The sequence below is a fragment of the Verticiella sediminum genome, assembly GCF_007558815.1.
Lineage (GTDB): Bacteria > Pseudomonadota > Gammaproteobacteria > Burkholderiales > Burkholderiaceae_B > Verticiella > Verticiella sediminum.
On the sequence record NZ_VLTJ01000011.1, the window covers coordinates 1 to 56,490 of the forward strand.

Sequence of the window (56,490 nt, forward strand, 5' to 3'; positions counted from 1 at the left end):
CCGCGAACGCCATGCCGGCGCTGCCGGCCACCGCCTGCAGCGGCGCGTCGCGAAACGCCAGCGGGTGGGTTCACCTTTCACCGGTCGTGCGGCGCACGGCCTCTTCCCATTCGGCCATGCGCGCGTCGGCCTGGGCGCGGCTCAGGCGCGGCGTGAACACGCGTTCGGCGCGCCACAGGGCTTCGAGTTCCTGGCGGCTGCGATACACCCCGCTCGCCAGGCCGGCAAGGTACACGGCACCCAGGGCCGTGGTCTCGACCACGGCCGGGCGCACGACCTCCACGCCGAGCAGGTCGGCCTGGGTCTGCATGAGCAGGTCGTTGACGGCCGCGCCGCCGTCGACTTTCAGTTGACGTACGCCATGGTCCTGGCCGTCCACGCCCATAGCGCGCAGCAGGGCCGCGCTCTGGAACGCGATCGAGTCCAGCGCCGCGCGTGCGATGTGGCCCAGCGTCGTGCCGCGGGTGAGGCCGACCAGGGCGCCCGTGGCCTTCGGCTTCCAGTACGGCGCGCCCAGGCCGGTGAAGGCCGGCACGAACATCACGCCGCCCGCGTCGGGGACGGACTCGGCGAGTTGCTGTACGTCGGCCGAGGTTTCGATGGCTTGCAGGTTGTCGCGCAGCCACTGCACCACGGCGCCGCCGATGAAGACGCTGCCTTCGATGGCGTATTCGGCCTGCTCGCCGTGCTGCGCGGTGGTCGTGGTGATCAGCCCTTGATCGGACAGCGAGAACGCCGTGCCCAAGTGCTTGAGCATGAAGCAGCCCGTGCCGTAGGTGTTCTTGGCCGAGCCCGCGGTGAAGCAGACCTGGCCGAACAGCGCCGCCTGCTGGTCGCCGGCGACGCCGCCCAGCATCAGCGGCTCGCCGAACCAGTCGGCGCCCATGGCGCCGTAGTCGTGGCTGGAGGGGTGGACCTCGGGCAGCAGGCTGGGCGGGATGTCCAGGGCGCGCAGCAGGGTGTCGTCCCACTGGCGGGTGCGCACGTTCCAGAGCAGGGTGCGCGAGGCGTTGCTCACGTCGGTGGCGTGTACGCGGCCCCGCGTGAGATGCCAGATCAACCAGGTGTCCACGGTGCCGAAGGCGAGCTCGCCGCGCTCGGCGGCGGCGCGCGCACCATCGACGTTCTCCAGTATCCAGGCGAGCTTGGTGCCCGCGAAGTAGGGGTCGATGATGAGGCCGGTGCGCTCGCGCACTTCGCCGAGCAGCCCGTCGGCCAGCAGGCGGTCGCAGATGGGCTGCGTGCGGCGATCCTGCCAGACGATGGCGTTGTACACCGGTTCGCCCGTGCGGCGGTTCCATACCAGCGTGGTCTCGCGCTGGTTGCTCATGCCCACGCTGGCGATCTCGCCGGCACGGATGCCCGCCTGCTGCAGCGCCTGCTGCGCGGTCTCGCGCTGGGTGCGCACGAGCGTGCGCGGATCGTGCTCGACCCAGCCGGGGTGCGGATAGAGCTGTTCGAACTCGCGCTGCGCGCTGGCCCTGGGCGTGCCGGTGGCGGCGTCGAACACGATGGCGCGGGAACTCGAGGTGCCCTGGTCCAGGGCCAGCAGATAGGTCATGCGGATGTCTCCTTGCGTTCCGACAGCCAGCGGTCCAGACGGCCCTCGGCATCCATCGGCAGGTGCAGCCCCAGCTTGGTGCGGCGCCACAGAATGTCGGCGGCCGTGCGCGCCCACTCCTGCTCGACGAGGTAGTTGATTTCGGCGGCGTAGAGCCCGGGCAGCACTTCGTCGCCCAGGTCAGCGAGCGAGGCGCACCCGCCGAGCAGGCGCTCCATGCGGGTGCCATAGGCGCGCGCGTAGCGGGCCACCAAGCGTGCCGGCAGCCAGGGCAGCGCCCCCTGGCGCTCGCGCACATAGGCGTCGAAGCCGTCCGGCGCCCGGCTGCCGGGAAAGCGTGCGGCGATGTCGCCGCCAGGCAGGGGGGCGGTTTCGGTCCAGGCCGGCGCGCGGCAGCCCAGGCGCGGCGCAAGCTGGTCCATGGCGTCCTCGGCGAGCTTGCGGAAGGTGGTGATCTTGCCGCCGAATACCGAGAGCAGCGGGGCGGCGCCTTGCTCGCCGTGCAGGAGCAGTTGGTAGTCGCGCGTCACCGCCGAGGCCGAGGCGTGTTCGTCCTCGAGCAGCGGGCGCACGCCGGAATAGCTCCAGACCACGTCCGCCGGCGCGACGCTCTGCGCGAAGTAGTGGCTTGCCACGGCGCAAAGGTAGGCGGTCTCATCGGCGTCGATGGCGACGCGGTCGGGGTCGCCGGGAAAGTCCACGTCGGTCGTACCGATCAGGGTGAAGTCGCGCTCGTAGGGGATCGCGAACACGATGCGCTGGTCGCTGTGCTGGAAGATGTAGGCGTACTCGTGCGTGAAGCGCCTGGGCACCACGATATGGCTGCCCTTGACCAGCCGCAGCCCGCGCGCCCGGCGTTCAGGTTCGGCCTGGGCGGCGACGCTGGCGGCCCATGGGCCGGCTGCGTTGACCAGTGCGCGCGCCTGCACCATCCGGATCCCGCCGTCCTGTCCGCGCAGTTCGGCGTGCCAGGCGCTCCCTGCGCGTTCGGTGCGCAGCACTCGGCAGCGCGTGCGTATGTGGGCGCCGCGCTCGGCCGCATCGCGCGCGCACAGTACGACCAGGCGCGCATCGTCGACCCAGCCGTCCGAGTATTCGAAGCCCACGCGGTAGCCGGGGCGCAGGGCGGCGCCGGCCGGATGGCGCTGCAGCGCGATGCGCGTCGAGCCCGGCAGCATGCGCCGGTGCGCCAGATGGTCGTACAGGAAGAGGCCGGTGCGGATCAGCCAGGCTGGCCGCTGCGTGGCGTCGTGCGGCATGACGAAACGCAGCGGCCGGATGATGTGCGGGGCTACGCGCATCAGGCGTTCGCGCTCGATGAGGGCCTTGCGCACCAGCGAGAACTCGTAGTGTTCCAGGTAGCGCAGGCCGCCATGGATGAGTTTGGTCGACGCCGAGGAAGTGTGCGCGGCCAGGTCGTCCTTCTCGCAGAGCAGTACCGAGAGCCCGCGGCCGGCGGCGTCGCGGGCGATGCCCGCGCCGTTGACGCCCCCGCCGATCACGAGCAGGTCGTACGCGGGCGAGCTGGGGGTAGAGGGCATGGCGGTTCGAGGCGGCGGCGGACACCTGCGAGTGTCGGCCATCCCAGCCCCGCCGCGCAAGCCGCCCCGGGGCCCGCCGTCGTGGGCGTTGCCCGGTCGCGACGGCGCACGGCCGTCATTGCCGCGTCGTGAAGAAACGCTCGAGACGGCGCGGCAGCCAGTTCAGGTGCGGCCGCAGCCGGCCGGCCGGAAAGACGGCGTGCCCGCCGCGCGCCGGCTGGTGCAGCAGCACCTGGTCGGAGGCCTGGTGCACGCCGGGCAGGACCGCCCCGGGCAGGAAGGGGTCGTTGCGCGCGTTCAGCAGCAGCGTGGGCACGGCGATGCCGGGCAGCCAGGGCAGGGCCGAGGCGCGCGTCCAGTAGTCCGCCACGCCGGCAAAGCCGTGGACCGGCGCGGTATAGGCATCGTCGAACTCGTACAGGTCGCGCGACTCGGCCACGCGCATCACGTCGATGATGGCCGGAAAGCGGCGCGCCTTGTCGAGCACCTTGTTGCGCAGGGTGCGCATGAACATGCGCGTGTAGATCTCGCGATTGACGAGGCCGCGGCCCAGGTTGTGCCCGCCGGCGGTCAGATCGAGCGGTGCGGACACGGCAGCGCACGCCGCCAGCCAGCCGGCCTGCGCGCCGCTCTCGCCCAGGTACTTGGCGAGCGCGTTGCCGCCCAGCGACACGCCGGCGGCATACCATGCCGCCCGCGGCAGGCGCGCGCGCGCGGTGCTCAGCATGAACTCCACGTCGCCGCTGTCGCCGGAATGGTAGGCGCGCGGCAGGCGGTTGGGCGTACCGGAGCAGCCGCGAAAATGCGGTACCACGACGACCCAGCCGCGCGCCCGAAAGTGATGTGCGATCGATTGCGCATAGGGACTGGCGCTGCTGCCTTCCAGGCCATGAAACAGCACCAGCGCCTTGCGCGCCTCGGCGTCTTGCGCGGCCAGGGCGGCCACAGGCTGGTTGCCGGGCGTGGCCCAGTCGAAGTCGAGGAAATCGCCGTCCGGCGTGTCGACGCGTTCGCGCTGGAAGCTCACGCGCAGATGCGAGCCCCAACGCGCACCGACGATCGTCTGGCTATGGCCCTCGGGCAGCCAGGCGGGAACAGGGCAATCGGAAGCGTCGAAACGTGCGGGCATGCGGGCAAGGAGAACGGTCTCAGGCTGGGCCTGGCGTTCCTGGGGCGTCACAGTGATGACCCGGCCTCGCGGCGCAGGGGTCGGTGAGACGGGCCGGTGCAGGGCCGGGCGTGGCCAGGCAGGCGACAGGCACGCCATGCCGGGCCGCGCAGCCGGTTCAGTGTGCGCCGACGTGCTCGCCGGGCCGCAGGCGATATTCGGCGCCGCAATACGGGCAGCGCGCGAAGCCGGTGGTGGCGACGTCCAGATACACCTTGGGATGCAGGTTCCACAGCGGGGTGTGCGGCCCCGGGCAGGAAACCGGAAGGTCGGCGGCGCCGACCTCGTGGACCTCGTGCGTCTGGCCCGGCTGGGCTGTCGTGCTGGCAGAGGATGCAGTGGACATGGATACCGTCAAACCTTGGTGAGCCAGTGGTGATACTTCGCGTCGCGGCCGTTCACGATGTCGAAGAACGCCTTTTGCAGCTTCTCGGTGACCGGGCCGCGGCTGCCGGAACCGATGCGGCGGTTGTCCAGCTCGCGGATGGGCGTGACTTCGGCGGCCGTGCCGGTGAAGAAGGCTTCGTCGGCGATGTAGATGTCGTCGCGGGTGAGGCGGCGGCTGCGCACTTCCAGGCCCAGGTCGGCGGCGACGGTCTGCACCGTGGCGCGCGTGATGCCGGTCAGGGCCGAGGCGATCTCGGGTTCGTACAGGATGCCGTCCTGGACGATGAAGAGGTTCTCGCCCGAGCCTTCGGCCACGAAGCCCTGCGTGTCGAGCAGCAGCGCTTCGTCGTAGCCGTCCTGCGTGGCCTCGGTGTTGGCCAGGATGGAGTTGGCGTAGGTGCTGGCGAGCTTGGCGCGCGGCATCGTCGAATTGACGTGGGCGCGCTGGAACGACGAGGTCTTCACGCGGATGCCGCGCTCCATGCCGTCCTCGCCCAGGTAGGCGCCCCAGGGCCAGGCGGCGATCGCGACGTGCACCCTGGCGCCGCGCGGCGAGACGCCCATCTTCTCCGAGCCGTAGAAGGCGATCGGACGGATGTAGCAGGAATCGAGCTTGTTCTCGCGGACCACTTCGCGGTGCGCTTCGTTGATCTGCTCCTGCGTGTAGGGCATCTCCATCATGTAGATGCGGCCGGAGTTGAAGAAGCGGCGGGTGTGGTCCTGCAGACGGAAGATCGCGGTGCCGATGTCGGTGTTGTAGGCGCGTACCCCTTCGAATACCGCCAAACCGTAGTGCAGCGAGTGCGTGAGCACGTGCACGTTCGCTTCGCGCCAGGGAACGAGCTTGCCATCGAACCAGATGAGCCCGTCGCGATCTGCCATCGACATGATGAATCCTTTAGGTGTGCGGGTACCGCGTCAAGAAGTGTAAAAGCGGGATAGCCTGGCATTATACGACTGCCCAGCGTGGCGCCGGACAGCCACGTAGAATGCGGGTTTTCCCGACGCGCGCCCGCGCGGGTTCCGCTCTGCATCGCCGCATGCCCGTGCCTGTCCCAGTCTCATTGCGTTCGTTTTCATGCCCAGGTGATGCCGCGCTCGCCGCAGGCCGGCCAGGGTCGGACCCTCGATGCGGGACGACGCCATGAGCGCGCCGGCCGCTTCCGACGACTGGCGCGACGGCGCCCGGGCAGGGGTGCGCGCTGTGTCGGGCGCGCTGCTCGCCACGGCGATCTGGGGCATGGTCACGGGTATCGCGATGGTCAAGTCCGGCCTGACGGAGTCGCTGGCGCTGACCATGACGCTCGTGGTCTATGCCGGTTCGGCCCAGCTCACCTCGCTGCCCCTGATCGCCGCGGGCGCGCCGCTCTGGCTGATCTTCGCCGCGGGCCTGGTCGTCAATCTGCGCTTCGTGATCTTCGCCGCGGCCCTGCAGCCGTATTTCCGGCATCTCTCATGGCCGCGCCGTCTGGGCCTGGGCTTCATCACGACCGACATTTCGTTCGTGCTGTTCGTGCCGCGCTACGCCCATGCCGAGCGCCGGGGCACGAACGAACAGATCGGCTTCTTCCTGGGCTGCGTGGTGCCGGGCTGGTTCGCCTGGCAGGGCGGCTCGATCCTCGGCATCTATGTCGGCGCCCTCGTGCCGCCCGCGTGGTCGCTCGAGTTCGCCGCCATCCTGGCCCTGCTCGCGATCACCGTGCCCCTCGTCAATGCGCGGCCCGTGGTACTGGCGGCGCTCGCCGCCGGCATCGTCGCCTGGTTCGGTCAGCCCCTGCCGTTGCGGCTGGGCCTTGCGGCCGCGGTGATCACCGGGATCGCGGTCGGCATGCTGGCCGAACGGCGGCTCGGCGTGCGTCGCCCCGCGCCGCCGGTGGCGCCCGGCGGGCAGGAGGGCGGCGATGAGCGCTGACGTGGGCTACGTCCTGCTGGCGATTCTGATGCTGTTGCTGTGCAGCGCGCTGGCGCGCTGCGGCTATCTGCTGCTGGGCGACTTCTTCCCGCTGCCGGAAAGCGTGCGCCGCGCGTTCCGCTACGCTCCCGTGGCAGCGCTGGTGGGCATCATCGTGCCCGACGTGCTGTCCTGGCATCCCGGCAGCCTGCCCGAGGTGGACGCGCGCCTGCCCGCGGTCATCATCGCCGCCTGGATCATGTGGCGTACACGCAGCGCGCTGGCCACCATCGGCACGGGCATGCTGGTGCTGCTGGCCCTGCGCTGGCTGGCCGGCTAGCGGCGAGGCGGGGCCGCGGTTTCACGATCGCTGCGCGGCCGGGGCTTGCCACCCGGCCGTGGGCTCCGACAAACTGGCACGAGACCATGACGCCGAGATACCCGTGACCCCAGTCCTGCCCCCGCGTGCCCGCGCCCTCATCGACACCCTCGGCCTGCAGCCGCATCCCGAGGGCGGCTACTTCCGTGAAGTGCATCGCGCCGATGCGCAGGTGCAATGCGCCGACGGACAGGCGCGCGCGGCGATGACCACCATCTTCTTCCTGCTGCCCGCCGGGGCGGTGAGCCGCTGGCATCGCGTGAGCAGCGACGAGGTCTGGCATTACTACGAAGGCGCGCCGCTGGAGCTGGCGGTGCTGCCCGCGCACGCGTCCGCGGTGGCGCGCATGACGCTGGGCCTGGTGGCCACCGGCACTTTGCCGCTGCGCGTGGTGCCGGCGCAGGCCTGGCAGGCCGCGCGCTCGCTCGGCGAGTACACGCTGGTCGGCTGCAGCGTCGGGCCAGGCTTCACCTTCGCCGATTTCGTCCTGCTCGACGCGCTGCCGGGCGCGCAGTGGCCAGCCGCCCTGGCGGCCGATCGCGCGGGTTTCTGATGCCCTAGCCGCGCTCGCCCAGCACCGTGCGCCACAGTTCGATCACCGCCGCGCGCTCCTCGGGCAGCGCATCGGCGGCGATGCGCGCTTTTTCCATGCCGCGCAGGCGCAGCGCGTGCTGCTCGGCGCGCAGCCGGCGATAGGCGTCGCCTGCGCGCCTGCCCAGGTCGGGCGAGATCAGTCCGGCTTCGCCGGCAATGCGCAGCAGCGCGATGTTGCCGAGGTTCTCGAGCAGCGGCGGGTGCTCGCGCGCGTGCAGGAGGACCAGGTACTGAGTGACGAATTCGATGTCGACCATGCCGCCCGGGTCGTGCTTGACGTCGAACAGGCCCGACTTGTTGGGATGGCCGGCCGCGATGCGCGCGCGCATTGAGCGAACCTCCTCGGCGAGGACGCCGGCGTCGCGCGGCAGCAGCAGCACGTCGCGGCGGATGGCCTCGAAGCGCGCGCCCACGCCCGCGTCGCCCACGGCGTAGCGCGCGCGCGTGATGGCCTGGTGTTCCCAGGCCCAGGCGCTCTCGCGCTGGTAGCGCGCGAACGCGCTCACCGTGGCGGCGACCAGGCCGGCGTCGCCGTCCGGCCGCAGGCGCAGGTCGACCTCGTAGAGCCGGCCTGACGAGGTCATCGAGTTCAGCCACGAGACGATGCGCCGGCCCAGGCGCACATAGCGTTCGCCATGCGCCTCGTCCGAATCGTCGAAAAGGAACACCAGGTCCAGGTCGGACTCGTAGCCGAGTTCCTTGCCGCCGAGCTTGCCGTAGGCAATGACGGCGAATCGCGGCGGTTCGGTGGCGTCGGGCGCGGCCTGGCACCACACGCGCGCGATCGTCTGCTCCAGCATGAGGTCGGCCAGCAGCGAGAGGTAGTCGCCGACCTTCTCGACGCTGATCTGGCCTTCCAGGTCCTGCGCGAGGACATGGAAGCTCACCTGGCGCTGCGTGTCGCGCATCAGGTTCATCTGGCGCTCGATGTCGGGCGTGCCGTCGGGCAGCACGCAGGCGTCGAGCGCTTCGACGAGCTGGCGCCGGATCTGGCCGAAATCCGGCGGCGCCATCAGCGCCCGCCAGTCGATCAGGCTGTCGAGCAGCAAGGGATGGCGCGTGAGGTACTGGGCGACCCATTCGCTGGCCCCGATCATGCGGGCCACCCGCGCGAGCGCCTGCGGATACTCGGCAAGCAGGGTGAGGTACACCCGGCGCTGCGCGATCTGCTCGAAGAGATCGCACAGGCGGCCGAGCGTGACCGACGGGTTCACGGTGCCGGCCGCGGCTTGCAGCGCCGCGGGCAGCAGGTCTTCCAGGCGGGCGCGGCTGCTGTCGGGCAGGCTGCGCACGCGCGGCGTCTCGAGCAGGCGCTGCACGCGGTCCAGCGCCGCCGGCGCGGTGTCGCCGAAGCCCTGGCGCGCCAGTTCGCTCAGGCGCTCGTCGCTCGGCGCGCTATCCGGTTCGGCGGTGCCGCCAGGACGCGCGTCCGCGCCTTGCAGCCCGGTGATGCAAAAGACGTCGCGAAACGTGGCCTCGACGAAATCGCGGTGCCCGGCAAGCTGGCGCTCGAACTCGGCCGCGTCCGCCAGGCCCAGCGCGCGGGCAAGGGCGGCGCGCTGTTCGGGAGCGCGCGGCAGGATGTGGGTCTGCTGGTCGTCCTGGTATTGCAGTGCGTGTTCGAGCCGGCGCAGGAAGCGGTAGGCGTCCTCCAGGCGGCGCGCACTCTCGGCGTCGACCAGGCCGGCCGCCCGCTGCGCATGCAGCGACTCGATCAGGCCGCGCGTCTGCAGGGCCGGCAGGCGGCCGCCGCGGATGAGCTGGCTGAGCTGGACGACGAACTCGATCTCGCGGATGCCGCCTTCGCCGAGCTTGACGTTGTCGGCCTGGGGCAGTTGCTGGCCGGTGCGGCTGAGCGTGCGGCGGTTCCAGTCATCGCGGATGCGCTCGCGCAGGCCGCGCAAGGCGCGCATGGCGTCGAAATCGAAGTATTTGCGGAACACGAAAGGCCGGCGCAGGGCTTCCAGTTGCTCGGCCTGGGCCTGCGGCCGGCTGTCGGCGAAGGCCTGGACGCGGATGCGGCGTGCCTTGAGCCAGGCGTAGCGCTCCCATTCGCGCCCCTGGGTGATGAGGTAGTTCTCGAACGCGTCCAGGCTCCAGGCGAGCGGCCCGGCGTCGCCGTCGGGCCGCAGCCGCAGGTCGGTGCGGAACACGTAGCCGTTGGCGTCGATGTCGGCGAGCACCGGCATCATGCGGCGCGTGAGGCGGCCGTAGAACTCATGGTGCGACAGCGGCCGCCGCCCGTCCGTCTCACCTTCGTCGCCATACAGCATGACCAGGTCGATGTCGGAGGACACGTTGAGCTCGCAGCCGCCGAGCTTGCCCATGCCCATGATGAGCATTTCCTGGGGTTGGTCCGAGCCGGCCTCGCGCGGCACCCCGTGCGTCTCGGCCAGTTCGGCGGCGATGCTGCGATAGGCCGCAGCCACGGCCAGGTCGGCGAGGTCGGTCATCGCGCCGGTGACTTCCTCCAGCGGTGCGAGGCCGGCCAGATCGCGCACCATGGCGGTCAGGAACACCCGCTGGCGCAGCTTGCGCAGGGCGGCACGGCAGATGTCCTGGGCCAGCGGCTGGCGGTGCAGCGCGGCGGCCTCGACCCCGGCCAGTTCGGCCAGCCAGGCCTCGATGCGGACGCGCTCGAGCGGCTGGGCGGCCGCCGTGGCGAGCCAGTCCGCCAGCCCGGGGTGCGCCTCGGTCTGGACGCGCAGATAGGCCGACCAGGCCAGGGCGGGAGCGAGCAGGGAGCAGTCCGGGGTGTTCATGACGGTGGCACAAGGGCAGTACGGGCAAGCAGCGAGAATACTGCAAGGCCCAGGCTGTATCGACCTTCATCCCTCAACGCGCGTTTGCTGCGCCCCAGGTCCGCAGGCGGCACGCCGCATGCTGTAGACGGCCTGCCGCCGGTGCGCTGCCGGCGCAGTGCGCCATGAGTCACTCCCGCCTGAAGAATGAGCCCATACGTAGAAAGCGAGGCGCCTTCGGCGCCCGGATGGGTTTGCGCTTTGGCCCGTGGTCACGTCGTGTGACAGTGCATCGGTGCAGTCACCGGCATGGTCGAGCTACCATTGCAGCGTTGTTGCCGGCGGCACGCCGCCGGGCGGCCTTGCGTGGCCGTGTCGCGTTCCTGGAATCCCACGTGTTCTTGTCTTTGAATCGTCGCCGTGCCGATGCCGTTTCCGTCGCGCCCGGGCGGCGTGCGCGCTCGCCCGGGGCCGGGGGCGCTCGCTGATGGCCTCGCGTCCCGGTCGCTGGCTGCGCGCGCTCGCCGTCGCCGCGCTCGCGGCCGTCCTCGCCCTGGCCTTGTTCGCGCTGGGCGTGCGCTTCTATCTGCTGCCGCATGTCGACGATTACCGTCCCGCGCTGGAACGCTATGCGACGCGGGTCATGCGCACGCCGGTGCACATCGACCACATCGAAGGGCGTTGGGGCGGCCTGCGTCCCCATCTTGAAGTGACCGGCCTGCGCATCTCGGATGCGCAGGGCGTGCCCTCGCTGTCGGTGCCGCACGCCGTGCTGTCGCTGTCGTGGCGCAGCCTGGTCAGTTGGCGCGCCGACCTGTCCGATCTGCAGGTGATCGGCGCCACGGTGCGCGCGCATCGCGGTGAGGACGGCATCTGGACGGTGGCCGGGCGCAGGGTCGAGCGCAGCGCCGACGGCGGCCGGCTGCTCGACAACCCCGCTTGGCAATGGGTGCTGGAGCAGCCGCGCATGAGTGCGCGCGACGTCACGCTGGTGCTCGAAGACGAGCGCATCGCGCCGCATCGGTGGGTCTTCTCCGACCTGCAGGCGCGCACGCGTCATCGCGGCCTGGCCGACGTGCATTTCGAGGCCGAAGCCAATCCCCCCGCGAGCTACGGCGGCACGCTCAAGGCGCAAGGCCGGCTGTCGCCCGCGCTGGGCCGGCTGCTGGACCGCAGCGCGCCCGGCTGGACGGGACAGGCCGCGGTGGCCGTCGATCGTCTGGAACTCGCCCGCATCGCCGAGCTGTTTCCGGGCACCGTCGACGCCGACGGCATCGTCGATGCCCAGGGTCAGATCGCCTTCACCGACGTCGAACTGGGCGCCTGGTCGGCGGACCTTTCCTGGGCCGACGTGGCCCTGGCCGTGCCGCGCGGTACGGCGGTGCTCGGACGCGGCTCGGCGCAGTTGCGCGGCACGGTCAGCGAGCGCGCGCTGGCCGGTGCGCTCAGCCTGCGCGACGCCGCGCTCGACCTGCCGGGTGTGTTCGAGGCCGCCCGCGTTCCTGTGCACGCCCTGGACGGCCAGCTCGACCTGCGCTTCGGCGCGGGCGAACCGCTGCGTCTGGGCTTCGAGGACGTACGCATTGATGCGGGCGAAACGGCGTTGCGCGCGCAGTTCAGTGCGCGCGGCCGTTGGCAACCCGGCGGCCGGACCCGGGCGGGCACGCTCGAACTCGAAGCCGGCACCGAACGCATACCGGCGGCCGCCATCGCGCGCTACATGCCCAAGGTGGTCGGGCCCGGCGTGCGGCGCTGGCTGCGCCAGGGGGTGACTGCCGGTACCTTGCACGACGTTCGCGCCACCGTCTCGGGCGACCTTGCCGATTTTCCGTTCGACCGGCATCCCGACGCCGGCACCTTCCGCATCGCGGGCCGGGTGAGCGACGCGGTCATCGATGCCGCGCCCGGCGCGGCGCGGCCCTGGCCGCCGTTCGAGGCGGTCAACGGGGAAGTCGTGGTCGAGCGCGCCACCTTGCAGGCGGATGTCGAATCGGCGCGCGTGGTCCAGGGCCTGCCGCAGCCGGTGCCGGTCGAGCAGGCGCAGGTCCGGATTCCCGATCTGCATGCGGGCGCGGTCATGACGGTGCAGGCCGAGGCGCACGGGCCGGCCCAGTCTTTCCTCGCCTATGTCGGCAACACCCGGCTCGCCGACTTCACCGGGCATTTCCTTTCGCAGACGCAGGCCACGGGCGAGCTGCGCGTACCGGCGACCGTGGTCATGCCTTTCGGACATCCGGAGCGCACCGAGGTCGCGGGCGAAGTCGAGCTGGCCGGCAACACCGTGCGGCTGCATCCGGCCGCTCCGCCCTTGGCGGACAGCCGCGGCACGGTGCTCTTCACGCACAACAGCGTGGGCGTGCGTGCGCTGCAGGCGCGCTTTCTCGGCCGCCCGCTGCGCGCCGAGGGCGTGATGCCGCTGGCAGGCGGGCAGGGCATCGTCGTGCGCGGCGGCGTTCAAGCCGACGCGATGCGCCGACTATGGGGCTATGCCTGGCTCGACCGCCTGCAGGGTGCCACCGCTTTCACCGCGCGCATCGCCTCGGGCCCGAGCGGCCCGGGGCTGGTGCTCGACTCCGATCTCTCGGGCCTGGGGCTGGCGCTGCCCGCGCCGCTGGGCAAGCCGGCGTCCGCCGCCTGGCCGACACGCATCGAGCTGGTCCGCGGCGCCGTGCCGGGTGTCAGGCGCCTGAACGTGGACCTGCGCGAGCGCGCAAGCCTGGCGGCGGAATTCGGCGCGGACACCGGCATGCGGCCGTTGCGTGCGGGCCTGGGCGTGGGCACCGGCGCAACGCTGCCCGACACCGGCCTGCGCATCGATGCCGCCGCGAAGGTGGTCGACCTCGGCGCGTGGGGCGGGGCGATCGCGAGCCTCATGGCCGAGGAAACGGCACAGGGCGGCGCGCAGGCCGGAGGGGAGGGCACGGGGAATGATCTGGGCGCCTGGCTCGCAAGTGCGCCCCTGCAGGCACACCTGCGCGCGCAGCGGGCCGAAGCCCTGGGCCTGGGCTTCGACGAGATGGACGTGAACGCCCAGCGCCTGAGCGGCGAGCGTTGGCGCGCGCGCATACGCGCCCGCCAGGCCGACGGCACGCTCGACGCGCTCGGGCCGACCGACGCCCTGCAGGGACGCTTCAGCCGCCTCGCGCTGCAGCCGCTGGCTTCCGCCGCGCAGGACGAGCAAGCGCCCGTGCCCGAGACGCTGGCCCGACTGCCCGACATCGCTCTGGACGTCGAGGATTTCTCCTTCGATCGCTGGGCGCTCGGCAAGCTGCATTTGCGCGCGACCAACCGGCCCGGCAACACACCGGTCTGGCAGGTGCAGACGCTGCGCATCGAGAATCCCGCCGCCTCGCTCGATGCCACCGGCGAATGGCGCGCGTCCACGGGCGGCCTGCAGCGGCGGCGCACCACCCTGGACGTGTCGCTCGCGGTGCGCGATGCCGGCGCGCTGGCCGATCGCCTCGGCCTGCCCGGCGTGCTGGCGGGCGGCGCCGGCTACGCGAAGGGCTCCGTGGGCTGGGAGGGCCATCCGTTCTCCTACGACCTGCAGGGCACCGACCTGCACCTGGGCATTGCGCTGGACCATGGCCGCTTTCTCGAAGCGCCCGACAGCCGCCTGCTCGGCATCCTCTCGCTGCAGACGCTGGCGCGCACGGCGACCTTCCAGCAGGGCGGCCTGTTCCAGTCGGGTTTCGCCTGGGACACCCTGCGGGCCGAGGTGAGCGCGGCGCGCGGCAGCGCCACGCTCGACAGCTTCGCCCTGCGCGGGCCGACCGCCAGCGTGGTGATGTCCGGCGGGCTGGACCTCATGCAGCGCACGCAGGATCTGCGCGCGGTGATCGTCCCGCACGTGGACGCCAGCGCGGCGGCGCTGCTGGCGGGCGTGGCGATCAACCCGTTGGTGGGGGCGGGCGCCTTCCTCGCCCAACTGCTGCTGCGCGAGCCGCTGGCCGCGGCGCTGACCTTTCAGTACGACATTCGCGGACGCTGGGACGAGCCGCGGGTCGAGCGCGTCTCGTCGCGCTGACCGGACGCGTGCCGCGCGGGGTATACACTGTCCGGACCCTGGCCCCGCAAGCGAGCAACGCCACCATGAAACCCTCCTCCGATCGAGCGGCCATGCCGGTCGCCGCTGTGCAGATGGTGTCCACGCCCAGTGTGGACGAGAACATCGCGGCCGCGCGCGCGGGCATCGCCGAAGCCGCCGCCCAGGGCGCGCGGCTGGTCCTGCTGCCCGAGTACTTCTGTCTCATGGGGCGGGCCGATACCGACAAGGTCGCGGTGCGCGAAGCCGAGGGCGACGGGCCGATCCAGTCCTTTCTCGCCGAGGCCGCGCAGGCGCACGGCGTGTGGCTGGTGGGCGGCACCTTGCCGCTCGCCTGTCCCGATCCCGGCCGCGTCTACAACACCAGCCTGGTCTTCGCGCCCGACGGCCGGCAGGTCGCACGCTATGACAAGATCCATCTCTTCAGCTTTCACCAGGGCGAGAACGCATTCGACGAGGCACGCACGATCCAGGCCGGCGGCGCGCCGGCGGTCTTCGACGCGCCAGTGGGCCGCGTCGGCCTGTCGGTGTGCTACGACCTGCGCTTTCCCGAACTCTATCGGGCCATGGGCGAGCTGGCCTTGATTCTGATGCCCGCCGCCTTCACCTATACGACAGGCAAGGCGCATTGGGAACTGCTGCTGCGTGCGCGTGCCGTGGAGAACCAGTGCTACGTGCTGGCCGCCGCCCAGGGCGGCGTGCATCCCACCGGCCGTCGTACCTGGGGCCATTCCATGCTGGTCGATCCCTGGGGAGAGATCGTGGCGTGCCGCGAGCAAGGCCCGGGCGTGGTCGCCGGCGTCGTCGATCCGGCCCGCATCGCCGAGGTGCGCGCAGCGCTGCCCGCGCTGCGCCATCGCGTCTTATGATGCTGCCTGCCGATCCGCCAGTTGCTTCTTTCAGGACATACATGAAACTCGTCGAACCGAACATTCAGGCATTGGCCACTGCGCAGTCGCTGCTGCTCGAGCCCTGGGGGCTGACCCAGGCCGACCTGTCGCGCGCGCTGGCCGAGATCTTTGCGCACCGCGTCGATTACGCGGACCTGTACTTCCAGTACACGCGCAGCGAAGGCTGGAGCCTGGAGGAAGGGATCGTCAAGACCGGCACCTTTTCCATCGAGCAGGGTGTGGGCGTGCGCGCGCTCTCGGGCGAGAAGACCGCCTTCGCCTATTCCGACACGCTCTCGCGCGACGCGCTGATGTCCTCGGCCCGGGCGGTGCGCAGCATCGCGCGCCAGGGCGGCGGCAAGATCAAGGTCGCCGATGCCTTCGCGCAGCGCGGTGCGCGCACCCTGTATCGCGGCATCGACCCGGCGGCCAGCATGGAGGCCGCCGAGAAGGTGGCCCTGCTCGAGCGGGTCGAGCGCAAGGCGCGCGCTGCGGACCCGCGCATCATCCAGGTCATGGCCGGCCTGGGCGCCGAATACGACGTGATCATGGTCGCGGGCAGCGACGGGCGCCTGGCGGCCGACGTGCGGCCGCTGGTGCGCCTGTCGGTTACGCTCATCGTCGAGCAGGACGGCCGCCGCGAGGCGGGTCACGGCGGCGGGGGCGGGCGCACCGGGCTGTCCTACTTCACCGACGAGGTGCTCGACGGCTACGTCGAGCGTGCCGTTCACGAAGCCCTCGTGGCCCTGGAAGCGCGGCCCGCGCCCGCGGGCGAGATGCCGGTGGTGCTGGGCTCCGGCTGGCCCGGCATCCTGCTGCACGAAGCGGTCGGCCACGGCCTGGAAGGCGACTTCAACCGCAAGGGCTCGAGCGTGTTCTCCGGGCGCATCGGCGAGCGCGTCGCGGCCAAGGGCGTGACCGTCATCGACGACGGCACCCTGGAGGGCCGACGCGGCTCGCTGAACGTCGACGACGAAGGCAACCCCACGCAGTGCAACGTGCTGATCGAGGACGGCATCCTGCGCGGCTACATGCAGGACAGTCTGAACGCGCGCCTCATGAAGACCGCGGTGACCGGCAACGGACGGCGCGAATCCTTCGCCCACCTGCCCATGCCGCGCATGACCAACACCTACATGCCGAGCGGCGACAAGGACCCGCAGGAGATCATCGCCTCGGTCAAGCGCGGCCTCTACGCCGTGAACTTCGGCGGCGGCCAGGTCGACATCACCAACGGCAAGTTCGTGTTCTCGGCGTCCGAAGCCTACATGATCGAAAACGGCAAGATCACCTATCCGGTCAAGGGCGCCACCCTGATCGGCAACGGCCCGGACGCGATGACGCGGGTCAGGATGGTCGGCAACGACATGCGCCTGGATTCCGGCGTGGGCACCTGCGGCAAGGACGGCCAGAGCGTGCCCGTCGGCGTGGGTCAGCCCACCTTGCGCATCGACGGCCTGACGGTGGGCGGCACGGCCTGAGTCCCCGGCCGCCGCGCCGACGCGCAGTGCCCGAACGGGCGCAGCCTTTCAGGGGGTTGCGCCCGTTTGCCGTTGCAGACCGGTCTGGCGGCGATGCTGCCGCAGGCGGCCGCGTCCCGACAGCCGCATCAGGGTGCGCAGGGCAACGATGCCCCCGACGGTCTCGATGATGCCGGCCGGTATCCAGAGGATGAGCCCGCCCAGGTTCTGGTCGAACTGCGCGCTCATGGCCAGCGCCCGGCCACAGACGTCATAGACCGGATAGAAGTCGCGCTCGCTGAAGGTGAGCACCGCCCCCGCGATGATCTGCGGCGTCATGGTGAGCACGGGCGAGAGCACCCGCAGGCCGGGCGACAGCGCCGCCGGCGGGCTCGGCCGCCGGTCGAGCAGCAGGTTCCAGTAGAGGATGCCGCTCAGCACCACCGACCAGTTCATCAGCCGGTAGAGCTTCCAGTCGAGCATGGCGTAGAACTGGATCGAAGGCACCAGCCAGATCAGCACCAGCAGCACGAATGCGGTGGCGACCAGGAAAGGGTTGGTGCACAGCCAGACCACGGCCTTGCCGAGCGGCGTGTGCGTGAAACGCCGCAAGGCCGCGCGCCAGGCCAGGGGCAGGCCGGCGCGCATCACCGACCCCGGGTAGGCGGCCATGATGAGCAGCGGCGCCAGATGGTGCAGCACGACGTGCTGCGCGCGATGGATGAAGAACATGCGCTCGGCGTAGTAGTCCAGCCGGGTGTGCATGGACAGGTACAGAACGACCATGCCCGTCCAGAACAGGATCTGCCGCAACCGTCCGACGCGCTGGTGCCTGCAGCCGCGCGCGAACAGCACGCTGGCCGCGGCGAAGCAGACCAGCAGGGTGGGCGAGAACTCCCAGGGAACGAGCCAGACGAGCAGGTCCAAGCGCGGCTCCGGTCAGCGTCCGGCCAGCCAGGCCACGAGCTGGTCGTTGAAGGTACGCAGGTTGAAGGCCTGGCTGTCGTTGGCCATGCTGACCAGCAGATAGTGCCGGCCGCTGGCGCCGCGCACGTAGCCCGCCAGCGCGCTCACGTCGCGCAGCGTCCCGGTCTTGAGATGGGCGCGGCCGGCGGCGCCGTCGTTGCGCCAGCGCCGCCGCACGGTGCCGTCCTCGCCGGCGATGGCCATCGACGCGACGAATTCCGGCATGCGCGGCGACAGGTAGGCCGCATGCAGCATACGCGCGAGGCTGTTGGCCGAAATGCGCCCGTCGCGCGACAGCCCGGAGCCGTTCTCGATGCGCAACTCGGGAAAGTCCAGCCCCTGGTCGGCGAATACGCGGCGCAGCGCGGCCGCGCCGGATTCGGGCGTGGCCATGCCGGGCATGTGCTCGGCACCCAGGGCGAGCAGCATCATGCGGGCCATGACGTTGTTGCTGAACTTGTTCACAGTGCGGATCTGTTCGGCCAGCGTGCGCGAGGTGTGCGAGACCAGCACCTGACCGTTGGCGGGCGCCGGACCGTCGATGATCGGGCCGTTGAGCGTGCCGCCGAGGTCGCGCCACATCTGCTGCAGTACGGCAGCGGTGTGCTGCGGCTGGGTGAGCGCGAGCCGGTAGGCCGTGAAGTCGCCACAGGACAGCGCCACCGTGCCCGTGACTTCGATGTTGATGCCGGTCGGCTCGTTGCGCTGGCGCGTACGGATCGCGGGCGCCCCGGGGCAGGCGCCCTGCGTGGCGCGGACCTTGTTCTCCACGCGCACCCCGGGCAGCACCGGGTCGAGCACCGCTTTCCAGCGGCCGGCGGCGAGATCGGGGTAGTACAGCAGGCGTACCGCGCCGAAGCCCACCATCATGGCGTCCGGGCTGGCGTTGTAGACGCGGTCGCCGGCGCCGTCGAATTCATTGGTGTCGATGCCGATGGCGCCGTAGCGGCTGCGGTCGATGACGAATCCCTGCACGCTGCGCACGCCGCGCAGCCGCAATTCGCGCAGCATCTGCCAGGCATCCTCGATACGGATGTCGGGATCGCCGCCCGCGCGGATGTGGATCGGGCCGTTGACGGTGCCGTCGGACGCGACGCGCGCGCCGGGCGGCAGCACCAGGTCGGTCTTCCAGGTGTAGCCCGGGCCGAGGCCTTCCAGGGCCGCGTAGGTGGTGACCAGCTTCATCACCGAGGCGGGATTGCGCGGCTGTTCGGGATTGATCGACACCATGGGCGGCTGGCCGACCTCGGCCACCACCACCGAGACCGCCGACTCGGGCAGCCGTGAACGGCGCCAGGCCTCCTGCAGATCGGCGGGCAGTTGCGAGAAGTGCGTCGCGGTGCCGCCGGCGACCGCGGTCAGCGCGGGCGGCGCCACCGTGTCCAGACGGCTGGTCGGGCCGACCTGGCCGACCTGGCCGGCCGCCGTGGCCGGGCCCGAATCCAGCGTGGGCGTCATGGCTTCGCGCGGGGTGCCGCAGCCGGCGACGAGGATGAGGGTTCCAGTAAGGCTGATCGTACGTGCGGTACGCAGCACGAGGGAAAAAGACGGCAAGCGGGCACTCCGGCGAAGTTGCAATTCTCGGAAATTCTCGACCACAGGCGGTGCGACGCAGAGAGATTAACAGCCCCGAACCGCGGCGGCACCGGGGGCTCGCCGCTGTTCGGCCCAGGCCCGCATCTTGCTGAACCGCCGCTGTATCATGGATCCACCGTCAGACCCTACAAGGAAATCCGTCATGTCTCAACGTAGTGCAAACGATAACCGCGAAGAGCTCATCACCGACGTGAAAAGCAGCTTGCATCATGTGGAAGACCTGCTGCGCGAAGCCGCTGCGAGCACGGGGGACAAGGCTGTCGAGCTGCGCGACAACGCGATGGTGGCCCTCAAGCGGCTGAGCGAGACCCTGGTCGACATGCAGGACAGCCTGCGCGAGCACGGCAAGGCGGCGGCGCGCGCCACCGACGACTACGTGCACGAAAATCCGTGGCGCTCGCTCGGTGTGGCCGCAGCGGTCGGCTTTCTCGTCGGCGTCCTGATTTCCCGCCGCTGATGGCATACGAGCCGCAGTCCCTCATATCGGCGCTGCGTGCGCTGGCTGCCTCTGTACTGGCGGTCGGCCGCACGCGCCTGGAACTGTTCAGCCTGGAGTTCGCCGAGCAGAAGTCCAACGCCCTGAAGGCCGGGATATTCGCGGCCGTGGGTCTGTTGTGCCTGGCCATGGGCGCGGCGGTGTTCACCGCCTTTGTGGCCGTGCTGTTCTGGGATACGCCGCATCGCGTGCTGGTCATCGGTTTGCTTGCACTGGCATGGGTGCTGGCCGGGGCGATCTGCCTGTTCATGGTCCAGCGCAGCCTGAAGCAGGCCAAGAGCCCGTTCGCGCTCACGCTGGCCGAGCTCGAGCGCGATTACGACGTCCTGACGTCGCCGCTGGCCGATCCGGACGCCACGGCAACGGAGAAGCGGGCCGTGGTCACGCGCAATCCGGCCGGTGTCGATCCCCGCGACGACGAGGAGGAGCGCGCATGAACAGGCCTATCCGTGAGCGCATCGCTGCCGCGAGCGTGGACGCGCCGTACGTGGAGGTGTCGCGATGAGCCAGTCGCAGGAACGGGCAGTGAGGATGGCCTTGCTGCAGGCCAGGGCCGAGGTCGAGCGCATCGAGCTCGCCCGCAAGATTTCCGACGTGCGCGAAGCCAGCGAGCCCCGGAATTTGCTGCGCAACGTGTTGCCGGCGCCGCTGGCCCGGTTCTTTTCCGGCCAGCGCTCGGGCAGCGCGCGTGCGTCGGGAGGGGCGGGTGCGAGTGGCCATTCGCTGCTGGGCGAAGTCGTCAGCCAGGTCACGACCTTCTACAACCGGTACCCGCTGATGTGGTCGACTGCGGCCTCGTTCGTATTCCGGCGCACGCGCTTCAGCCGCTTGTTCCGGCTGCTGGGTTTTGCGCTCGCCGCGCAACGGGCGCTGCGCTTGGGCAAGGCCGCGCGGCGCTGAGGGCCGATGCAACGAAGCGGGGCGCCTTCTGGGCGCCCCGCTTCGTTTGCCGGGCTGCGTTTCAGAGCGCCGTCAAAGCCCCAATTGGCCCCACATGGCGTCCACGCGTTCGCGTACCGCGGCGTCCATCACGATGGGACGGCCCCACTCGCGCGGGGTCTCGGCCGGCCACTTGTTGGTGGCGTCCATCCCCATCTTGCCGCCCAGGCCTGACACCGGCGAGGCGAAATCCAGGTAGTCGATCGGCGTGTTGTCCACCAGGACGGTATCGCGCACCGGGTCCATGCGCGTGGTCATCGCCCACACCACTTCCTTCCAGTCGCGGATGTCGACATCGTCGTCCACCACGATGATGAACTTGGTGTACATGAACTGGCGCAGCACGCTCCAGATGCCGAACATCACGCGCTTGGCGTGGCCCGGGTACTGCTTGCGGATCGACACCACCGCCAGCCGGTAGCTGCAGCCTTCGGGCGGCAGGTAGAAGTCGACGATCTCGGGCAACTGGCGGCGCAGCAGCGGCACGAACACTTCGTTCAGCGCCACGCCGAGCACGGCCGGCTCGTCGGGCGGTTTGCCGGTATAGGTGGAGTGGTAGATCGGGTCGCGCCGCATGGTGATGCGCTCGACCGTGAACACCGGAAACCACTCCTGCTCGTTGTAATAGCCGGTGTGATCGCCGTAGGGGCCCTCGAGCGCCATCTCGTAGCCGGCCGGCGAGCCGCCTTTGCCCAGTCGGGCCGGGTCGGTGTCGGCGGGCAGGATATGGCCTTCGAGGATGATCTCGGCGCTGGCGGGCACCATGAGTTCGCTGCCCAGGGCCTTGGCGACCTCGGTGCGCCCGCCGCGCAGCAGGCCGGCGAACTGGTATTCCGACAGCGCATCGGGCACGGGCGTGACCGCGCCCAGCGTGGTCGCCGGGTCGGCGCCCAGCGCGACGGCGATGGGAAAGGGCTGGCCGGGATAGGCCAGGGCGTGCTCGCGAAAGTCCAGTGCGCCGCCGCGCTGCGCCAGCCAGCGCATGATGAGCTTGTTGCGGCCGATCGGCTGCTGGCGGTAGATGCCGAGGTTCTGGCGCTTGCGATGCGGCCCGCGCGTGACCACCAGGCCCCAGGTGAGCAGCGGGGCGGCGTCCCCGGGCCAGCAGTGCTGGATGGGCAACCGGGCCAGGTCGACATCGTCGCCTTCGATCACGACCTCCTGGCAGGGCGCCGAGCGCACTGTGCGCGGCGCCATGTCCCACAAGGCGGACTTGAGCATCGCGACCTTGCCGAAGGCATCCTTCAGCCCGCGCGGCGGCTCGGGTTCACGCAGCGAGGCGAGCAGTTCGCCCACGCCGCGCAGCGCCATGACCGAGTCCTCGCCCATGCCGAGCGCCACGCGCTGCGGCGTGCCGAACAGGTTGGCCAGCACCGGCATGCGCTGCGGGCGGCCCTGGGCGTCCGTCGGATTCTCGAACAACAGGGCGGGTCCGCCGGCTTTCAGCACACGATCACAGATTTCCGTGATTTCGAGGTGCGTCGATACGGGGGCGGTGATGCGCTTGAGCTCACCGCGGGCTTCCAGGCGCGCCATGAAATCCCGCAAATCTTTGTACTTCATGAGTTTGCTTACCGAAATCTTACAAAAAAATCAAGTTATACCCGGCTGAATAAAGGTTTTTTCCTTGCCGCGATGAAAAGGCCCTTTCTAAAATGGCGCCCGACTCCCCCGCATGTCGACACGCCAGCGACACGAGCGCGCTGCGTGTGGACGTTTTTTTTCATCCAAGTGTGCCGCGTCAGCGTCACCCAACGGGTACGGCCATATAGGATACCGTTCGAGTGTCCGGTCGTGCAGGTTCCCCCGTCAGGAGGTAAACATGCCCGACGCGCAAGGTCCAAGTACGTTGCGTATTGCAGTTCCGGCCGGCGCACGGCCGGCCGGCGGCGCCAAGCGCGCCGCCCAGGCACTCGCCACCGCCATCGTGGCCGGTGCCATCTTCGTCGCGTCGCCTGCAGCGCATGCCGGCAGCGACGGACGCAGTGAAGTCGCCGTGGTGGATTCCACGGCGTCCTCCAGCTTTCTGCTGGAAGTCGCCCATGCGTTGGAAAACGCCCGTGGCGATGTCACCGTGCCCCGCAAGAAAGGTGCCAGCGGCGAGAACCCGACGGTCAGGCTGCAGGCGCTGCAGGACTACATCGGCTCGAAGTACCAGGTGAACACCAATGGCCTGCGTTCGGTCATCGAGACCGCCTGGGCCGTGGGCGGCTCGATGAAGCTCGACCCGCTGCTGCTGCTGGCCGTGATGGCGATCGAGTCGAGCTTCGATCCGCGCGCCGAGAGCGGCAAGGGTGCGCAGGGCCTGATGCAGGTCATGACGCGCATCCATCGCGACAAGTTCGAGCCCTACGGCGGAACCAAGGCGGCCTGGCATCCCGAGGCCAACATCAACGTCGGCGCGCAGATCCTGCGCGACTGTATCGAACGCCGCGGCTCCGTGCCGGGCGGGCTGACGTGCTATGTGGGTTCGCCCGGCACGGCGAGCGCCTATGGCCGCAGGGTCCTGGCCGAGCGCGACCGCCTGCGCGCCGCGCTGCTGCCCGAACCGGCCGCCGCCATGGTGGCCGATGCCGCGCCGCAGGCCCCCGCCGCGGCCGTGGCGGCGTCCCGAGGGGCGGCTGCGGCCGCAACCCAGGTGGCCGCCGGCGCGCCGGCGCCGCGGCCCACCACGCTGAGCCAGGCGGCGCATGACGGCGACATCTCGAACGAGCCGACCGAGATCACCGCGTCGCTGACCGAGCGGGAACTCTCGGCCATGTAGGCTTCGTTCCCCAGGCGCTGCACAGGCAAGGTGCGTCGCGCCGCCTTGGGTACGCCCAAGCGACGCGACGCAGTCTGCGCAGAGCCTGGGGCAAACCCGAGGGGAGCCCGGCAGATTGCGCCTGGCTGCATCCTGTACCATGCAGACTTTCCTTCGCGTGAGCGGAGTCGGGTACGGATGCAAGCGTCTCGGCGTGCCTTTCTGACGGGCGGTGCGGCTCTGGCGAGCGACTGGGGGCGTTTCTGCCTGCGCCTCGCGCGCAGTGTGCGCGGCGCCCTGGACGACCTCTCGCAGCCTGGCTTGCCGGGTTTTGCCCGTTTGCGTGCGGCGTGCGCCGAGGATCTGCGGCACGCGCTCGCGATCTGCGCCGACAGCGGCGTGCGCGTGAGCGCCCATGCGCCGTCTCGGCCATCCCCCCATCCCACCGTGCAGTTCGACGTATCCGCACTGGCCGCGATCCGCCGCGACGGCGCGTTGCTGCACGTCGAGCCTGGCGCCCGGGTCGATGCTGTGCGGGCCTGCCTGCCACACGCCTGTCCCGGCACGGCGCCGCAGGCCAGCGTGCTCGACTGGCTGGCGGATCCGCAGATGCATGGCTGGCCCTCTCTTCAGTGCGCACGCAGCGGCCTCGTCGATGCCGACGTCCTGCTGGCCGATGGTGCGGCGCAGTATCTGGGCGCCTTCGGCAGCCAGAGCGCGGCGCCCGCCTTGCGTGGCGACGCCTCGCGCATCGTCTCCCGGCTCTTTGTGCTCTCCCGTGAACCGGCGCTGGCTGGGTGGCTGGCTGCACCGGCCTGGCCCATGCGATTCCGTCTCGATGCACTGCGTCAAGCCGAGCCCAATCTGGCCTATTTGCTGCTGGGCGGCGCGGGCGCGCTCGCCTGGCCGGAGCGCGTGCGCCTGCGCGCCGTCGATCCTCATGTCCCGCCGGCCCGGCCCGGCGGCCACCCTGGCGCGAGCGCCCTCGACACCGAGGTCAAACGCGCCTTCGATCCGCACGGCCGCCTGATCGAAGGCCTGCCGGTTGTGTAAGCCAGCCGTGGCGGACGATAATTCGCATTCTTCTCGTAGACGTGTGAAGTATGGACCCCACATTTCGTAAGGCCGCGCTCGAATACCACGAGCTCGGACGTCCCGGCAAAATCTCGGTCACACCGACCAAGCATCTCACCAACCAGCGCGATCTCGCGCTTGCCTATTCGCCTGGCGTTGCCGCGGCCTGCGAAGAAATCGTCGACGATCCGGCAAACGCGGTGCGCTACACCGCGCGCGGCAACCTGGTCGGCGTGATCACCAACGGCACCGCGGTGCTGGGCCTGGGCAACATCGGCGCGCTCGCCTCCAAGCCGGTAATGGAGGGCAAGGCGGTCCTTTTCAAGAAGTTCGCCGGCATCGACGTCTTCGACATCGAGGTCAACGAAACCGATCCGGACAAGTTCGTCGAGGTGGTCGCAGCGCTCGAGCCGACCTTCGGCGGCATCAATCTCGAGGACATCAAGGCGCCCGAGTGCTTCGAGATCGAGCGCAAGCTGCGCTCGCGCATGAAGATCCCGGTCTTTCACGATGACCAGCACGGCACGGCGATCACGGTCGCGGCCGCGTTCATCAACGGCCTGAAGGTGGTCGGCAAGGAGATCGGCAAGGTCAAGCTCGTGACCTCGGGCGCCGGCGCGGCCGCGCTGACCTGCCTGGAGCTGATGGTCAGCCTGGGCCTGAAGCGCGAGAACATCTGGGTTACCGACATCGAAGGTGTGGTCTACGAGGGTCGCCAGGTGCTCATGGACCCTGACAAGGCGCGTTTCGCCCAGAAGACCGACGCGCGCAAGCTCGCCGAGGTCATCGGCGGCGCCGATGTGTTCCTCGGCCTGTCGGCGGGCGGCGTGCTCAAGGCCGACATGATCGCCGCCATGGCCGATCGCCCGCTCATCCTCGCGCTCGCCAACCCGACGCCCGAAGCGCTGCCCGAGGAAGTCTTCGCGGTGCGCTCGGATGCGGTGATGGCCACGGGCCGCTCGGACTATCCGAACCAGGTCAACAACGTCCTGTGCTTTCCCTACATCTTCCGCGGCGCGCTCGACGTGGGCGCCACTACCATCACCAAGGAAATGGAGATCGCCGCGGTGCATGCCATCGCCGGCCTCGCCCAGGAAGAAATGAGCGACGTCGTGGCGCTGGCCTACGGCCGCACGGACATCTCGTTCGGCCCCGAGTACCTGATTCCCAAGCCGTTCGACCCGCGCTTGATCGTGCGGATCGCGCCGGCGGTGGCGCAGGCGGCCATGGACGGTGGCGTGGCCACCCGGCCGATCGCCGACATGGACGCCTACACCAACCAGCTCCAGCAGTTCGTCTACCACTCGGGCGCGTTCATGAAGCCGGTGTTCGCGCTGGCCAAGCAACTCGTGCGCGAAGGCGGCAAGAGCCGCATCGTGTTCACCGAGGGCGAGGACGACCGCGTGCTGCGCGCGGCCCAGATCGTGATCGACGAGAAGCTCGCGCGCCCGATCCTGGTCGGCCGCCCCTCCGTGCTCGCCGCTCGGATCGAGAAGGCCGGGCTGCGCATGCGCCTGGGCGTGGACGTGGACGTCACCAACCCCGAGTTCGACCAGCGCTTTCGCCAGTACTGGACGGCCTACTGGGAGATCATGAACCGTCGCGGGATCACGCAGGACCTGGCCAAGGTCGAGATGCGCCGCCGCCTGACGCTCATCGGCGCGATGATGATCCGCCTGGGCGAGGCCGACGGCATGATTTGCGGCACCGTGGGCCTGTTCGGCAACCACCTGCGCTATATCGACGAGGTGATCGGCAAGCGCGAGGGCGCCAAGGTCTACGCCGCCATGAACTTCCTGGTACTGCCCGAGCGCACCATCGCGATGGTGGACACGCACGTCAACGAGGACCCCAGCGCCGAGGAGATCGCGAACATCACGATCATGGCGGCCGAGGAGATGAAGCGCCTGAACCTCGAGCCCAAGGCGGCGCTGCTCTCGCACTCGAATTTCGGCTCGCACAACTCGGCCTCCGCGGTGAAGCAGCGCGAAGCGCTCGAGATCCTGCGCCGCGAAGCGCCGTGGCTCGAGGTCGATGGCGAGATGCATGGCGACATCGCGCTCGACCCGGAAGCGCGCCAGCGCCTGCTGCCCACCTCCGCGCTGTCCGGTTCGGCGAACCTGCTGGTGTGCCCGACCATCGAGGCCGCCAACATCGCGTACAACCTGTTGAAGACCGCGGCGGGCGGCAACATCGCGGTGGGTCCGGTCCTGCTCGGTGCGAATGCGCCGGTGCACGTGCTCACGCCCAGCGCCACGGTGCGGCGCATCGTCAACCTCGCGGCGCTGGCCGTCCTGGATGCCAACTCGCAGCGCTGACGCTGGCGCCAGAGGCGGTGCGCCCCTCACCGGGCTGGTCTTGACCGGGGGCGGCGCGCGCGCCGCCTACCAGGTCGGTGTCCTGAAGGCGGTGTACCGGCTGCTGGGCGAAACGCCCGGCAGCCTGTCGCGCAACCCCTTTCCCATCATCTGCGGCACCTCGGCCGGCGCGATCAACGCGACCGCGCTCGCCTGCGGCGCCGAGAACCCGCGCGCCGCCATGCGCCGGCTGTACGCGATCTGGGAGAACCTGCGCACCGAGAGGGTCTATCGCTCGGATTCGTTGGGCGTGATGCGCACCGGCGCGCGCTGGCTGTCCATGCTGTCGTTCGGCTGGATGCTCGCGCGCCTGCGCCGCAGTCGGCCGCGCTCGCTGCTCGACAATGCGCCGCTGGGCGAGCTGCTCGCTTTGACGCTCGACTTCCACCAGCTCGAGGACAATCTGGCGAACGGGGCCCTTGAGGCGCTCGCGGTGACCGCCTCGGGCTACACCTCGGGGCGCCATCTCACCTTCTACCAGACCCGCGGTGCCGTCGGTCCCTGGCAGCGCTCGCTGCGCCGCGCGGTGCGCGACCGGATCGCGGTGGACCATCTGCTGGCTTCCAGCGCCATTCCCTTCATCTTCCCGGCGCGCCGCATCCAGGTCGGCGACTTCGCCGAGTGGTGCGGCGATGGCGCCATGCGCCAGCTCGCGCCGATCAGCCCGGCCATTCATCTGGGCGCCGAGCGGGTGCTGGTGATCGGCGCCGGGCGCTCGCAGGAAAACCCCACCAGCGAGCGCGACCTCGGCTATCCTACGCTGGCACAGATCGGCGCCCATGCGCTGTCCAACATCTTCCTGGACAGCCTGTCGGCCGACATCGAGCAGCTCTCGCGCACCAACCAGGTCGCCGACCTGCTGTCGCCCGACATGCGGCGCCACCTGGGCATACGTCAGATTTCGGTGCTGGCGATCACGCCCAGCCGCAACCTGGACGAGATCGCCGCCAGCCACGTGGGCGAGATGCCGGCCACCATGCGCGCGCTGCTAGGCGCGGTCGGGGTGTCCGGGGATGGGCGCCAGGCGCGCGGCGCCGGGCTGGTGTCCTACTTGCTGTTCGAGCCCGGCTATACGCGCGAACTGATCGCGCTGGGCTGGTCCGACGCCATGGCCAGGGCAAGCGAAGTGCGTGCTTTTTTCTCGGCCTGAGCGGCGGACATCGGCCGCCCGTTGCAGGCGGCCGGGAAGGGCGGTATTTTTTTTGCGCGACGGCGCGCCGTTCGATCGGCTTTTGCGGTTTAATCGCGCCCTTGCTTCGCTGCGTGATTTCGCGCATGCGTCGCGGGGCGTGAAGCAACAGCAACAGATACAACGCCAGGAGAGCAATCGTGATGACCAGTACGCACGATTCCTTGCAAGAAGAGATACGCAAAGGCGGCCAGGTCCAGGCTGCGGAAGACGCCCTGGCCGGCGCGGCGGGCGCGCTCGGCTATGCCGTGTTTCCGGTCGATTGCGCCCGGGCCAAGTCCAAGTCCGCGGTCTTGCGCGCAATCGCCACCGCGGTCGACTTCCCGGAATTCTTCGGCGGCAACCTCGACGCGCTGCTCGATTGCCTGACCGCCACCGTGCTGGATCAGCCCGGGCCCGGCGCGCTGCTGCTGCTGAAGGACATCAACGGCGGGGAGCCGGCCCTGGCCGAGCATCTCGAAGACATCATGACCACTTTCGCCGATGCGGCCGAGTACGTGCGCGACAACGGCAAGGTGCTGGCCTACGCCCGCCTGTGACTCACGGCTCCTGATCCTGCCAGCCGAGCAGGGCGGCGCTGGCCGCGAGCAGCGCCAGGCCCGCGGTCTCCGTGCGCAGCACGCGGCTGCCGAAACGCACGCGCTGGGCGCCTGCCCGGGCAGCGATGGCCAGTTCTTCGTCCGACCAGCCGCCCTCGGGGCCGACCAGCAGGGTTGCCCCGGGCTCGGGCCGGACATGTGCCAGCGCGTCGCCCAGGCTTTGCGTCGCATCCGGATGGCAGAGCAGCAGCGCGCCGGCAGGCGGCTCGCGCAGGTACTGCGCGAGCGAGCCCGGCGCGGCCAGCGCGGGCACGCGATTGCGGCCGCATTGCTCGGCCGCGGCGATCGCGGTGCGGCGCCACTGGGCCAGCCGCTTGTCCAGGCGCTCGCCCTGCAGGCGCAGCACGCTGCGCTGGGCGGCGATCGGCTGGATCTGCGCCACGCCCAGCTCCACGGCCTTCTCGACGATCCACTCCATCTTGTCGCCGCTGGCGATGCCCTGGGCCAGGCGCAGCGTGCCGGCCAGCTCGCGTTCGCAGTTCACGTGGCGCTCGATCCGGGCATAGGCGCGCTTGCCGTCGAAGCCCAGGCTGGCGTGGTATTCGCCGCCCGTGCCGTCGAACAGCACGATAGGATCGCCCGCGGCCAGGCGCAGTACGCGGCCGGCATGGTGGGCGACATCCTCGGGCAGGACGTGGTGGCCGCTGGCGGGCAGGGGGGCGGGAACGTAGAAGCGGGGAATGGACATCGGGCGCGAGGCGGTTTTCCGGACCGCTGGCGAATCACGGTAAAATGGCGGGCTTCCCAGTATTGCACATCGCCGTCAGCCGATTCCCGTCATGAGCGCCTCGACTTCTCCCGAACCTGCCCTGGCCGCCCGCATGGCCAACGCGATCCGCGCACTGTCCATGGACGCCGTGCAGCAGGCCAACTCCGGTCACCCCGGCGCCCCGATGGGTCTTGCCGAAGTCGCCGAAGCCTTGTGGAACCGCCACCTGCGCCATAATCCCGCCGATCCCGCCTGGCCCGGCCGCGACCGCTTCGTGCTGTCCAACGGCCACGGCTCGATGCTGATCTACTCGCTGCTGCACCTCACCGGCTATGACCTGCCGATCGAGGAGCTGCGCAACTTCCGCCAGTTGCACTCGCGCACCCCGGGCCATCCCGAAGTCGGCATCACCGCGGGCGTGGAGACCACCACCGGCCCGCTCGGCCAGGGCTTGGCCAATGCCGTCGGCATGGCGCTCGCCGAGCGCCTGCTCGCGGCCGAGTTCAACCGCGACGGCCACACCATCGTCGATCACCACACCTATGCCATCGTGGGCGACGGCTGCCTGATGGAAGGCATCTCCCACGAGGTCTGCTCGCTGGCCGGCACACTGCAACTGGACAAGCTGGTCGTGCTCTACGACGACAACGGCATCTCCATCGACGGGCACGTCGAGGGCTGGTTCAAGGACGACACCGCCAAGCGCTTCGAAGCCTATGGCTGGAACGTGATCCGCGGCGTCGACGGCCACGACGCCAACGCCGTTTCCGCCGCCCTCGAAGAGGCGCGCGGCAACACCGGCGGCCCGACGTTCATCGTCTGCCACACGGTGATCGGCAAGGGCGCGCCCAACATGGCCGGTACCGAGAAGGTGCACGGCGCCGCTCTGGGCAAGGACGAGGTCGCCGCTACCCGCGCCGCGCTGCACTGGGACAGCGAACCCTTCGTCGTGCCGCAGGAGATCTACGCTGCCTGGGACGCGCGCAGCCGTGGCGCCGAGGCGCAAGCCGCCTGGCAGGCCGCCTTCGACGCCTATCGCGCCGCCTTCCCGGCCGAGGCCGCCGAGTTCCTGCGCCGCATGCGCGGCGAACTGCCCGCCGACTTCGCGCAGCGCTTCGAGCAACTGCTCGCCGCCACTGTGGAGAAGGGCGAGACCGTGGCCACGCGCAAGGCCTCGCAGCACGCCATCACGGCGCTGGTCGAGCTGCTGCCCGAACTGCTGGGCGGTTCGGCCGATCTCACCGGTTCCAACTACACCGACTGGAAGGGCGCCGTCGCGGTGCGCGCCGGCGTCGCCGGCCGCCACATCAACTACGGTGTGCGCGAGTTCGGCATGGCCGCGATCATGAACGGCCTGGCGCTGCACGGCGGCTTCCTGCCGTTCGGCGGCACCTTCCTGACGTTCTCGGACTACTCGCGCAACGCGATCCGCATGGCCGCGCTGATGAAGCAGCGCGTGGTGCACGTGTTCACGCACGATTCCATCGGCCTGGGCGAAGACGGTCCGACCCATCAGTCGGTCGAGCACGCCGCCAGCCTGCGCCTGATCCCCAACCTGTCCGTCTGGCGTCCCTGCGACACCGTCGAGACCCTGTTCGCCTGGGGCGCCGCGGTCGAGCGCCCGGCCAGCGTGGGCATGCACGTGCAGCCGGGCGGCCCGACGGCGCTGCTGCTCTCGCGCCAGAACCTGCCCTTCATGCCGCGCGACGCGGCCACGCTGGCGGCGGTTGCGCGCGGCGGCTACGTGCTGAGCGATGCCGCCGACGCGCGCGCGGTCGTCATCGCCACCGGTTCGGAAGTCTCGCTGGCTCTGGAAGCCCAGAAGGAACTTGCCGCCGAGGGCATCGCGGTGCGCGTGGTCTCCATGCCCAGCACCGACGTGTTCGACAAGCAGGAGCGCGCCTGGCGCGACTCGGTGCTGCCCGCGGGCCTGCCGCGCGTGGCCGTCGAGGCCGGCGTCACCGGGTACTGGCGCAAGTATGTCGGCCTGGACGGCGCCGTGGTCGGCATCGACACCTTCGGCGAGTCCGCGCCCGCCGGCGTTCTGTTCAAGCATTTCGGCATCACCTCGGCCGCGGTGGCCGAGGCCGTGCGCGGCGTACTCGGCTGATGCGCGGCGGCGGTCTGCACCGCAGGCCGCTCTCCCACGCCAGTACGCCGGGCTGCCGCCCAGGTTGTCCCAAGCATCTGACCGGATTTTTCTCAAGGAGTCTCGCGCCATGACCATCCGCGTTGCCATCAATGGCTACGGCCGTATCGGCCGCAACGTCCTTCGTGCCCACTACGAGGGCGGCAAGAAGCACGACATCGAAATCGTCGCCATCAACGACCTGGGCGATCCCAAGACGAACGCGCACCTGACCCGCTTCGACACCGCCCACGGCCGCTTCCCCGGCACCGTCGCGGTCGAGGGCGAGTACATGGTGGTCAACGGCGACAAGATCCGCGTGCTGGCCAACCGCAACCCGGCCGAGCTGCCCTGGGGCGAGCTGGGCGTGGACGTGGTGCTCGAATGCACGGGCTTTTTCACCAGCAAGGAAAAGGCGGGCGCCCACCTGAAGGGCGGCGCCAAGAAGGTGGTCATTTCCGCGCCCGGCGGCAAGGACGTCGACGCCACCGTGGTCTACGGCGTGAACCACGACGTGCTCAAGGCCGAGCACACCGTGATCTCCAACGCTTCGTGCACCACCAACTGCCTGGCTCCGCTGGTCAAGCCGCTGCATGACGCCATCGGCGTGGTGGCGGGCCTGATGACCACGGTGCACGCCTACACCAACGACCAGGTGCTGACCGACGTCTACCACGAAGACCTGCGCCGCGCCCGTTCGGCCCCCATGAACATGATCCCGACCAAGACCGGCGCGGCCGCCGCGGTCGGCCTGGTGCTGCCCGAACTGAACGGCAAGCTGGACGGCTACGCCATCCGCGTGCCGACCATCAACGTATCGGTGGTCGACCTGACCTTCACCGCCGCGCGCGAGACCTCGGTCGAGGAAGTCAACTCGATCCTCAAGGCCGCCGCCGATGGTCCTCTCAAGGGCATCCTCAACTACAACGACGAGCCGCTGGTCTCGGTCGACTTCAACCACAACCCGGCTTCGAGCACGTTCGACGCCACGCTCACCAAGGTCTCGGGCGGCACGCTCGTGAAGGTGTCGAGCTGGTACGACAACGAGTGGGGCTTCTCCAACCGCATGCTCGACACTACCGTCGCGCTGGCCACCGCCAAGTAAGACGGGGGCGCGTCCATGGTTCAGCCCATCACCCTGGCCGCGCTCGCCGAGCGCGGCGAGCTGCGCGGCAAGCGCGTGTTCATCCGCGCCGACCTCAACGTGCCGCAGGACGACGCCGGCAACATCACCGAGGACACCCGCGTCCGCGCCTCGGTGCCGGCGATCCGCATGGCGCTCGACGCCGGCGCGGCCGTCATGGTCACTTCCCACCTGGGGCGTCCCAAGGAAGGTGCGTTCACCGAGGCCGACAGCCTGGCGCCGGTGGCCCGCCGCCTGGGCGAGCTGCTCGAGCGCGACGTGCCGCTGCGCCGCGACTGGGTCGATGGCGTCGACGTGGCGCCGGGCGAGGTCGTGCTGCTCGAGAACTGCCGCTGCAACGTCGGCGAGAAGAAGGACGACGAGGGCCTGTCGCGCAAGATGGCCGCCCTGTGCGACGTCTACGTCAACGATGCCTTCGGCACGGCGCACCGCGCCGAGGCCACCACGCACGGCATCGCGCGTTTCGCGCCGGTCGCCTGCGCCGGTCCGCTGCTGGCCGCCGAGCTGGATGCCCTGGGCCGCGCCCTGAGCGAGCCCAAGCGCCCGCTGGTGGCCATCGTGGCGGGCTCCAAGGTCTCGACCAAGCTCAGCATCCTGCGTTCGCTGGCCGACAAGGTCGACCAGCTCATCGTGGGCGGCGGCATTGCCAACACCTTCATGCTGGCCGCCGGCCTGCCCATCGGCAAGTCGCTGGCCGAGCCGGACCAGCTCGACGAGGCCAAGGCCATCATCGCGCTGATGCGTGAGCGTGGCGCCGAGGTGCCCATCCCCGAGGACGTGGTGTGCGCCAAGGCCTTCGCCGCCGATGCCGAAGCCACGGTCAAGGCCGCGGCCGAGGTGGCCGAAGACGACCTGATCCTGGACATCGGGCCCAAGACGGCAACGCGCCTGGCCGAGGGTCTGCGCAAGGCCGGCACCATCGTCTGGAACGGCCCCGTCGGCGTGTTCGAGTTCGACGCCTTCGGCAACGGCACCGAGACGCTGGCGCGCGCCATCGCCGACGCGCCCGCCTTCTCGATCGCGGGCGGCGGCGATACGCTGGCGGCGATCGCCAAGTACGGCATCGGCGAGCGCATAGGCTACATCTCGACCGGTGGCGGCGCCTTCCTCGAGTTCCTCGAGGGCAAGGTGCTGCCTGCGGTGCAGGTGCTGGAGCAACGGGCGGCGGCTGCCGCATGAGCCCGGCCGGGCGCCTGGCGCCCGGCCATACCCTGGTTCCCATCGGCCGCGTTTCTCTCTCGGGCAACGCGGCCGTGTGCCGTATGCGGCACGTCGCAGGAGAGGCTGAGAATGTTCGATTTCGATTGTGTCATCGCCGGGGCGGGCGTCGTCGGGCTCGCCGCGGCGCGCGAACTCGCCGGACAGGGGCGCAGCGTGCTGGTGGCCGAAGCGGCCGAAGACATCGGCCGGGCGACCAGTTCGCGCAACTCCGAAGTGATCCATGCCGGCATCTACTATCCGGAAGGCAGTCTCAAGGCCCGGCTTTGCGTCGAGGGCAAGTCCCTGCTGTACGAGTATTGCGAGTCGCGCCACGTGCCTGCGCGCCGACTGGGCAAGCTGATCGTTGCCACCAGCGAGGATCAATTGCCCGCGCTGGCCCGTATCCAGGCGCATGCGGTTGCCAGCGGCGTCCATGACCTGCAGCGCCTCACGCGCGAGCAGGCGCTCGCGCTCGAACCCGCGCTATCCTGCGTCGGCGCGCTGCTGTCGCCTTCCACCGGCATCGTCGATAGCCACGCCTACATGCAGGCCCTGCAGACGGACGGCGAGGCGGCGGGCGTCGAGTACGTCATGCGCACACCGGTGCTGGCCGTGCGGCAGCAGGCGGGCGGCTTCGTCGTGGATTTCGGCGGCGAGGAGCCGCTCTCGCTCAGTTGCGGTGCCTTCATCAATGCGGCAGGGCTGCACGCCCCCGCGCTGGCCGGGCGCATCGAGGGGCTGCCGGCAGCAGCGGTGCCGCAGGCCTATTTCTGCAAGGGTTCGTACGCGGCGCTGATGGGCCGCGCCCCGTTCACGCACCTCATCTATCCCGTGCCCGACAACGCCGGGCTGGGCGTGCACCTGACCCTGGACATGGGCGGCCAGGCGCGTTTCGGGCCCGATACGGAGTGGATCGAGGGCGAGGACTACACGGTGCACCCCGAACGGCTGCGCGGCTTCGATGCGGCCGTGCGCAAGTACTGGCCGGGCCTGCCGGCTGGTGCGCTGGAAGCGACGTATTCGGGCATCCGGCCCAAGATCGTGGGGCCGGCCGAGCCGGCGGCCGATTTCGTGATCGCCGGGCCCGCGGACCACGGAGTGGCAGGGCTGGTCAACCTGTTCGGCATCGAATCGCCAGGGCTGACGGCCTCGCTGGCCATCGCCCGTCACGTGACGGGCAAGCTGGGCGGATGATGGGCCGCCGCGGGTGGAGATAGCCCGTGGCGCAGTGGCCGCAGCACGCCCCGGATGCCGGGAAATTGCTCGCGGCCGTGCGTGTCGGCCAGTGCCTGGAAGGGGTGCTGGCGGTACCCTTGGCATACATCAAAGGTAAACCAAAGATTTTTAGCATATGTGCCGATGCGATACAATGGAGAGTGTTCCGGAGCCCGGCCCAGGGTTTTCGGCAAGTCTGCACAAGTCGTCACCCGCCGGCGCGGGTGAGCCCGAGGAGTCCTCATGGTTACCGATACCTATCTGCCCGTCCTGATCTTCATCCTGGTGGGCTCATTGGTCGGCGTCGCGTTGTTTTCGGCCGGTTCCATCATCGGTCCCAGGCGTCCCAACAAGGCCAAGCTTGCTCCCTACGAGTGCGGCTTCGAAGCCTTCGAGGACGCCCGCATGAAGTTCGATGTGCGCTACTACCTCGTCGCCATCCTCTTCATCCTTTTCGATCTCGAAATCGCCTTTCTGTTCCCGTGGGCCATGGCCAATGACCAAGTCGGCCTGCTCGGGTTCTGGACGGCCATCGTGTTCCTCACCATTCTGGTCGTGGGTTTCGTCTACGAATGGAAGAAGGGCGCGCTCGACTGGGAGTGACGCCGGCAAGGCGCATCCCGTATCACGGAAAAAATCATGGCTAACGATGGACTCATGAAGCAAGGCTTCATCACGACCAGCGCCGACGCGGTCATGAACTGGGCTCGCACCGGTTCGATGTGGCCGATGACCTTCGGGCTGGCCTGTTGTGCGGTCGAGATGATGCACGCCGGCATGGCCCGCTACGATCTCGACCAGTTCGGCATCATCTTTCGCCCCAGCCCGCGCCAGTCCGACGTGATGATCGTCGCCGGCACGCTGTGCAACAAGATGGCCCCGGCGCTGCGCCGCGTGTACGACCAGATGGCCGAGCCGCGCTGGGTGGTGTCCATGGGCTCGTGCGCCAACGGCGGCGGCTACTACCACTATTCGTATTCCGTGGTGCGTGGCTGCGACCGCATCGTGCCGGTCGACATCTACGTGCCGGGCTGCCCGCCCACCGCCGAAGCCCTCATGTACGGTCTGCTGCAACTGCAGAACAAGATCCGCCGCACCAACACCATCGCCCGCGGATGATCGCCGTGCCGGTCCTTTCGCATCGCCTTCCTCCGGCAGATATCGCATGACCAAACTGGAAACCCTGCAAGAGAACCTGCGCAACGTTCTCGGGTCAGACCTGCGCCTCACCGAAGCGCTGGGCGAAGTCACCATCGAAGTGCCCGCCGAGCGCCTGATCGCGGTATGCACCACGCTGCGCGACCATGCCGAGCTGCGCTTCGAGTCCTGTGTGGACGTGTGCGGCATCGACTATTCCGCGTACGGACGCACGCCCTGGACGGGGCCGCGCTTCGCCTCGGTCGTCCACCTGCTGTCGCTGACCCACAACTGGCGCCTGCGTGTGCGCTGCTACGCGCCGGACGACGAGTTCCCGGTGCTGCCGTCGCTGATCGGTGTGTGGCCCAACGTGAACTGGTTCGAGCGCGAAGCCTTCGATCTCTACGGCCTGCTGTACGAAGGCCATCCCGATCTGCGCCGCATCCTCACCGACTACGGCTTCATCGGCCATCCCTTCCGCAAGGACTTCCCGCTCTCGGGCAACGTCGAGATGCGCTACGACCAGGCGCAGGAACGGGTGGTCTACCAGCCGGTCACCATCGAGCCGCGCGAGATCACGCCGCGCGTCATCCGCGAAGATACCTACGGGGCAGGGCGCTGAGTCATGGCCGAAATCAAGAACTACACCCTGAACTTCGGGCCGCAGCACCCGGCCGCGCACGGCGTGCTGCGCCTGGTGCTCGAGCTCGATGGCGAAGTCATCCAGCGCGCCGATCCGCACATCGGCCTGCTGCACCGCGCGACCGAGAAGCTCGCCGAGCACAAGACCTTCATCCAGGCGCTGCCCTACATGGACCGCCTGGACTACGTCTCGATGATGTGCAACGAGCACGCCTATGTGATGGCCATCGAGAAGCTGCTGGGCATCGAGGTGCCGCTGCGCGCGCAGTACATCCGCGTCATGTTCGACGAGATCACGCGCATCCTGAATCATCTGATGTCGGTCGGCAGCCACGGCCTGGACGTCGGCGCGATGGGCGTCATCCTCTATGCCTTCCGTGAGCGCGAAGACCTGATGGACTGCTACGAGGCGGTCTCGGGCGCGCGCATGCACGCGGCCTACTACCGTCCTGGCGGCGTGTACCGCGACCTGCCGGACAGCATGCCGCAGTACAAGCCCAACAAGTACCGCAAGCAGAAGGACCTGGACGTGATGAACGCCGCGCGCCAGGGTTCGCTGCTCGACTTCATCGAGGACTTCACCAACCGCTTCCCGGCCTGCGTCGACGAGTACGAGACCCTGCTCACCGACAACCGCATCTGGAAGCAGCGCCTGGTGGACATCGGCATCGTCACGCCCGAGCGGGCGATGGCGCTGGGTTTCACCGGCCCCATGCTGCGCGGCTCGGGCATCGCCTGGGATCTGCGCAAGATGCAGCCCTACGAAGTCTACGATCTGATGGATTTCGACATCCCCGTGGGCAAGAACGGCGACTGCTACGACCGCTACCTCGTGCGCATCGAAGAAATGCGCCAGAGCAACCGCATCGTCAAGCAGTGCGTGGAGTGGCTGCGCAACAACCCGGGCCCGGTCATGACCGACAACCACAAGGTCGCCCCGCCCGAGCGCGCCGACATGAAGACCAACATGGAAGAGCTGATCCACCATTTCAAGCTCTTCACCGAGGGCTTTCACGTGCCGCCGGGCGAGGTCTACTCGACGGTCGAGCATCCCAAGGGCGAGTTCGGCATCTATCTGGTCTCCGATGGCGCCAACAAGCCCTACCGTCTGAAGATCCGCGCGCCGGGCTTCAACCACCTGCAGGCCCTCGACGAAATGTCGCGCGGCCACATGATTGCCGATGCCGTCACCCTGATCGGCACGCAGGACATCGTGTTCGGCGAAGTCGATCGCTGACACCCGTAAAGTTCCAGGAACCGACATGACGTTGTTGTCCGACCAGGCCTACCAGAAGATCGATCGGGAGCTCGCGAAGTTCCCGGCCGAACAGCGGATCTCGGCCACCATGGCGGCGTTGGCCATCGCCCAGGACGAAAAAGGCTGGCTGTCCCCCGAAACCATCGAGGACGTCGCGCGCTATCTGGGCGTGCCCCCGATCGCGGTGCAGGAAGTCGCCACGTTCTACAACATGTTCAACACCAAGCCGGTGGGCCAGTGCAAGATCACGGTCTGCACCAACCTGCCCTGTGCCTTGCGCGACGGCGAGAAGGCCGGCGAGCACCTCAAGAAGAAGCTGGGCATCGGCTATGGCGAGACCACGGCCGACGGCCGCTACACCCTGCTCGAAGGCGAGTGCATGGGTGCCTGCGGCGACGCACCCGTGGTGCTGGTGAACAACAAGTGCATGCTGATCCAGATGTCCGACGAGCGCCTGGACGCCATGCTCGCCGAGCTGGACGCCAGGCTCGCAGGAGAAGCCCAATGAACGCAGCCGAGCTTCCGATCTCGGTCGGCCTGCACGGCCGGCACATCGAACCGCAGATCATGGCGGACATCGATGGCTCGAACTGGCAACTGCAGGACTACGTCGCGCGCGGCGGCTACGAAGCCCTGCGCAAGGTGCTCACGGGCGGCATGAAGCCCGAGGACGTGATCGCCGAGGTCAAGTCCTCCGGCCTGCGCGGCCGTGGCGGCGCGGGCTTTCCGACCGGCCTGAAGTGGAGCTTCATGCCGCGCGCGTTTCCCGGCCAGAAGTACCTCGTCTGCAACTCCGACGAAGGCGAGCCGGGCACGTACAAGGATCGCGACATCCTGCGCTACAACCCGCACATCGTGATCGAGGGCATGGCCATCGCCGCCTACGCGATGGGCATCTCGGTGGGCTACAACTACATCCACGGCGAGATCTTCGAGATCTACGAGCGCTTCGAGGAGGCCCTCGAGCAAGCGCGCGCCGCGGGCTTTCTGGGCGACAACATCCTCGGCTCGGGCTTCTCGTTCCAGCTTCATGCCTTCCATGGCTATGGGGCGTACATCTGTGGCGAGGAAACCGCGCTGCTCGAATCGCTGGAAGGCAAGAAGGGCCAGCCGCGCTTCAAGCCGCCGTTCCCGGCGAGCTTCGGCCTGTACGGCAAGCCCACCACGATCAACAACACCGAGACCTTCGCCGCGGTGCCCTGGATCATCCGCAACGGCGGCCAGGCCTACCTCGAGATCGGCATCCCGAACAACGGCGGCACCAAGCTCTTTTCGGTGTCGGGCGACGTCGAACGCCCGGGCAACTACGAGATCCCGATGGGCACGCCCTTCAGCAAGCTGCTCGAGCTTGCCGGCGGTGTGCGCGGCGGGCGCAAGCTGAAGGCCGTGATCCCCGGCGGTTCGTCCGCCCCGGTGCTGCCCGCCGAGATCATGATGGGCTGCACCATGGACTACGACTCCATCGCCAAGGCGGGCTCGATGCTCGGCTCGGGCGCGGTGATCGTCATGGACGAGACCCGCTGCATGGTCAAGTCGCTTCTGCGCCTGTCCTATTTCTACTTTGAGGAAAGCTGCGGCCAGTGCACGCCGTGCCGTGAGGGCACGGGCTGGCTGTATCGCATGGTCCACCGCATCGAGAACGGCCAGGGCCGTCCGGACGATCTCGCCCTGCTCGACGACGTCGCGGGCAACATCATGGGGCGCACCATCTGCGCCCTGGGCGATGCGGCGGCCATGCCGGTGCGCAGCTTCGTGAAGCATTTCCGCGACGAATTCGCCCACCACATCGAACACAAGCGGTGCGTGGTACCGGAGTATCTGTAATGGTTGAACTCACGATCGACGGCGCATCGGTAGAGGTGCCGGAAGGCAGCATGGTGATGCACGCCGCCAACAAGCTAGGCGTGTACGTCCCGCACTTCTGCTATCACAAGAAATTGTCGATAGCCGCCAACTGCCGCATGTGCCTGGTGGAAGTGGAGAAGGCGCCCAAGGCCCTGCCGGCCTGCGCCACGCCCGTCACCAACGGCATGGTGGTGCACACCCAATCGCCCAAGGCCGTCGCCGCGCAGAAGTCGGTGATGGAATTCCTGCTCATCAACCACCCGCTGGATTGCCCGATCTGCGACCAGGGCGGCGAGTGCCAGCTCCAGGACCTGGCGGTGGGCTACGGCGGTTCGTCCTCGCGCTATCACGAAGAAAAGCGCGTGGTCTTTCACAAGAATCTCGGCCCGCTGGTGTCGGCCGAGGAAATGGCGCGCTGCATCCACTGCACCCGCTGCGTGCGCTTCGGCCAGGAAATCGCCGGCGTGATGGAGCTGGGCATGCTCAATCGCGGCGAGCATTCCGAGATCACGTCCTTCGTGGGCCGCGCGATCGAGTCGGAGCTGTCCGGCAACATGATCGACATCTGCCCCGTGGGCGCGCTCACCTCCAAGCCGTTCCGCTACCAGGCCCGCACCTGGGAGCTGGCGCGTCGCCGCGCGGTCAGCCCGCACGACAGCCTGGGCTCGAACATCATCGTCCAGGTCAAGCAGGACGAAGTGATGCGCGTCGTCCCGCTCGAGAACGAAGACATCAACGAGTGCTGGATCAGCGATCGCGACCGCTTCTCGTACGAAGGCCTGTCCGTGGACCGGCTCGAAGTCCCGATGGTGCGCACCAGCGACGGCCAGTGGCGCGAAGCCTCCTGGCAGGATGCGCTGCGTCTGGTCGCCGAAGGGCTGACCCAGGTCAAGGACAGCTTCGGCGCCGGCCAGATCGGCGCGCTGGCCGCGCCGTACGCGACCACCGAAGAGTTCTCGCTGCTCGCCCGCGTGATGCGCGGCCTGGGCTCGGACAACGTCGACTTTCGCCTGCGCCAGACCGATCCGGTGCTGGACGCCGCGCTTTCCGGCGCGCCGTGGCTCGGCATGCAGGTCGCCGACATTCCCAAGCTCGACCGCGTGCTCGTGGTCGGCTCCTTCCTGCGCGCCGACCAGCCGCTGATCGCGCAGCGCCTGCGCCAGGGCGCCAAGCATGGTCTGCAGGTCTCGTCGATCGATGTGTCGGCCGACGACTGGCTGCTGCCCATGACCGCGCGCATCACGGTGCCGCCCAGCGGCATCGCCGGCGCGCTCGCCGCCGTCGCCGTGGCGTTGGCCGAGCTGCGCAGCGTCGAGGTGCCCGCCGCGTTCAAGGGGGTGCATCCGGGCGACGAAGCCCGCCGCATCGCCGGCAGCCTGGCCGAAGGCAGCAACAGCGCGATCTGGCTGGGCAGCGTGGCGATCGAATCGCCGCAGGCCGCCCTGATCGCCGCCAATGCCCAGGCGCTGGCCCAGGCCTGCGGCGCGACGCTGGGTTTCCTGCCGGTGGGCGGCAATGCCCTCGGCGGCCATCTGGCCCGCGCCGTTCCCGAGCGCGGCGGCAAGAACGCCGCCGCCATGCTGGCCGAGCCGCTCAAGTCCTACGTGGTGCTGCACGCCGAACCGGCGCTGGATACCGCCGACGGCCAGCGCGCACTCGCCAGCCTGAAGGCCGCCCAGTTCAACGTCGCGCTCACGCCGTACCGCTCGGCCGCCGAAGACTGGGCGCACGTGATGCTGCCGGTCACCCCGTTCACCGAAACCTCCGGCACCTTCGTCAACATGGCGGGCTGTGTGCAGAGCTTCAAGGGCACAGTGCGTCCGTACGCTCAGGCCCGCCCGGGCTGGAAGGTGCTGCGCGTGCTGGGCAACGTGCTGCAGTTGCAGGGCTTCGAGGAAGAAACCTCCGAGGCCGTGCGCGACGCCGCCCTGGGCGTGATCGCCGAGCGGCTGTCCAACGTCATCCGCGCCGAAGCCGGTCTGCCGGCCGCGGGCGGGGCCGATGGGCTGGAGCGCGTGGCCGGCGTGCCGATCTATGCCAGCGACGCCATCACCCGCCGTGCGCCTGCGCTGCAGGCCACGCCCGCGGCGCAGCCTCCGGTGGCGCGCCTGAACGCGGCCACCGCCGGCCTGCTCGGCGTGGAGGAGGGCGCGCGCGTGCGCGTGTCGGCCTCGCAGAGCGGCTCGGTCGAGCTGCTCGTGGTGCTTGACGCGAGCGTGCCCGATGGCGCGGTTCGCGTGGTCTCCGCCCGTCCCGAAACGGTGGCGCTGGGGGGTGCGTTCGGCAATCTGACTGTGGAGCGTGTCTGATGCTCGACACTTTTCACCAGTTCGGCCTGGACCTGCTCGGGCCGTATGTCTGGCCCGTCGTCTGGATCCTGCTCGGCATCGTCTGCATCCTGGTGCCGCTGATCCTCTGCGTGGCGTACCTCACGCTCTGGGAGCGCAAGCTCATCGGCGCCATGCACGTGCGCAAGGGCCCCAACCGCGTGGGCCCGTGGGGCCTGCTGCAGGCCTTTGCCGACGTGCTCAAGCTGCTGTTGAAGGAAGTCATCACGCCCAGCAAGGCCAACAAGGTGCTCTACGTCGTGGCGCCGATGGTCGTGCTGATGCCGGCATTCGCGGCCTGGGCGGTGATCCCGTTCGGCCCCGAGACGGTGCTGGCCAACGTCAACGCCGGCCTGCTCTACGTCATGGCCATCACCTCGGTGGGCGTGTACGGCGTGATCGTCGCCGGCTGGGCGTCCAACTCCAAGTACGCCTTCCTCGGCGCGCTGCGCGCGTCGGCCCAGATGGTGTCCTACGAGCTGGCGATCGGCTTCGTGCTGATCACGGTGCTGCTGGTGTCGGGCAGCCTGAACATGACCGAGATCGTGAACGTGCAGTTGCGCGGCACCTTCGCGGACATGCATCTGAACTTCCTGTCCTGGAACTGGCTGCCGCTGCTGCCGCTGTTCGTGATCTACGTGATCTCGGCCGTGGCCGAAACCAACCGCCACCCGTTCGACGTGGTCGAAGGCGAGTCGGAGATCGTGGCCGGCCACATGGTCGAGTATTCGGGCATGGGCTTCGCGCTGTTCTTCCTAGCCGAATACGCCAACATGATCCTGCTGTCCTGCCTGGCCGCGATCATGTTCCTGGGCGGCTGGGATTCCCCGCTGGGCTTCGCACCCTTCACCTGGGTGCCGGGCTGGCTCTGGCTGTTCCTGAAGACCTTCTTCGTGGTGTCGCTGTTCATCTGGTTCCGCGCATCCTTCCCGCGCTATCGCTATGACCAGATCATGCGCCTGGGCTGGAAGATCTTCATTCCGCTCACGCTGGTGTGGCTGCTGGTCGTGGCCATCTGGATGCAGACGCCCCTGAACATCTGGGCGCACTAAGGCAACGAGGAAACCAGGATGAAACCCACCCCCTACGCGCTGACGCGCGCCCCCTCGAGGGGGCGGCACCGGCGGACCGGCGAAGCCGGCTCCGCGGTGCCCTGGATCGCATCGCCGCACTTGAATACGTCGTGGAAGGCGCGCGGCGCCATGGAGCACTGACATGTCCAATGCCATCAAGGATTTCATCGGCAGCCTGATGCTGACCGAGCTGTTCAAGGGCCTGCGCCTCACCGGCAAGTACGTGTTCGCGCGCAAGGTGACGCAGTACTACCCGGTCGAGAAGACCCCGGCCTCGCCCCGCTTCCGGGGCCTGCACGCGCTGCGCCGCTATCCCAACGGGGAAGAGCGCTGCATCGCGTGCAAGCTGTGCGAGGCGGTCTGCCCCGCGCTCGCCATCAGTATCGAGTCCGAGGTGCGCGAGGACGGCACCCGCCGCACCACGCGCTACGACATCGACCTCACCAAGTGCATCTTCTGCGGCTTCTGCGAAGAAAGCTGTCCGGTCGACTCCATCGTGGAGACGCACATCCACGAATACCACGGCGAAAAGCGCGGCGATCTGTATTTCACCAAGGAAATGCTGCTCGCCGTCGGCGATCGCTACGAGAACGAGATCGCCGAGAACCGGGCCCAGGATGCCCGTTATCGCTAAGCCGCACGAAGCACACGAGCCATGACAGTTACCACCGTATTGTTCTATCTGTTCGCCGCGATCCTCGTGGTCGCGGCGTTCCGCGTCGTGACCGCGCGCAGCCCGGTGACGGCGGCCATGCACCTGGTGCTGGCGTTCTTCACCGCAGCCATGCTCTGGATGCTCATCCACGTCGAGTTCCTGGCCTTGCTGCTGGTGCTGGTCTACGTAGGGGCGGTCATGGTGCTGTTCCTGTTCGTGGTGATGATGCTCGACATCGACATGTCGGAGCTGCGCGCCGGCACCCGGGCCTACATGCCCCTGGGGATGGTCATCGCCGCGGTGATGGTCGCCGAGATGTCGTTCGTGCTGGCCCGCACCTGGTGGGAGCCGGGCGCCGCGCTGCCGGTGCCGCCCGAGGGCTACAACAACACCCTGGCGATCGGCACGGCCATGTACACCGAGTACATCTACGGCATCGAGATCGCCGCGGTGCTGCTGCTGGTCGGCATGGTGGCCGCCATCTCGCTCACGCTGCGCCGTCGCACCGACGTCAAGCGCAACGTACCGAGCGAGCAGTTGAAGGTCCAGCGGGCCGATCGGGTCCGCCTGGTGAACGTGCCGGCGCAGCGCGAGCGCGCCGCCGCTACCGAGTCCGCGCAGGGAGACAAGTGATGACGCTGACGTTGGCCCATTTCCTGGTGCTCGGCGCCATCCTCTTCGCCCTCGGGGTGTTCGGCATGTTCTGGAATCGCCGCAACCTCATCATCCTGCTGATGTGCATGGAGTTGATGCTGCTCGCGGTGAACATGAACTTCGTCGCCTTCTCCGCCTGGAGCGGCGACGTGGCCGGGCAGGTGTTCGTGTTCTTCATCCTGACGGTGGCCGCGGCCGAAGCCGCGATCGGTCTCGCGATCCTGGTGCTGCTGTTCCGCAACCTGAACACCATCAACGTAGACGAACTCGATCAGCTCAAGGGCTGAGCGGCGGGCACGAGAACAACATGACAACTGGCGTACCCTCTCTTTATCTCCTGATCGCCTTCGCGCCGCTCGTCACGGCCGCGCTGGCCGGCATGCTGGGCACCAGCTTTCTCACCGGCCGCGCAGTCATCGGGCGCAGCGCCGCGCACTGGCTCACCATCCTGGGCGTGCTGGTCTCGGCGATCGGTTCGGTCTACACGCTCACGCAGACGCTGGGCGGCATGACCTTCAACGGCACGGTCTATACCTGGAGCCTGCTGGGCGACATCCGCCTGGAGGTCGGCTTTCTGATCGACAACCTGTCGGCCATGATGATGGTGGTCGTCACCTCGGTGTCGCTGATGGTGCACATCTACACCATCGGCTACATGGCGGACGACCCCGGCTACCAGCGCTTCTTCTCGTACATTTCGCTGTTCACCTTCTCGATGCTGATGCTGGTCATGTCCAACAACATGCTCCAGCTCTTCTTCGGGTGGGAAGCGGTGGGCCTGGTGTCCTACCTGCTGATCGGCTTCTGGTACAAGAAGCCCACGGCGATCTTCGCCAACATGAAGGCCTTCCTGATCAACCGGGTCGGCGACTTCGGCTTCATCCTGGGCATCGGCCTGCTGTTCGCCTACACCGGATCGCTGGACTACGCCACCGTGTTCGGCCAGGCCGACGAGCTGGCGCAGACCGGCTTTCCCGGCACCGACTGGCAGTTGCTCACGGTGGCCTGCATCTCGCTCTTCGTGGGCGCGATGGGCAAGTCGGCCCAGGTGCCGCTGCACGCCTGGCTGCCGGACTCGATGGAAGGCCCGACCCCGATCTCCGCGCTGATCCACGCCGCCACCATGGTGACGGCCGGCATCTTCATGGTCGCGCGCTTCTCGCCCGTGTTCGAGCATTCGACGACCGCGCTGTCCTTCATCATCGTGATCGGCGCCATCGGCGCGCTGTTCCTGGGCATCCTGGGCATCATCCAGAACGACATCAAGCGCGTGATCGCGTATTCCACGCTGTCGCAACTGGGCTACATGACGGTGGCGCTGGGCGCCTCGGCCTATTCGGTGGCGATCTTTCACCTCATGACCCACGCCTTCTTCAAGGCACTGCTGTTCCTGGGCGCGGGCTCGGTCATCATCGGCATGCACCACGACCAGGACATCCGCAACATGGGCGGCCTGCGCAAGTACATGCCGATCACCTGGATCACCTTCCTGCTCGGCACGCTGGCCCTGGTCGGCACGCCGTTCTTCTCGGGCTACTACTCGAAGGAACACATCATCGAGGCGGCCCACGCCGCCAACGTCTGGGGCGCGGGCTTCGCCTACTACGCGGTGCTGATCGGCGTGTTCGTCACCTCGCTGTACTCGTTCCGCGTGTACTTCATGGTGTTCCACGGCAAGGAGCGTTTCGATACGCACGGCCATGGCCACCAGCACGGCGACTCCGAGGAGGGCCACGGGGCCCACGCCGCGCCCGAGCACGATGCGCACGACGATCATCACCACAGCGGCCCGCCGCACGAATCCCCGGGCGTGGTGACCTGGCCGCTGATCCTGCTGGCCATCCCGTCGGTCATCATCGGCCTCATCGCCATCGACGCCATGCTGTTCGGCGACTTCTTCAGCGGCGTCATCACGGTGTTCGGCGATCGCCACCCGGCCATGGCCGAGATCGCCGAGGGCTTCCACGGCTGGCTGGCCTACGGTCTGCACGGCTTCCTGACCCTGCCGTTCTGGCTGGTCGTCGCGGGCGCGGTCGTGGCCTGGTACACCTGCCTCTTCCGTCCGGAAACGGGCGACGCGATCCGCCGCAACCTGTCGGGCGTCGTCAATCTCCTCGAGAACAAGTACTACGTGGACTGGTTCAACGAGAACGTGATCGCCCGCGGTGCCCGTGTGCTCGGCAACGGTCTGTGGCAGGTCGGCGACCGCAAGCTCATCGACGGTCTGATCGTCAACGGCAGTGCGCGCATGGTCGGCTGGCTGGCCGCGGTCTCGCGCCACCTGCAATCCGGCTACATCTATCACTACGCGTTCTCGATGATCGTCGGCATCCTGGCGCTGATTACCTTCTTTGTGCTGATCAAATAAGATGGCAAGCGAAATGGTGCAATCCTCTTTTCCCTGGCTGACGCTTGCGATCTTCGTGCCGATCGTCTTCGGCCTCGTCACCATGCTGCTGGGCCGGGACGACAATCCCGGCTTCACCCGCAAACTGGCGATGATCGGCGCGGTGATCGGCTTTCTGGTCACGCTCCCGCTGTATGCCGGCTTCGATCCGGCCACGGCCGACATGCAGTTCGTCGAGAACGCGCTCTGGATCGCGCCGATCTCGGTGTACTACCACCTCGGCATCGACGGCATCTCAGTCTGGTTCATCCTGCTCACCGCCTTCATCACCATCATCGTGGTGGCGGCGGGCTGGGAAGTCATCACCAGCCGCGTGGCGCAGTACATGGGCGCCTTCCTGATCCTGTCGGGCCTGATGATCGGCGTGTTCGCCGCGCTGGACGGCCTGCTGTTCTACATCTTCTTCGAAGCCACGCTGATCCCGATGTACATCATCATCGGGGTGTGGGGCGGGCAGGACCGCGTCTATGCCGCGTTCAAGTTCTTCCTGTATACGCTGCTCGGCTCGCTGCTCACGCTGGTGGCCTTCATCTACCTGTGGTTCAGCGCGGGCGGTAGCTTCGACATCGCCACCTGGCACCAGCTCCCGCTGGGCTACACGCCGCAGGTGCTGATCTTCCTCGCGCTGCTGATGGCCTTCGCCGTGAAGGTGCCGATGTGGCCGGTGCACACCTGGCTGCCCGACGCCCACGTGCAGGCGCCCACCGGCGGCTCGATCGTGCTGGCCGCGATCATGCTCAAGCTCGGCGCTTACGGCTTTCTGCGCTTCTCGCTGCCGATCGCCCCGGATGCCTCGCATTCGCTGTCGTGGCTGATGATCACGCTCTCGCTGATCGCCGTCATCTACATCGGCCTGGTCGCCATCGTGCAGGGCGACATGAAGAAGCTCGTGGCCTACTCCTCGGTGGCGCACATGGGCTTTGTCACCCTCGGCTTCTTCATCTTCAACACGGCCGGCGTCGAAGGCGCGATCGTGCAGATGATCTCGCACGGTTTCGTGTCGGGCGCGATGTTCTTCTGCATCGGCGTGCTCTACGACCGCATGCATACGCGTGAGATCTCGCACTATGGCGGCGTGATCAACGTGATGCCGCGCTTCACGGCCTATGCCGTGCTGTTCGCCATGGCCAACAGCGGCCTGCCCGCCACCAGCGGCTTCGTGGGCGAGTTCATGGTCATCCTCGGCGCGGTGGAATACAACTTCTGGATCGGCCTCCTGGCGGCGACTTCGCTGATCCTCGGCGCGGCCTATTCGCTGTGGATGGTCAAGCGCGTGTTCTTCGGCGAAGTCGCCAACGACCACGTGCGCGAGCTGACCGACGTCAACACCCGCGAGTTCGCGATCCTGGGTGTGATGGCGATCGCGGTGCTCTTCATGGGCGTGTATCCGAAGCCCTTCACCGACCTCATGCATGTGTCGGTGCAGGCGCTGCTCGATCACGTCGCGATCTCCAAGCTGTGAGTACCGTGCCCGGCATCCACCTTCGCTCGATCCTGTAGCCCACTATGCAAGAATCCAACCTCAACTTCGCACTCGCGGCACCCGAAATCGTGCTGCTGGTGGCCGCGTGCGGCATCCTCGTGGTGGATGCCTTCGTCAAGGCCACGGGCCGGGCGCTGACGTACGTCCTCACCCAGGCCACCTTCGCGCTGCTGATCGTCGTCAGCCTGCTCCAGTTGTCGAACGGCGTATACGGCGCGACCTTCCACGGCATGTACGTGGTGGACGGCTTCTCGCACGTGCTGAAGATCTTCTGCTACATCGCCGGCATGGTCACGCTGGTGTACGGGCGCGCCTACGCCGACGCGCGCGACATGACCTCGCGCGGCGGCGAACTGTACGTGCTCGCGCTGCTCTCCACCCTGGGCCAGATGGTCATGGTGTCGGCGGGCAATCTGATCTCGATCTATCTGGGCCTGGAGCTGATGTCGCTCGCGCTGTACGCGCTGGTGGCGCTGCGCCGCGACCATACCCAGTCGACCGAGGCCGCCATGAAGTACTTCGTGCTGGGCGCGCTGGCCTCGGGCTTCCTGCTCTACGGCATGTCCATGCTGTATGGCGCCACGGGCAGCCTCGATCTTTCCGTGATCGGCACCGTGCTCGCCACCGGCGTGGCGCAGGACATGGAGCTGGTCCTGGTCTTCGCGCTGGTGTTCATCATCTCGGGCCTGGCCTTCAAGCTGGGCGTGGTGCCCTTTCACATGTGGGTACCCGATGTCTACCAGGGCGCGCCCACCCCGGTCACGCTGCTGCTGGGCGCCGCGCCCAAGCTCGCCGCCTTCGCGATCACCGTGCGCCTGCTGGGCGAGGCGCTGCCCGCGCTGACCCCGCATTGGCAGCCCATGCTGGCGGTGCTGGCCGTGCTCTCGCTGGCGATCGGCAACATCGTCGCCATCGTGCAGACCAGCTTCAAGCGCATGCTGGCCTATTCCACGATCGCGCAGATGGGCTTCGTGATGCTCGGCCTGATGTCGGGCTCCACGCCCGAGAGCCAGGTCGAGGCCTTCGGCGCCGCGCTGTTCTACGTCGTCGTGTACGTAATGACCACGCTGGGCACCTTCGGCCTGATCCTGCTGCTGTCGCGCGCCAACGGCTTCGAGGCCGACAACATCGACGACATCAAGGGCTTGAACCGCCGCAGCCCGTGGTTCGCGCTGCTGCTGCTCCTGATGATGTTCTCGCTCGCCGGCATTCCGCCCACGGCAGGCTTCTATTCCAAGCTCGTCGTGCTGCAGATGCTGGTCGCTTCCGGGCATGTCGCTCTGGCGGTGGTCGCGGTCGTGATGTCGCTGATCGGCGCGTTCTACTACCTGCGCGTGGTCAAGGCCGCCTACTTCGACGAGCCCGTCGCCGCGGATGCGCAGGCGCCCATCGAAGCCGGCGGTACGATGCGCGCGGTCCTGTCGGTCAATGGCCTGCTGGCCCTCGTGCTGGGCATCCTGCCCGGCCCGCTGCTCGCGGTCTGCGTGGTGGCGGCGATGTCGGCTTTCGGCTGAGCCTCGCCCATGAATGAAACCCTGGCCATCGTCGTCGTTCTTCTCGTCATGGTGGCCGGGGCGAATCTGCCCTTCATGACCGAGCGCGTGCTCGGTCTTTTCGTTTGGCGCGCGCGAGGCGCGCCTGCGGCCAAGCCTTTCTGGCTGCGCCTGGCCGAGGCCCTGGTGCTCTACGGGCTCACGCTCGCCGTCGGCTTCCTGCTGGAAGGCCAGTTCGGCAATCGCTTCGTCCAGGGATGGGAGTTCTATGCCATCACGCTGGCCGTCTTCCTGGTCTGTGCCTATCCCGGGTTCGTCTGGCGCTACCTGTCGCGGCGCCGCCGCGATGACGCCCTGCGCTGAGCGCCGGCGCCGCGTTCCGGTGGGCAGTCGTCGCGCAGTGGTGAGTGCTCAGGCGATCAGGGCGCGGCGGCGACGGCTGGCATACCATGCCAGGCAGCCGATCTGTATCAGGCCCAGCGCCACCGCCGTCAGCCGGTAGTTCCAGGGCAGCGGTACGCCCAGGCGCGCCAGCAGCTCGATGGCCAGCCCGATGCTCCACTGCATGGCGAAGGCGCCAACGAAGATGAACAGGTTGTAGAGCGTCAGGATGCGCCCCGCGACCGCCTTGGGGAATTCCTGGGCGAGGGCGGGTTGCACCAGGGACATGGACGGAAAGGCGAACGCGAGCAGCAGCCAGACCCACCAGGTGTGCGCGTCGCCGAGCAGGCCGATCGCCAGCACCACCGGAACCATCATGACGTGGCCCGCGATGCCGATGCGCATCATGCTCAAACCGCGGCGCTGCAGCCAGGGTGTGACGAAGCTCATGCCGACGTAGCAGCCCATCAGCGTGAGCATCAGCACCATCAGCGCGCGCGCCATGTGCGCATTGTCCATGCCGAACACGGCCACCATCCAGGGCCCCGCCCAGAGCGTGAGCAGCGCCACCGCGCCGCCATGGCCGAGCAGCGCCATCGGGGCGAGGGGCACGACCCTGGGGTGCCGCAGGAGCGCTCCCGCGCCGACACCGTCTTCCCGGGCCGCCCCGCCGGCCACGAGGTCGCGATCCTGCACGTAGCGGAAGATGGCGGCGGCGGCCAGGAGCAGCAACAAGGCCGCCAGCGCGAATACGCTGCGCCAGCCCAGGGCGGCGGCGAGTGCCTCGGCCGGCAGGGTCGCCACAACGGCGCCGCTGGTACCGGACACCAGTATCCACAGGCTGAAGCGCGCCTGCTGTTCGGGCGCAAAGCAGCGGCGGAAATACGACATCGGGGCCATCAGGCAGGCCGCTACACCGGCACCGATCAGGGCGCGGCCGATGGCTGCCGTCGCCAGGTTGGTGCTGGCCGCCAGAATCGCGGCTCCCAGCGCCGCGACCAGCAGCAGGCCCGCGTTGATGCGGCGCGCGCCATAGCGGTCGAGCCAGTGGCCGAGCGGCCACTGCAGCGCGGCGAACGCGGCGAAATACACCGCCGACAGCCCGCCCAGGCCGGTGGGGGACAGGCCCAGTTCGGCCGACAGGTAGGGAGCCAGTGCTGCGTTGACCGAGCGCAGGCCATAGGACAGCAAGTAGGCCGCGGCAAACGAGAAGAAAATGGCGAGGACGGGCATGCGCGCACCGCCGGTGCGCGCCTCCTCCACGGGTTGTGGCATGCGCTATTGTGGTTATGGGTCGAACGGGTGCGCCGTGAGTCGCCCCCCGCCTGAAGGCGGGAGCTTGCTCGCCACAGGATGGGGGCGCCTTCGGCGCCAGGATCAGCTTGCCTCGCTGGCCCTCGCCCTGAAGGGCGACGGCTTGCGCTTCGGCCCGTGCTCAGTCGGCGAAGCCGAGATGCAGGCTGCACAGCTTGCCCGATTGTCGCACTTTTGCACGCGCCAGCCGGTTGATGAGATAACCCGCGAGCCGCGCTTCGGCGTGCGGGTCCTCGAGCAGTTCGTCGTGCCCGGGCGGTGTGGGCGAGAGCACCGGCGCGCGCCCTTCGTACTGGAAGCTGATCGAGAGCGAGAACTCGTCGTGCAGCGTGCGCAGGCGGATCAGCGCTGGCTGCGCCTGGACGAAGCCGCCCTGGGCCAGCAGGTCGAACGCCTGCCAGGCGGCGAGCTGGGCGCGCTGGACGACCTCGCGGCGTGCGCCCCAGAGCGCCCCCTGGCGCTCGATGAAGCGGGTCACTTCCTCCATCGTGGTGTGCGCGATGTCGAAAGTCTGCATCGTGCGCCGCTTGACGCCCAGACGGAACAGCGCGGTCAGCAGCACCGCGGTCAAGAGACCGCCGGCGAAGGCCGAGAACACGACTTGTTCGGCGCCCAGCGGCCATAGCTGGGCCAGGCCGCCGTGCAGCGCGGGAAACGACAGGGCCACCGCCAGCCCGGTACCGACCGCCAGCACGCGCCGATTGTCGAGCAGCCGCGAACCGACCATTTGAACGCCGCTCAGCATGGTGAAGGCCGACAGAAAGAGCAGCAGCCCGCCGATCACGGCTTCGGGCAGCACCAGCCAGACCAGCATGAGCTTGGGCAGTAGCGCAAAGAGCACGAGCACACCCGCCAGCCAGTACCCGAGGTGGCGGCTGGTGCTGCCGGACGCCGCGGCCTGCGATACCGCGCCGCCGCTGGACGCCAGGGGCAGCCCGTGCAGCAGGGCGGCCACGAGCTGGGTGCAGCCTTCGGCGCGCAGCCCGCGGCCGAAGGCATGAAGATCGGCCCGGCGCCATTCGGCGTCGTTGGCCTGCTGCGCCATGGTTTGCGTGCCCAGCGAGCCGACGGCCAGGAAGAAGCCGGTGATGACGTAGGGCAGGATCAGCGCCGGCTCGAAGGCCCAGCCGCCCAGTCCCAGCTCGGGCAGGCGGAACCAGGGGGCGGCGCCAAGCTGCGCCCCATCGGTGGCGTCGATCAGCCCCAGCAGCCAGGCGGCGAGCGCGCCGATGCCCAGGCCGATCAGCGTGGCGAACATGCGGGCGCGCGACTTGATCCACACATTGCAGAACACCATGGTGAAGAAGGTGATGCCCGCCACCGCGATGTCGGCCGGCGAGATCCGGGATTGCTGTTCGCCTTCGAAGATGAGGTGCACGCCCATCTGGCCCAGCCCGATACCGAGCAGCATCACGGCCAGCCCGGCGATCTCGACCGTGAACACCGAGCGCAGCCGCGGCAGCACGTAGCTGAAGGCGATTTGCGATACCCCGATCACGGCGACCATGCCGAAGCTGAGCGCCAGGCCGCCGACGTCGCTCGCCAGGTACATCGCGGGCAACACCGCCGAGGTGGCCTGCATCGGGTAGTAGTAGCCCGAGCCGATGCCGCCGCGCTGCAGCACCTGCAGCACCACGCCCACCGCCGTCACGAGCAGGGTGGCGGCCGCGATGTTGAGGAATTGTTCGTACGGCAGGCCGTGGTGGTGCGCGAACAGCGAGGGTAGCGCGAGCAGCGCGCCCAGAAAGGCCGCCTGCTGCAGCGCCAGCGCCGCGGCGAAGCGCGCGGGCGGCCGTTCGTTCTGCCAGTAGACGATGTTGTCCGGCTTGCGCATGAGCCCGGCTCCCTGGTGGCAAAGAGTGCCAGAGTATATCGAGACGTGACGATAATGCGCAGATCGGCAGCCGTCGCGTTGTGCCGGGCCGACGCTGGTAGCCGTACGGCGTACGCCCTAGCCCGCGGCCGCGCGGCGTCGGCGCAGCGTGGTCGCCACCGTCGCGCCGAGGATGCAGCCCGCGCCGAGCAGCATGCGCAGCGTCGGCCGATCGCCGAACAGCAGCCACGCGGCCAGAATGGCGTACACGGGTTCCAGGGCAATGACCATACCGGCCGTGCGCGCGTTCAGGCGCGACAGGCTGCTGACGAACAGGTAGTGCGCCAGGCCCGTGCAAAAGATGCCCAGCGCGGCCAGCGCGAACCAGTCCGGCGCCTGCAGCCCGGCCAGACCCGCCAAGCCGAAAGGCAGGGTGAGCGCCAGCACGACGCCGTTCTGCCAGCAGGCCACCTGGATCGAATCGAGATTGCCGGCCGTCCAGCGGTTGACCAGGGCCAGCACCGCGAAGCTGAATCCGGAGAGCACGCCCCAGAGCACGCCCACGGTACCCGTGTCGGCCAGGTCGAACGCGGGAGCCACCAGCACCAGCCCGAAGCTGACCAGGGCGAGCAGCCACCATTCGGCTGCGCCGATGCGATCCCGGTAGACGAGGCGCTCGAGCAGCACCGTGAAAGCCGGCACGCTGGCAAAGCCCAGCGTGGCTACTGCGACGCCGCCGATCTTCACCGCGACGAAGAACGTGACCCAATGGCTGGCCAGCAGCGCGCCGGATACGGTCAGGGCCAGCACGCGACGCGGGTCCAGCCCTGCGAGCAGGCTGCGCCCCTGCGAGCGCGCGAACACCATTAGCGTGAGCACGGCGAAGGCGGCGCGTCCGGAAGTGATGGCAAAGGGCTCGGCCTGGATCATGTGGCCGAAGACGCCGGTCAGGCCGAACAGGAGGGCGGTGAGGTGGATGGCGGTGAGCGCTTGGCGTTGCTGCATCGCGGAATGATCGCACAGCCGGCGAGGGCGGCATTCCAGGCCGGCGCGCATGCGGGACGCAGCCCGGCCTCGGCCCATCACCTTGTACGAGTCGCTCGGTTTCGGCGCGCTGGACCTGGCGGCGCTGGCGCGTAGTGAGACAATCCCGGCAGGTACTTTCGTTGAATGGACGGGATAGGCCGTCCGATGGAGTCGATGGCATGAGCCAAGCAGAGTTCGATGCTTCGGGCGCGCAGAACGGAATCTCGCGCACCGATTTCGTGGAGGCGGGACGCCCCGCCAGCCTGTCGATGGACCGGTTCGAGGCGGTCAACGTGCCGGTATGGCGCGCTTCCAGTGTGTTGTTCGACACGGTGGCCGACGTACAGGCCGCCTCGGCCGGCGCGGCGGCCGGAGAGCGCCAGGCCAGCAACTACGCCACCACCGGCACGCCCACGACGTTCGCGCTGGCCGAGGCCATCGCTCAGTTGGAGGCACCTGGCCATGCCGCCCGCGTGGCCCTGGCGCCGAGCGGGCTGGCGGCGATCAGCACGGCCCTGATGGCGTATCTGTCGCCGGGCGAGCACATGCTGATGAGCGATTCGGTCTATGGCCCTGCGCGCCTGTTCGCCCAGGGCATGCTGACGCGCTTCGGCGTGCAGACCACCTTCTACGACCCGGCGCTGGATGCCGACGCGTTGGGCGCGCTGATCCGCCCGAACACGCGGGTGATCTACCTGGAGAGCCCGGGCAGCTATACCTTCGAGATCCAGGATGTCCCCGCGATCTGCGCCATGGCGCGCGCGCGAGGTGTGCTCACCATGCTCGACAACGCCTGGGCCTCGCCGGTGTTTGCGCGACCGTTCGACTGGGGCGTCGACGTCTCGCTGCTGCCCCTGACCAAGTACTGGAGCGGGCATGCCGACGTGCTGATGGGCGCCGTGGTGGTGCGCGAGGCCTTGTGGCCGGCTCTGCACCAGACGGTGCGCCAGACCGGCATCTGCGTGGGCGGCGACGACGCCTGGCTGGTCCTGCGCGGCATGCGTACGCTGCCCGTGCGCATGCGGACGCACGAGCGCACCGCGCTCGCCGTAGCGCACTGGCTGCAGGCTCGCCCCGAAGTCTCGCGCGTACTGCACCCGGCCTTGCCGGATCATCCGCAGCACGCGCTCTGGCAGCGCGATTTCCTGGGCGCGAGTGGGCTGTTCTCCTTCGAGTTGGCCGAGAGCGCGTCGCCCGAGCGCATCGCCGCGCTGTGCGATGGCCACCGGCATCTGCGCCTGGGCTATTCCTGGGGCGGCTATGAAAGTCTCATCATGCCGGCCAACATCGGCAATCTGCGCACGGCGCTGCCCTGGGCGGGCGGCCCGTTGATCCGCATCCATGCCGGCCTGGACGACCCGCACAGCCTGATCGCCGACCTGGAGGCCGGGTTCGCGGCCTACGGTCGCACCGCCTGATCGCAGGCCGGCGCCGGGACGCGCGCATGCGCAAGCGTCGCGCGGCGCCGGCGGCGCTGCAGAGGATCAGGCGGCCGGGGTTTCGCCGAACAGAAAGGCGATGACCGCGGTATTGAAGCTGTGCGGCTTGGCGATGTTCATGCCATGCGCTGCGCCGACGATGGTGACGCGCTGCACGTCGGGCAGCCGTGCCTGCAGCCGGTCCTGGGCCTGCGCGTAGCGCTGCGGGCTATGGTTGCCGCCCACCAGCAGCACCGGGATGGCGAGCGCGGCCAGGGCGGCTTCGTCCAGCGGGGCAATGCGTTCCTCGGCCTGGCCGGCCAGCGTGCCGGCGTTGTCGTGGGCCATCTCGCGAAACCCGCGCACCATGCGGCGCCAGGTGTCGGGGCCGTTGACCGCGTCGACGAAGATGCCCAGGCCGGCCTCGGTGTCGCCCGCCTGGATGCGCCGCAAGGCCTCGCCGATGAATGGCGAGACGGTGTGCGCGGCCTGCGGTTCATCGGCAACGTGAGCCGGGGGATCGGCGAGCACCAGCCGGCCGACGAGGCCGGG

49 protein-coding genes (1 of these 49 only partly in view) are annotated in these 56,490 nt (G+C 68.8%); 35 read left to right on the forward strand and 14 right to left on the reverse strand.

Features of this window, described 5'->3' with window-relative positions; all coding sequences use genetic code 11:
- Positions 1–70 precede the first annotated feature (70 nt).
- The 5 genes from glpK to FOZ76_RS06725 form a co-directional block, all read right to left on the reverse strand.
- A complete protein-coding gene (glpK, locus tag FOZ76_RS06705) occupies positions 71–1,561 on the reverse strand; it encodes a glycerol kinase GlpK (protein ID WP_143947375.1) in 1,491 nt (496 codons plus the stop codon).
- Positions 1,558–3,102: a glycerol-3-phosphate dehydrogenase gene (glpD, locus tag FOZ76_RS06710; RefSeq protein ID WP_143947376.1), complete on the reverse strand. Its 1,545-nt coding sequence runs from the start codon at positions 3,100–3,102 to the stop codon at positions 1,558–1,560. The genes glpK and glpD overlap by 4 nt, the downstream gene beginning before the upstream one ends.
- Before the next feature lie 115 nt (positions 3,103–3,217).
- The gene (locus FOZ76_RS06715; RefSeq protein ID WP_143947377.1) at positions 3,218–4,231 is read right to left on the reverse strand and encodes a YheT family hydrolase; all 1,014 of its coding nucleotides are present in this window, start codon (positions 4,229–4,231) and stop codon (positions 3,218–3,220) included.
- Positions 4,232–4,388: 157 nt separating this feature from the next.
- Positions 4,389–4,616, reverse strand: a complete 228-nt coding sequence (locus FOZ76_RS06720; protein ID WP_143947378.1) for a zinc-finger domain-containing protein — start codon at positions 4,614–4,616, stop codon at positions 4,389–4,391.
- Between the two features lie 8 nt (positions 4,617–4,624).
- On the reverse strand, positions 4,625–5,545 hold the full coding sequence (locus FOZ76_RS06725) for a branched-chain amino acid transaminase (protein WP_143947379.1): 921 nt from the start codon (positions 5,543–5,545) through the stop codon (positions 4,625–4,627).
- A gap of 241 nt (positions 5,546–5,786) precedes the next feature.
- Between FOZ76_RS06725 and FOZ76_RS06730 the strand changes: the two genes are divergently transcribed.
- The 3 genes from FOZ76_RS06730 (at position 5,787) to FOZ76_RS06740 (ending at position 7,480) form a co-directional block, all read left to right on the forward strand.
- Positions 5,787–6,569 (forward strand): AzlC family ABC transporter permease, encoded by a 783-nt coding sequence (locus FOZ76_RS06730; RefSeq protein WP_170235321.1) that lies wholly within the window; start codon positions 5,787–5,789, stop codon positions 6,567–6,569.
- On the forward strand, positions 6,559–6,888 hold the full coding sequence (locus FOZ76_RS06735; RefSeq protein WP_143947380.1) for an AzlD domain-containing protein: 330 nt from the start codon (positions 6,559–6,561) through the stop codon (positions 6,886–6,888). The genes FOZ76_RS06730 and FOZ76_RS06735 overlap by 11 nt, the downstream gene beginning before the upstream one ends.
- A 103-nt stretch (positions 6,889–6,991) precedes the next feature.
- The gene (locus FOZ76_RS06740; protein WP_246129327.1) at positions 6,992–7,480 is read left to right on the forward strand and encodes a cupin domain-containing protein; all 489 of its coding nucleotides are present in this window, start codon (positions 6,992–6,994) and stop codon (positions 7,478–7,480) included.
- Between the two features lie 4 nt (positions 7,481–7,484).
- Here the strand turns inward: FOZ76_RS06740 and glnE are convergent, their stop codons facing one another.
- Positions 7,485–10,283, reverse strand: a complete 2,799-nt coding sequence (gene glnE, locus FOZ76_RS06745; protein ID WP_143947381.1) for a bifunctional [glutamate--ammonia ligase]-adenylyl-L-tyrosine phosphorylase/[glutamate--ammonia-ligase] adenylyltransferase — start codon at positions 10,281–10,283, stop codon at positions 7,485–7,487.
- Between the two features lie 466 nt (positions 10,284–10,749).
- Here glnE and FOZ76_RS06750 point away from each other — a divergent pair, with 466 nt between their 5' ends.
- The 3 genes from FOZ76_RS06750 (at position 10,750) to tldD (ending at position 16,678) form a co-directional block, all read left to right on the forward strand.
- Entirely contained in the window at positions 10,750–14,289 is a 3,540-nt protein-coding gene (locus FOZ76_RS06750) for a YhdP family phospholipid transporter (RefSeq protein ID WP_143947382.1), read from the forward strand.
- 65 nt (positions 14,290–14,354) lie between these two features.
- Positions 14,355–15,176 carry a carbon-nitrogen hydrolase family protein gene (locus tag FOZ76_RS06755; protein ID WP_143947383.1) on the forward strand — a complete coding sequence of 274 codons (822 nt, stop codon included), beginning with the start codon at positions 14,355–14,357 and terminating at the stop codon, positions 15,174–15,176.
- A 41-nt stretch (positions 15,177–15,217) separates the two neighbouring features.
- Positions 15,218–16,678: a metalloprotease TldD gene (tldD, locus tag FOZ76_RS06760; protein WP_143947384.1), complete on the forward strand. Its 1,461-nt coding sequence runs from the start codon at positions 15,218–15,220 to the stop codon at positions 16,676–16,678.
- A 48-nt stretch (positions 16,679–16,726) separates the two neighbouring features.
- Here tldD and FOZ76_RS06765 read toward each other — a convergent pair whose 3' ends face one another.
- Positions 16,727–17,584, reverse strand: a complete 858-nt coding sequence (locus FOZ76_RS06765) for a cytochrome c oxidase assembly protein (RefSeq protein ID WP_143947385.1) — start codon at positions 17,582–17,584, stop codon at positions 16,727–16,729.
- A gap of 12 nt (positions 17,585–17,596) precedes the next feature.
- The gene (gene dacB, locus FOZ76_RS06770; protein WP_143947386.1) at positions 17,597–19,177 is read right to left on the reverse strand and encodes a D-alanyl-D-alanine carboxypeptidase/D-alanyl-D-alanine endopeptidase; all 1,581 of its coding nucleotides are present in this window, start codon (positions 19,175–19,177) and stop codon (positions 17,597–17,599) included.
- A gap of 184 nt (positions 19,178–19,361) precedes the next feature.
- Between dacB and FOZ76_RS06775 the strand changes: the two genes are divergently transcribed.
- From FOZ76_RS06775 to FOZ76_RS06785, 3 genes are all read left to right on the forward strand, one after another.
- Positions 19,362–19,676, forward strand: coding sequence for an ElaB/YgaM/YqjD family protein (locus tag FOZ76_RS06775; protein ID WP_143947387.1), 315 nt, complete (start codon positions 19,362–19,364; stop codon positions 19,674–19,676).
- Positions 19,676–20,152 (forward strand): phage holin family protein, encoded by a 477-nt coding sequence (locus tag FOZ76_RS06780; RefSeq protein WP_143947388.1) that lies wholly within the window; start codon positions 19,676–19,678, stop codon positions 20,150–20,152. The genes FOZ76_RS06775 and FOZ76_RS06780 overlap by 1 nt, the downstream gene beginning before the upstream one ends.
- 64 nt (positions 20,153–20,216) lie before the next feature.
- Entirely contained in the window at positions 20,217–20,615 is a 399-nt protein-coding gene (locus tag FOZ76_RS06785) for a hypothetical protein (RefSeq protein ID WP_143947389.1), read from the forward strand.
- Positions 20,616–20,687: 72 nt separating this feature from the next.
- Here the strand turns inward: FOZ76_RS06785 and ubiD are convergent, their stop codons facing one another.
- Complete coding sequence (gene ubiD / locus FOZ76_RS06790; RefSeq protein WP_143947390.1) at positions 20,688–22,217, reverse strand: 4-hydroxy-3-polyprenylbenzoate decarboxylase; 1,530 nt, start codon at positions 22,215–22,217, stop codon at positions 20,688–20,690.
- A gap of 286 nt (positions 22,218–22,503) precedes the next feature.
- Here ubiD and FOZ76_RS06795 point away from each other — a divergent pair, with 286 nt between their 5' ends.
- From FOZ76_RS06795 to FOZ76_RS06815, 5 genes are all read left to right on the forward strand, one after another.
- Positions 22,504–23,418 carry a lytic transglycosylase domain-containing protein gene (locus FOZ76_RS06795; RefSeq protein ID WP_170235322.1) on the forward strand — a complete coding sequence of 305 codons (915 nt, stop codon included), beginning with the start codon at positions 22,504–22,506 and terminating at the stop codon, positions 23,416–23,418.
- 177 nt (positions 23,419–23,595) lie between these two features.
- A complete protein-coding gene (locus FOZ76_RS06800) occupies positions 23,596–24,450 on the forward strand; it encodes a hypothetical protein (RefSeq protein ID WP_143947392.1) in 855 nt (284 codons plus the stop codon).
- A 50-nt stretch (positions 24,451–24,500) separates the two neighbouring features.
- Positions 24,501–26,789, forward strand: coding sequence for an NADP-dependent malic enzyme (locus FOZ76_RS06805; protein WP_143947393.1), 2,289 nt, complete (start codon positions 24,501–24,503; stop codon positions 26,787–26,789).
- Entirely contained in the window at positions 26,770–27,978 is a 1,209-nt protein-coding gene (locus tag FOZ76_RS06810; protein ID WP_143947394.1) for a patatin-like phospholipase family protein, read from the forward strand. The genes FOZ76_RS06805 and FOZ76_RS06810 overlap by 20 nt, the downstream gene beginning before the upstream one ends.
- Before the next feature lie 182 nt (positions 27,979–28,160).
- Positions 28,161–28,556, forward strand: a complete 396-nt coding sequence (locus tag FOZ76_RS06815; RefSeq protein ID WP_246129335.1) for a barstar family protein — start codon at positions 28,161–28,163, stop codon at positions 28,554–28,556.
- Position 28,557: 1 nt separating this feature from the next.
- Here FOZ76_RS06815 and FOZ76_RS06820 read toward each other — a convergent pair whose 3' ends face one another.
- Positions 28,558–29,304 (reverse strand): 16S rRNA (uracil(1498)-N(3))-methyltransferase, encoded by a 747-nt coding sequence (locus FOZ76_RS06820; protein WP_143947396.1) that lies wholly within the window; start codon positions 29,302–29,304, stop codon positions 28,558–28,560.
- A 91-nt stretch (positions 29,305–29,395) separates the two neighbouring features.
- Between FOZ76_RS06820 and tkt the strand changes: the two genes are divergently transcribed.
- The 20 genes from tkt to FOZ76_RS06915 all read left to right on the forward strand — a co-directional run bounded on the left by tkt (position 29,396) and on the right by FOZ76_RS06915 (position 50,349).
- Positions 29,396–31,435 (forward strand): transketolase, encoded by a 2,040-nt coding sequence (tkt, locus tag FOZ76_RS06825; RefSeq protein ID WP_143947397.1) that lies wholly within the window; start codon positions 29,396–29,398, stop codon positions 31,433–31,435.
- Between the two features lie 109 nt (positions 31,436–31,544).
- Positions 31,545–32,558: a type I glyceraldehyde-3-phosphate dehydrogenase gene (gene gap / locus FOZ76_RS06830; RefSeq protein ID WP_143947398.1), complete on the forward strand. Its 1,014-nt coding sequence runs from the start codon at positions 31,545–31,547 to the stop codon at positions 32,556–32,558.
- Positions 32,559–32,573: 15 nt separating this feature from the next.
- Complete coding sequence (locus FOZ76_RS06835; RefSeq protein ID WP_143947399.1) at positions 32,574–33,776, forward strand: phosphoglycerate kinase; 1,203 nt, start codon at positions 32,574–32,576, stop codon at positions 33,774–33,776.
- 111 nt (positions 33,777–33,887) lie between these two features.
- Entirely contained in the window at positions 33,888–34,991 is a 1,104-nt protein-coding gene (locus FOZ76_RS06840) for an NAD(P)/FAD-dependent oxidoreductase (RefSeq protein WP_143947400.1), read from the forward strand.
- Between the two features lie 264 nt (positions 34,992–35,255).
- On the forward strand, positions 35,256–35,615 hold the full coding sequence (locus FOZ76_RS06845; protein WP_143947401.1) for an NADH-quinone oxidoreductase subunit A: 360 nt from the start codon (positions 35,256–35,258) through the stop codon (positions 35,613–35,615).
- 36 nt (positions 35,616–35,651) lie between these two features.
- Positions 35,652–36,131, forward strand: a complete 480-nt coding sequence (locus tag FOZ76_RS06850; protein WP_143947402.1) for a NuoB/complex I 20 kDa subunit family protein — start codon at positions 35,652–35,654, stop codon at positions 36,129–36,131.
- A 46-nt stretch (positions 36,132–36,177) separates the two neighbouring features.
- On the forward strand, positions 36,178–36,771 hold the full coding sequence (locus FOZ76_RS06855; protein ID WP_143947403.1) for an NADH-quinone oxidoreductase subunit C: 594 nt from the start codon (positions 36,178–36,180) through the stop codon (positions 36,769–36,771).
- Positions 36,772–36,774: 3 nt separating this feature from the next.
- The gene (locus FOZ76_RS06860; RefSeq protein ID WP_143947404.1) at positions 36,775–38,028 is read left to right on the forward strand and encodes an NADH-quinone oxidoreductase subunit D; all 1,254 of its coding nucleotides are present in this window, start codon (positions 36,775–36,777) and stop codon (positions 38,026–38,028) included.
- Positions 38,029–38,053: 25 nt separating this feature from the next.
- On the forward strand, positions 38,054–38,557 hold the full coding sequence (gene nuoE, locus FOZ76_RS06865; RefSeq protein WP_143947405.1) for an NADH-quinone oxidoreductase subunit NuoE: 504 nt from the start codon (positions 38,054–38,056) through the stop codon (positions 38,555–38,557).
- On the forward strand, positions 38,554–39,873 hold the full coding sequence (nuoF, locus tag FOZ76_RS06870) for an NADH-quinone oxidoreductase subunit NuoF (protein ID WP_143947406.1): 1,320 nt from the start codon (positions 38,554–38,556) through the stop codon (positions 39,871–39,873). The genes nuoE and nuoF overlap by 4 nt, the downstream gene beginning before the upstream one ends.
- Positions 39,873–42,203 (forward strand): NADH-quinone oxidoreductase subunit NuoG, encoded by a 2,331-nt coding sequence (nuoG, locus tag FOZ76_RS06875; protein WP_143947407.1) that lies wholly within the window; start codon positions 39,873–39,875, stop codon positions 42,201–42,203. Before nuoF ends, nuoG begins: the two co-directional genes overlap by 1 nt.
- Positions 42,203–43,273, forward strand: coding sequence for an NADH-quinone oxidoreductase subunit NuoH (gene nuoH / locus FOZ76_RS06880; RefSeq protein WP_143947408.1), 1,071 nt, complete (start codon positions 42,203–42,205; stop codon positions 43,271–43,273). Before nuoG ends, nuoH begins: the two co-directional genes overlap by 1 nt.
- An 18-nt stretch (positions 43,274–43,291) precedes the next feature.
- Positions 43,292–43,435: a hypothetical protein gene (locus FOZ76_RS27420; protein WP_170235323.1), complete on the forward strand. Its 144-nt coding sequence runs from the start codon at positions 43,292–43,294 to the stop codon at positions 43,433–43,435.
- A 1-nt stretch (position 43,436) separates the two neighbouring features.
- A complete protein-coding gene (gene nuoI, locus FOZ76_RS06885; RefSeq protein WP_143947409.1) occupies positions 43,437–43,928 on the forward strand; it encodes an NADH-quinone oxidoreductase subunit NuoI in 492 nt (163 codons plus the stop codon).
- A gap of 21 nt (positions 43,929–43,949) precedes the next feature.
- Positions 43,950–44,582, forward strand: coding sequence for an NADH-quinone oxidoreductase subunit J (locus FOZ76_RS06890; RefSeq protein WP_143947410.1), 633 nt, complete (start codon positions 43,950–43,952; stop codon positions 44,580–44,582).
- A complete protein-coding gene (gene nuoK, locus FOZ76_RS06895; protein ID WP_143947411.1) occupies positions 44,582–44,890 on the forward strand; it encodes an NADH-quinone oxidoreductase subunit NuoK in 309 nt (102 codons plus the stop codon). Before FOZ76_RS06890 ends, nuoK begins: the two co-directional genes overlap by 1 nt.
- A gap of 20 nt (positions 44,891–44,910) precedes the next feature.
- Positions 44,911–46,971, forward strand: coding sequence for an NADH-quinone oxidoreductase subunit L (gene nuoL / locus FOZ76_RS06900; RefSeq protein WP_143947412.1), 2,061 nt, complete (start codon positions 44,911–44,913; stop codon positions 46,969–46,971).
- Between the two features lie 13 nt (positions 46,972–46,984).
- Entirely contained in the window at positions 46,985–48,472 is a 1,488-nt protein-coding gene (locus tag FOZ76_RS06905; RefSeq protein WP_170235324.1) for an NADH-quinone oxidoreductase subunit M, read from the forward strand.
- Between the two features lie 44 nt (positions 48,473–48,516).
- Positions 48,517–50,007 (forward strand): NADH-quinone oxidoreductase subunit NuoN, encoded by a 1,491-nt coding sequence (gene nuoN, locus FOZ76_RS06910; protein ID WP_143947414.1) that lies wholly within the window; start codon positions 48,517–48,519, stop codon positions 50,005–50,007.
- Positions 50,008–50,016: 9 nt separating this feature from the next.
- A complete protein-coding gene (locus tag FOZ76_RS06915) occupies positions 50,017–50,349 on the forward strand; it encodes a DUF2818 family protein (RefSeq protein WP_143947415.1) in 333 nt (110 codons plus the stop codon).
- 48 nt (positions 50,350–50,397) lie between these two features.
- On the opposite strand, the gene FOZ76_RS06920 is transcribed toward FOZ76_RS06915, so the two are convergent.
- The 3 genes from FOZ76_RS06920 to FOZ76_RS06930 form a co-directional block, all read right to left on the reverse strand.
- Positions 50,398–51,642 (reverse strand): MFS transporter, encoded by a 1,245-nt coding sequence (locus tag FOZ76_RS06920; protein ID WP_143947416.1) that lies wholly within the window; start codon positions 51,640–51,642, stop codon positions 50,398–50,400.
- 160 nt (positions 51,643–51,802) lie between these two features.
- The gene (locus FOZ76_RS06925; protein ID WP_143947417.1) at positions 51,803–53,515 is read right to left on the reverse strand and encodes a solute carrier family 23 protein; all 1,713 of its coding nucleotides are present in this window, start codon (positions 53,513–53,515) and stop codon (positions 51,803–51,805) included.
- 117 nt (positions 53,516–53,632) lie between these two features.
- Positions 53,633–54,499, reverse strand: a complete 867-nt coding sequence (locus FOZ76_RS06930) for a DMT family transporter (RefSeq protein WP_143947418.1) — start codon at positions 54,497–54,499, stop codon at positions 53,633–53,635.
- Positions 54,500–54,699: 200 nt separating this feature from the next.
- Between FOZ76_RS06930 and metC the strand changes: the two genes are divergently transcribed.
- A complete protein-coding gene (gene metC, locus FOZ76_RS06935; protein WP_211366077.1) occupies positions 54,700–55,938 on the forward strand; it encodes a cystathionine beta-lyase in 1,239 nt (412 codons plus the stop codon).
- A gap of 66 nt (positions 55,939–56,004) precedes the next feature.
- Here metC and FOZ76_RS06940 read toward each other — a convergent pair whose 3' ends face one another.
- Positions 56,005–56,490, reverse strand: partial view of an alpha/beta fold hydrolase gene (locus tag FOZ76_RS06940; protein WP_143947419.1) — the 3' portion only. The gene runs 345 nt beyond the window's last position; only the last 486 of its 831 coding nucleotides appear in the window; the start codon falls outside the window, past its right edge; its stop codon occupies positions 56,005–56,007.

Bases quoted from the DNA above. Each gene is read 5' to 3' on its own strand.
- glpK (WP_143947375.1), bottom strand. From the start codon at position 1,561: ATGACCTATCTGCTGGCCCTGGACCAGGGCACCTCGAGTTCCCGCGCC.
- glpD (WP_143947376.1), bottom strand. From the start codon at position 3,102: ATGCCCTCTACCCCCAGCTCGCCCGCGTACGACCTGCTCGTGATCGGC.
- FOZ76_RS06715 (WP_143947377.1), bottom strand. From the start codon at position 4,231: ATGCCCGCACGTTTCGACGCTTCCGATTGCCCTGTTCCCGCCTGGCTG.
- FOZ76_RS06720 (WP_143947378.1), bottom strand. From the start codon at position 4,616: ATGTCCACTGCATCCTCTGCCAGCACGACAGCCCAGCCGGGCCAGACG.
- FOZ76_RS06725 (WP_143947379.1), bottom strand. From the start codon at position 5,545: ATGTCGATGGCAGATCGCGACGGGCTCATCTGGTTCGATGGCAAGCTC.
- FOZ76_RS06730 (WP_170235321.1), top strand. From the start codon at position 5,787: ATGCGGGACGACGCCATGAGCGCGCCGGCCGCTTCCGACGACTGGCGC.
- FOZ76_RS06735 (WP_143947380.1), top strand. From the start codon at position 6,559: ATGAGCGCTGACGTGGGCTACGTCCTGCTGGCGATTCTGATGCTGTTG.
- glnE (WP_143947381.1), bottom strand. From the start codon at position 10,283: ATGAACACCCCGGACTGCTCCCTGCTCGCTCCCGCCCTGGCCTGGTCG.
- FOZ76_RS06750 (WP_143947382.1), top strand. From the start codon at position 10,750: ATGGCCTCGCGTCCCGGTCGCTGGCTGCGCGCGCTCGCCGTCGCCGCG.
- FOZ76_RS06755 (WP_143947383.1), top strand. From the start codon at position 14,355: ATGAAACCCTCCTCCGATCGAGCGGCCATGCCGGTCGCCGCTGTGCAG.
- tldD (WP_143947384.1), top strand. From the start codon at position 15,218: ATGAAACTCGTCGAACCGAACATTCAGGCATTGGCCACTGCGCAGTCG.
- FOZ76_RS06775 (WP_143947387.1), top strand. From the start codon at position 19,362: ATGTCTCAACGTAGTGCAAACGATAACCGCGAAGAGCTCATCACCGAC.
- FOZ76_RS06780 (WP_143947388.1), top strand. From the start codon at position 19,676: ATGGCATACGAGCCGCAGTCCCTCATATCGGCGCTGCGTGCGCTGGCT.
- FOZ76_RS06785 (WP_143947389.1), top strand. From the start codon at position 20,217: ATGAGCCAGTCGCAGGAACGGGCAGTGAGGATGGCCTTGCTGCAGGCC.
- ubiD (WP_143947390.1), bottom strand. From the start codon at position 22,217: ATGAAGTACAAAGATTTGCGGGATTTCATGGCGCGCCTGGAAGCCCGC.
- FOZ76_RS06800 (WP_143947392.1), top strand. From the start codon at position 23,596: ATGCAAGCGTCTCGGCGTGCCTTTCTGACGGGCGGTGCGGCTCTGGCG.
- FOZ76_RS06805 (WP_143947393.1), top strand. From the start codon at position 24,501: ATGGACCCCACATTTCGTAAGGCCGCGCTCGAATACCACGAGCTCGGA.
- FOZ76_RS06810 (WP_143947394.1), top strand. From the start codon at position 26,770: ATGCCAACTCGCAGCGCTGACGCTGGCGCCAGAGGCGGTGCGCCCCTC.
- FOZ76_RS06815 (WP_246129335.1), top strand. From the start codon at position 28,161: ATGACCAGTACGCACGATTCCTTGCAAGAAGAGATACGCAAAGGCGGC.
- FOZ76_RS06820 (WP_143947396.1), bottom strand. From the start codon at position 29,304: ATGTCCATTCCCCGCTTCTACGTTCCCGCCCCCCTGCCCGCCAGCGGC.
- tkt (WP_143947397.1), top strand. From the start codon at position 29,396: ATGAGCGCCTCGACTTCTCCCGAACCTGCCCTGGCCGCCCGCATGGCC.
- gap (WP_143947398.1), top strand. From the start codon at position 31,545: ATGACCATCCGCGTTGCCATCAATGGCTACGGCCGTATCGGCCGCAAC.
- FOZ76_RS06835 (WP_143947399.1), top strand. From the start codon at position 32,574: ATGGTTCAGCCCATCACCCTGGCCGCGCTCGCCGAGCGCGGCGAGCTG.
- FOZ76_RS06840 (WP_143947400.1), top strand. From the start codon at position 33,888: ATGTTCGATTTCGATTGTGTCATCGCCGGGGCGGGCGTCGTCGGGCTC.
- FOZ76_RS06845 (WP_143947401.1), top strand. From the start codon at position 35,256: ATGGTTACCGATACCTATCTGCCCGTCCTGATCTTCATCCTGGTGGGC.
- FOZ76_RS06850 (WP_143947402.1), top strand. From the start codon at position 35,652: ATGGCTAACGATGGACTCATGAAGCAAGGCTTCATCACGACCAGCGCC.
- FOZ76_RS06855 (WP_143947403.1), top strand. From the start codon at position 36,178: ATGACCAAACTGGAAACCCTGCAAGAGAACCTGCGCAACGTTCTCGGG.
- FOZ76_RS06860 (WP_143947404.1), top strand. From the start codon at position 36,775: ATGGCCGAAATCAAGAACTACACCCTGAACTTCGGGCCGCAGCACCCG.
- nuoE (WP_143947405.1), top strand. From the start codon at position 38,054: ATGACGTTGTTGTCCGACCAGGCCTACCAGAAGATCGATCGGGAGCTC.
- nuoF (WP_143947406.1), top strand. From the start codon at position 38,554: ATGAACGCAGCCGAGCTTCCGATCTCGGTCGGCCTGCACGGCCGGCAC.
- nuoG (WP_143947407.1), top strand. From the start codon at position 39,873: ATGGTTGAACTCACGATCGACGGCGCATCGGTAGAGGTGCCGGAAGGC.
- nuoH (WP_143947408.1), top strand. From the start codon at position 42,203: ATGCTCGACACTTTTCACCAGTTCGGCCTGGACCTGCTCGGGCCGTAT.
- FOZ76_RS27420 (WP_170235323.1), top strand. From the start codon at position 43,292: ATGAAACCCACCCCCTACGCGCTGACGCGCGCCCCCTCGAGGGGGCGG.
- nuoI (WP_143947409.1), top strand. From the start codon at position 43,437: ATGTCCAATGCCATCAAGGATTTCATCGGCAGCCTGATGCTGACCGAG.
- FOZ76_RS06890 (WP_143947410.1), top strand. From the start codon at position 43,950: ATGACAGTTACCACCGTATTGTTCTATCTGTTCGCCGCGATCCTCGTG.
- nuoK (WP_143947411.1), top strand. From the start codon at position 44,582: ATGACGCTGACGTTGGCCCATTTCCTGGTGCTCGGCGCCATCCTCTTC.
- nuoL (WP_143947412.1), top strand. From the start codon at position 44,911: ATGACAACTGGCGTACCCTCTCTTTATCTCCTGATCGCCTTCGCGCCG.
- FOZ76_RS06905 (WP_170235324.1), top strand. From the start codon at position 46,985: ATGGTGCAATCCTCTTTTCCCTGGCTGACGCTTGCGATCTTCGTGCCG.
- nuoN (WP_143947414.1), top strand. From the start codon at position 48,517: ATGCAAGAATCCAACCTCAACTTCGCACTCGCGGCACCCGAAATCGTG.
- FOZ76_RS06915 (WP_143947415.1), top strand. From the start codon at position 50,017: ATGAATGAAACCCTGGCCATCGTCGTCGTTCTTCTCGTCATGGTGGCC.
- FOZ76_RS06920 (WP_143947416.1), bottom strand. From the start codon at position 51,642: ATGCCACAACCCGTGGAGGAGGCGCGCACCGGCGGTGCGCGCATGCCC.
- FOZ76_RS06925 (WP_143947417.1), bottom strand. From the start codon at position 53,515: ATGCGCAAGCCGGACAACATCGTCTACTGGCAGAACGAACGGCCGCCC.
- FOZ76_RS06930 (WP_143947418.1), bottom strand. From the start codon at position 54,499: ATGCAGCAACGCCAAGCGCTCACCGCCATCCACCTCACCGCCCTCCTG.
- metC (WP_211366077.1), top strand. From the start codon at position 54,700: ATGAGCCAAGCAGAGTTCGATGCTTCGGGCGCGCAGAACGGAATCTCG.